This window comes from Corynebacterium pyruviciproducens ATCC BAA-1742 (genome assembly GCF_000411375.1).
Classification (GTDB): Bacteria; Actinomycetota; Actinomycetes; order Mycobacteriales; family Mycobacteriaceae; genus Corynebacterium; species Corynebacterium pyruviciproducens.
The window spans coordinates 217194-274864 of record NZ_KE150446.1 but is presented as its reverse complement, the minus strand read 5'-3'; the positions used below and the strand labels follow the sequence as shown (position 1 = coordinate 274864).

Sequence of the window (57671 nt, the reverse complement as noted above, 5' to 3'; positions counted from 1 at the left end):
CCGCGACCACCACGGTCGTCACGGTCACGCCCGCGACCGCGGCCACCAAAGCCACCGCGACCGCCCCGGCTACCGCGATCATCGCGCCCGCGACCACCGCGGGAAATGTAGCCGTCGGGATCGCGACGGATCTCAATGTTGCGACCACCGATCTCCGTGTCCGCGAGCCGATCGAGGACATCGTCGCCGAGCCCCTTGGGAAGCTCCACCAGGGAGAAATTCTGCTGGATATCGATGCGGCCGAAATCACGGTTGGACAAACCACCCTCGTTGGCGATCGCGCCAACAATCGCACCGGGGCGCACGTGATCGCGGCGCCCAACCTGGAGGCGGTAAATCTCAAAATCGCTGTCCGGGCGGCTCGGGCCATGATCACGTTCGCGGCGACCGCCGTCGCGGTCACGGCGCTCACGGCGCTTCTCCTTCGGGGGCTCCTTCATAAGGAACTCCTCATTGGACTGCGCCTGCGCGGCCAGGGCTGCAGCGATATCCTCCAGCGGCACGTCGTGCGCGTCGGAATACTGCTTGACCAGGCTGCGGAACAGCGCCAGCTGGGTGTCTTCCAACGCCTCGGTAATGGAGTCAGCGAACTTTTCCTTGCGGGACTCGTTCACCTCATCCACCGTGGGCAGCTGGATCTCTTCCAGCGTGGCGTTGGTGACGCGCTCGATGGAGCGCAGCATCCGACGCTCACGAGGCGTGACAAAGAGGATGGCCTCGCCCGTCCTGCCGGCACGGCCGGTACGGCCGATGCGGTGGATGTAGCTCTCCGTATCGTGCGGGATGTCGTAGTTGAGCACGTGAGAGATGCGCTCCACGTCGAGCCCGCGCGCGGCCACGTCCGTGGCCACCAGGATGTCCAAGCGGCCGTCGCGGAGCTGATCCACGGTGCGCTCGCGCTGCTGCTGGGCGATATCGCCGTTGATGGCCTGGGCGGAGAACCCACGCGCGCGCAGCTTCTCGGCCAGCTCCTCCGTCTCATACTTGGTACGGACGAAGATGATCATCGCCTCAAACTCGGTGACCTCCAAAATACGGGTCAGCGCGTCAAGCTTGTTGCGGTGAGCAACGTGGAGGTACTTCTGCGTGATGTTGGTATTCGTGCGCGTCTCAGCCTTGACGGTCACCTCGTAGGGATCGTCCAAGTACTGCTGAGACAGGCGGAGGATCGCCTTGGGCATGGTGGCAGAGAACAGTGCCACCTGCTTCTTTTCCGGGGTGTCCTCGAGGATGCGCTCGACATCCTCCTGGAAGCCCATGTTGAGCATCTCATCCGCCTCGTCCAACACGAGGTAATCGAGGTGAGAAATGTCCAGCGAGCCCTTCTCCAGGTGGTCGATCACACGACCCGGAGTGCCCACGATGATGTGTGCGCCACGGCGCAGGCCGGACAGCTGAATGCCGTAGGCCTGACCACCGTAGATGGGTAGCACATTGATGCCACCCACGTGGTCGGCGAACTCCTGGAATGCGTCAGCAACCTGGAGTGCCAGCTCGCGGGTAGGCGCCAACACGAGCGCCTGAGGCGTACGGTTGGATTTATCGATGCGTGCGAGGATCGGCAGCGCAAAGGCCGCCGTCTTGCCGGTACCGGTTTGCGCCAGGCCCACCACGTCGCGCCCTTCCATGAGCGCGGGGATAGTGCGCGCCTGGATGGGGGACGGAGTTTCGAAGCCAACCTTCTTTACGGCTTCGAGGATGTCTGAAGGCAAACCTAGCTTGTCAAAGGATAGGTCGTTGGAGTCGGTGCCCTCAGAAGTTTCCGCAGCCCTGGCGTCCTCATCGTCAGACTCGGAGGGAGCAGCAGAGTCAGTGTCCACTGACTCATCATCGATCTGCTCCGTCGTCTGCCGCTCCTCACCGTTATCAGCGGTGTCACCAAAAGCATCAGAAGTATCTGTGGAGATTGCTTCAGATTCGGTGAAATCACTGGATGTGGTGAGTGCGGTGTCGTCTGCGACGCCATGCGAAGTTTCCTGAGTGTCCGACGAAATTACGTTGTCCGGCTCGTTTACGCCGCCGGAGGCGTTTTCGGGATTACTCATTGCCCGTCCACTTTAGCCGTTCACCGGCAAAATTGAAAGTACCGCGTACACAGTCGCTCATTCCACCACTCGTCCCGCCCCGTCGCGTCCCCCAACGGCACGTGCGACGGTCCCAAGCCGCAGCAACACTGCTGTTCACCTGGAGTCTCGGTACCAATTCGCCAATTCAACCCCCTACCACGTATGATAATTCCCACGTTGGGCACATAACATTTCCTTAACGGGACTGTCGCTCGGCTTACCACCACACTGCGCACGCAGCTGACGGCGCCAGCCAGGCGGCACACGGCCCAACGAGAACATGGCCCCATCACGCCCGGTGTGACACCTCCATGGTTCTCACCAGAGCTACCGTGGGGCCTTCGTGGCCTCACCGCCATGGATACGTTTACGAGCTAGAAAGTGCATACATGAACCAACAGGCTTCAATGCAATCCACTGCGCGAACCTCAACCAGGCCAGCGTCCTCCATTACTCGTGGACTCAATGCTCGACATATCCATTTCATCGCGCTGGGTTCCGCCATCGGCACAGGCCTCTTCTACGGCTCCGCCGGGGCGATCCAGGCCGCAGGCCCGTCGGTGCTCCTCGTCTATCTCCTCGGCGGCGTAGTTGTGTACTTCATGCTCCGCGCCCTCGGCGAGATGGCCGTGGCGCTGCCTGTGTCCGGATCCTTTGCCGAGTACACGCGGGAGCACCTGGGCGGCTGGGCCGGATACATCACCGGCTGGATGTACGCCTTTGAGATGATGATCGTCTGTCTCGCCGATCTCACCGCGATCGGCGCGTACATGAAGTTCTGGTTCCCGCAGTCCGACGCGTGGGTGTGGGTGGCCGTCACCCTTCTCATCGTGGGTGCGGCGAACCTCGCCAGCTCGCGGTGGTTTGGCGAGCTGGAGTTCGGTTTCACCATCGTCAAGGTGGCCGCGGTGGTGGCGATGATCGCCGGTGGCGCGCTCATTCTCATCTTCGGCCTGGGCAACGGCGCACACAACGTGGGCATCGATAACCTGTGGAACGACGGTGGCTTTTTCCCCACTGGCGCGGGCGGAATGGTCAGCGCCTTCATCCTCGTGTTGTTCGCGTTCGGTGGCACGGAGATCATCGGCGTCACCGCAGGCGATGCTGAGCACCCCGAAAAGCACATTCCCCAGGCGGTCAATACCGTTCCCGTGCGGATCCTGCTGTTCTACGTCCTCACCATCTTCGTTATTGTCACCATCAACCCGTGGCGGACGATCACCGGTGAGGAGAGCCCCTTTGTTCAGATTTTCTCCTCCCTCGGGGTGAACTGGGCGGCCACTCTCCTCAACGTGGTTGTCATCACCGCCGCGCTGTCCGCCATCAACTCCGACCTGTTCGGTGCTGGGCGCGTCATGACGGGCATGGCCAAGCGCGGTCTTGCGCCCCGGTTTATGGCTAAGGTAAGCCGTGGTGTGCCGGTGGCAACGGTGGGCACCCTCATCGCAGTGCTCATCATCGGTGTGGCGCTCAACTACTTCATTCCGGAGTCGTTGTTCTCCAAGATTGCCGCCCTGGCCACCTTCGCCACGATTTTTGTGTGGCTTATGATTTTGCTCGCTCACGTCGCTTCTCGGCGTGGGATGAGCAAACAGGACGTGGCCAAGCTTGCCTTCCCCGTACCGTTTTGGCCGTATGGCCAGTATTTCTCCATCGCTTTCATTCTCTTCACGTTTGGCATCATGGCCTGGGAGAAGGAGTACTGGAGCGCGCTGGCCGCGGGGGCGGGATTCGTCGTCATCATGTCGGTGGCGTACGCACTCTTTCACCGAAACAACGCCGCGGCCTCCGAGGCAGAGACTCCGTCGGCTTCGTCCTAACCCCGAGGGCACAGCACCACCGCCGCTACGCCGTTCAACTGACGCGACGGCCACGTTGCCCGCAACGGTAACGACGCCCGCAACGGTAACGACGCCCGCAACGGTAACGACGCCCGCAACGCTTAACGATGCCCGCATGCATGCCCGGCCCTCGTGGCATCGGTTGTTGAAGTCGGTGTCAGGCACCCTAGGTTTCACCTGGGGTGCTTTTGCTTGTCGACGCCCCCTTCCCCGCCATTCCTGTCACCGCACCGAGGCCGGGTGGACGTGTGGGAGCCTATCTGACTGCGGTCACCTCATGTGGACCTGCCGGAACCACGAAGAAACCACCGAGGTAATAAGCTTGAAAGGGTCACACACCGCACAATGAAGGCAGGTTTCACCGTGTCCTATACCTCTTACCTCCCGGTCGTCGGCGGCGCGATCATCCGCGACAACGACGGCACAATCGAGGTCCTCTGCGCCCAACGAGGCCCGGGCCGGGCAATGAGCGGGTACTGGGAATTCCCCGGCGGAAAAGTAGAACCAGGAGAAACCGAAGAAGAGGCACTGGCCCGGGAATTATTTGAAGAGCTCGACATCTCTGTCGAGGTGAGAAGCCACGTGGCAACCACCCCCTATTCTTACGACTTCGGAGATATCAGCCTCTCCGTGTACGTGTGCACCATCGAGGAGGGGGAACCAACCCGCAGTGAGCACCAGTCGCTCGAGTGGGTTCCGGTAGCCGATCTAAGTGACCTGCGGTGGGCACCAGCGGATATCCCCGCAATGGAAAAACTTAGGGATACGCTCACGAGCTAGCTCCACGCCCCTGGGCGTGCACTACATGGGTTACCACCACGGTAGTATCGCGCGGCGTTGCAGCACGCAGTAGCCGCCCCTGCCATGTGACCCCTTACATACGAGTGCACGTTACATACGAGTGCACGCCGTGTAACGAACTAGCTGTTGTTCTCCCGTGCGATCCGGTTCTTCCGGTGCACCTTGCTGGCGAGCGTTTCCTGTCCCCACAGCCAGGCGATAGTCGCAATCAAACCAACCACCGCACAGGAGGTGAATGCAGCCTTGTAGCCACTGATATCTACGAGGGCTCCAGCAAGCACGGGACCAATGATGGACCCCAGATCCTGGGCCATCTGGAAGTTGGCGAGCACCTTTCCACCTGAACGCTTGTTACCAATAACATCGGCCACCACAGCCTGTTGGGCAGGGTTGAGCATCCCCGCCCCCACACCGGCGACGAGCGATAGCACCAGCACCTCCCAGAAGGCCTGCGACCAGCCGAGGAAACCAGTGAATACGAGGTTAACCACAAGACCCGTCATGATGAGGGGCTTCCGGCCGATGCGGTCAGCACCGCGTCCAGAAAACTGCTGGGCAACCGCGTTCCCCAAGGCAAACGCCGCCAACGCAATGCCGGACACTGCCGCACCCCTATCAAACATGCTGGCTGCCAGCAACGGCAGGATCGCCACGCGACACCCAATGTTGATCCACCCGTTGGCAAACCCGGAGGCGAGCGAAGCACGGTAGGAGGAACTCTTCACCGCCTCGCCAAACGTCATCGGAGGAAAATCGTTGGCATGCTCAACCTCGGAAATCTTCTTGGGATCGAGGAGTTTCCACACCAGAGCCGCCGAAAACAGCACACCCGTCCCGTAAATGAAAAACGGTGCCCGCATACCGATGGCGGAGGCCGCAGCGCCAATGACAGGACCTAGGACATTGCCAAGGAGGAAGGCAGTGGCATACAGGGAACTCGCACGCCCGCGCTGATTCGGTGGCGCTAAGCGGACAATGAGCCCCATAGCTGAAACCGTGAACATGGTGGAACCGAAGCCACCCAGCGCGCGACACAGGAGCATGTGCCAGTAATCCTGAGCGAAGGCGATAGCGCCGGTGGTCACGCCCACGATGATGAGTCCTGTAAGGTACACCTTGCGGGAGCCTAAACGGTCAATGATGCCGCCAGTTGCGGGGGCGAAGATAAGGCGCGACAGCGCAAATACGCTGACGATGGCGCTCGCCGCAGCCATCGACACGTCGAAGGAACGCGCGAACTCCGGGATGATGGGGGCAATGAGGCCGAAGCCCAAGGCGATGATGAACGCAGCAGCCACCAGCACCCAAATTTCGTACGGTATAGCGTTCTTGCCACGTGCCACTGTCTAGCCTCCTACATCCATGCACCCGCAATACCGGCCTATCGAACCTCCCCCACAGTCCACACAAAGCCAGAAACTCTGCCGTCACCAAGCAGCCGATGTATTGACACTGCTTGTTGATGGCTGCGGTTGCTTATTATTTTTAGACCAGGCGACAACGTTACACTTCCCGTCCGAGTATGAGAACTCACTGCTTCACAGCGGAAGTCGCACACGTGTACGCCACTGGTTCATACGCACCCTCCACCATATCCCAGAAATAACTTCTAGCAAGAAAAATATCCACACCTCTCACCAGGAACAATTACGCGTTTTAGAATGTGTGTTCTAATTTTGACGTTTCCGTGCGTTTCCGCGTGACCGTCGTTTTTTAGAGTGTGGGCATGTTCAATCTTTCACACATCTCAAACAAATCCGCCCACCGTCGAGTGCCAGCTCTCACCACCCCATCGTTTCTCGCGCGCTTCCAAGGTAACGCCACCGAAAAGGAGCCTCACGGGGAACGCACATCGAGGAAGCCACTGGCAGCTACGTCACTCCGTGCAAGCCACGCTTCAGCTAACCCTTCTGCAGCAATCTCCGCCCACTCCCACATGGAAGATGCGCAAGATTCCTTCAGAAGCACGATGCGCCATCCACGGTCGCTCGCGCGGGGTATTCCCCGCTGGAGGCCCCCGCATGTTCGTCTCCCGCTCACCCCTGAGGGGCCAGAACTCGCTGTGACAATTACCCGCCACCGCGCCGGCGATCGGGTGCGAGACGCTGTACGGAGTTTTGGGGAATCTCGCTTGCCCGCGTATTTGGTCACCATCCGCTTTAGCGATCCAACCGGGCGTCCCGTAAGCACCGCGCACGCAGACAGCTGGGTGGAACGCTTCACACACAACGCGCCCGACCATAGCGTGCGAGAACTCCGTGGCGAAACCTCTCCCACCTATTGCTGGCTAGTTGATTCTTCCTTTGACCCCATAGCCTCCCCTGACTCCCTATTCAAGGAGGTGGGAAATGCAGCTTAACTAGCGCCACAGTGGCTGCCCTCCCCCGATTTCCAGAGCAGTCACCTGGCACACTAACTGCTGGTGGTACCCCCTCTGTTTGTTCGATTCACCACCAGCAGTTTTTCATGCCTTAATAAGACGTGCAGCGGAAATCCGCTCACACTTCGTGAGCACGATAACTCACTACTCGTCTTCGGAATCGTTCTCCAGATCATCCTCGAAGGATTCGCCGAAGTCCTGGTAATCATCAAAATCGTCGTCATCATCGAAGGCGAGAAGCTGCGCCTCCCACTCTTCAGCCTGATCCGCGGCCAGTGATAAAGCGTCGAAGAGCCGATCAAAGTCGGTGAACTTCCCCAACTCGAGTATCTCGGCATCGTCGTCAATATCGTCATCAACGTTGCCGGGGTAAGCAATAAAGAACACCTCCGCAACAGGAACAACATCGTCTTCGGCTTCCACCTCCACGCGGATGACCGAATCCTGCCCCACCGGGGTACTAACTACATGCGGATCGAGGTAGCTCTGCTGAAAATCGAGGTCAGCGATCCGTTCGTCCGTCCCGCCAATGAGGTCTTTGAGGATGGTGACGATCTGGTCGGTTGCCATGTGCTTGCCAACGGCTTTCACCGCGTCCTCAACGGAAAACACAACGCTCACAAGGACCGCTTCGAAGGTGTTGTCATCCTCATCAATATCCGAGTTGGCAATGTACACGTTCGCCGCTGGAAGCAGCGGATCAATTTCAACAAACTGGATTTCCAGCTCTGAAGTGATGGGAACAAATAGGGTGTCACCGTCGCCTCGGGATTCGATCCCTTCGGCATCGAGTGCAGCAGCAAGATCTTCAAAGAAGGCCATGTCAATCCTTTCCCGGTCAAGGAAAATCCAGACCATGGATGGTACTTTCGTGCAAACAGCCAGTGTTGACCGCGCTGCCCTCGATGGTAGACGAAAACGTCCACTCCCACGATGCAAGAGGGCTCCCACAAGGATCTGGCGGGACTACGCCCCGCGCAAGTGGATGGTCGAGCAGGTCCTAGGTTTCAGCCATCTGCCGCGGGCCGTGCAAAAGTTTGGCCGCCAGCACTTCTAGATGCGCAGGAAAAGGCGTGAAAATCACACGCAGGCTAGGCAAACCGGGCCCGCTGGGCGGCTTCTTTTCTCAGGGTTTCCTTTCCTCTCCGTGGGCAGTCGGAGCAAATATCTGCATCCGGTGAGCGGAAAATTTTGCAGCACGACGAGCGGAAATACTCAACAAAAGAGCCATCATCGTCCGCATCAATGCCACGACGGGCAAAAGTACCCCCGGTGAGGACTTCGTAGTGAAGCGGAGGAAGCTTGTGGCCAGATTCCGTACACATGACCCGCCAAAATTCGTCCGCCGCTTCACACCCCTCACCCGGCGCGAAGTCCTGAACACCGTACCGAACGAGCCCACCAACAGGTGAATCCATGGCGAGGGCCCACAGAGGTGCCGGTTTCAGGTCTGCAATCTGTGAAACAATGCCAATGATTTTTCCCACCGACCTGACGTAGGTGCGGGCGACATCTTCGATGGACTCCACCGCTTCGAGCGGCTCAATCGTGTACCAGAGCGGATCCATCCAGGTAATCCGGCACGTGGAGAGATCGAGGTTGGGGTATTTTTCTTCTTCGATCATTGCGGCAGCAGCAGGTAGCGTTAAGGCGTTGGCAAACCGGTAAACCCACACCTGGGCGGCATCGTGAAGCTCTGGGAGGTGCAGGCTCGCGCCGGTTGCCTGGATGGCGCTGGTCACGCGCTTGATTGTGAGAAAGTCCTCCTCACTAATAACTTCGCCACTCCCCGGAGCTGTGAAATAGCCAGCCAGTTCCGGATGTGTTGACGCAACCGAGTGCACTACTGACATCTCACGGTCACCTCCATCTCTCGCGATTGTTGTTTCTCACTTGCTCGGCGTTGCCATAGCTGACATCCCGGTGGCTGCAGCCTAGCGAGTTGTTCCGCTCATGCGTCACGTGCTTTCGCCACATGCTGTGGCGGAGACACAGCTTTTCGCGTTCTGGTCTCTGCGCCCCAGTCAGCTCTCTGCGTTCCAGTCTACTGTGCGGGTACCGGGCTAACCGTCGGTTTCGCCTACTCTCCGCAGTGTTGCCCAGTCTGTGTACTTCCGGATTCCTGTGGTCCCCAAACTCCGCACTTCCCACCGGTATGAGAGATCGCTTCGCATCTGTGTGGCGAAAGCCTAGGAATGGCGTTGTACTCGAACTTCTGGCACGGCGCTCTTTGTGGTTTCGCTCGCAATCGCGATATTCGTCACCTATTTTTCGCGCAATTCTCTACAGTGGAAGCCATGGTAAGCATCGTTGATAATGAGACCACACTATGTATCTCTCTCGCCGCCCGCCCCTCCAACCACGGCGTGCGGTTCCACAACTACCTGTACGCAAAGTACGGTCTCAATTTTCTCTACAAGGCCGTCGCCCCGCGAGACATCGAGGATGCCGTCGCAGGTATCCGTGGACTCGATATTCGGGGAGCCGGAGTATCCATGCCCTACAAGCAGGCGGTAATTCCGCTTCTTGATTCGGTGGATCACTCTGCCGAACGAATCGGCGCCGTCAATACCATTGTCAACGATGACGGTGTGCTCACTGGGTACAACACGGATTACATCGCAGTCGCGCAGCTGGTGAAAGATCACCAGCTCGCGCCCAACTCGCACGTGGCTCTGCGTGGAAGCGGTGGCATGGCAAACGCTGTGGTGGCAGCGCTCACTGATTCTGGTTTTACCGGAATCATCGTCGCCAGGAACCCCGAGACGGGCCCCGCCCTTGCGCAAGCGTACGGGTGGGAATACTCGAAAGATGTGCCCGCCGACGCGGAGATGCTCGTCAACGTCACACCAATTGGTATGAAGGGCCCAAACGAAGACGATCTTTCGTTCTCCCCACAAGAGGTGGAGAGGGCACAGATCATCTTCGATTGCGTGGCGTATCCTGTTGAAACTCCGCTGATTCAGGCAGCCCGACAGGCCGGCAAGAGCATTCTCACCGGCGGCGAAATCATTGCGCTGCAAGCAGCAGAGCAGTTTGAAAAGTACACCGGAGTTCGCCCCACGGCAGCCGATGTGGAGGAAGCCGAGGAATACACACGCAATCCGGATAAGTAGCGAACGATCCTTTCCCACAGCGCCGCCTGCCCGATGCTCGCTTGCGTCCCCGTCGTCCAGGGGTGTCTTTGTAATCCAGGAATTTTTTGCGCTCTCGCACGTTGTAAGGAGAGCACGCTACGGTACTCGATTCGTTGAGCAACGTAGCTTGGGTGAAGCCAGTAAGTATCGGACGAGGGCTGCGGGAAATCCTGACCCGCCTTAGCCGAAGGATTCGTTCTGGTGCAAGGGACAATGAAGCAGACTCTTCAAGCAGATGCCCCGCGTGAGGTACCGTCGATAGAAGAGCAAATGGACGAGGGCACAGTGGTGACTGCATGGGCGCTCAAGAATAAAGGCTCGCCGTAGCAGCCCCGATATGAGGCCAACGAAATAGAAATAGGCAGGAAATAATCAAGATGGGTGCAAGTAATCCAGTGAGCAATTTCTTTTCCAAGGACGACAAAGTCCACGCGAAGGATGGCTCTCGTACCGAAGAGCCGCTCACTCACGCTCCGACAGATCCGAAGGAACTGGAATCGCGTGCTCGCGGCGTAGGAAAGATCGTCGTCTCGGCTTTGGACAAGGCTGTGCAGATTCAGTCCGGCGCGATCACCAAGTATGTCTCCTGGATGAAGAAAAAGAACCCCACCGCTACCCCGGCGGAGCTCCAGCTTGAACTGGACAAGCACTTCAAGAGGGTGGCAACAGCCACGGGTGCAAGCTCGGGGGCTGCGGCCAGTATCCCGGGGATTGGCATGATTTCCGGTGCCGCCGCCGTGAGCGCGGATTCACTGGTATTCCTCGATGCCGCTGCTTTTTACACCATGGCGAGCGCCTTGATCCGGGGCGCCGATATCACCGACCCTGAAAAGCGTCGCAGCCTCATTCTGTTGGTCCTCGCGGGATCGTCTGGAACCGCCATCGTGGACACCCTCCTCGGTGACCTCACGGAAGAAAACGGTGCCTCTACCGCTGCGCTCCTCACCCGTTTTTCGGCACCGAAGCTCAGCGAGATGAACGAGCGACTGGTGAAAACGGCAATGAAGTCCATGAATAAGCGTCTGCGGCGCGCCTGGCTGGGCAAGCTCATGCCGTTGGGGATCGGCGCGGTGCTTGGCTCGGTAGCTAACCGCAAACTTGCGGATAACGTTGTTGAAAGCGCCCGGAACTCCCTCGGGTCCCTCCCACAATCGTTTGCGGATATCGACCCCATCATTGATGGCGAGGTGATTTCGGAATCCGTCGTCGAGGAAAACGCGGACAGCAACACCCCAAATCGCTAGTCAAAACGTGTGACCAGCGTCCTGGATAGCAGGCAGTGGACAGTGGTCTAGACCCCGTCCACGGGCGACAGCGTATTCCCGCCGAATACCTGCTGGGCCCGCCCTCATGAGGTTGGTCACCGTCTGCCCTCATTTGTTTCTTTTCTCTACGCATTCCCCACGCTTACATCCACCGGACTCCACTCGGTTTGCCTCTGGTCACGGTGCCGCGCGTAACCACGTACTTCACGTAAGCAGCACACCCACAGCAAGCTCTCTGGTGACCGCACCCCATCGTCTTGCGGTTTGCACACGCAGCCTGATACCCGTTTATGCAGGTAGAATAGAAGTTCCCTACTGAAAGGTGACTTTCCCGTTGACAGAAAAGAATTCTCAACCGCGACGGATTAGGCAGCTTTTTGCCACCATGTGGCAGCGTCCGTGGGTCGCCCTCGCGGCGTTTGCCTCCGCCGTCATCACTGTCGCAATCGAGACTGTCATCCCGCTGTTCACCCGAGATGCCGTCGATGTGGCCACGGGAGAGACTACCTCCTCACTGGCGACGAAGTTGATACCCGGCGCAGCCCCCATCACGGCGATCATCATTATGCTGCTCGCGTGCGCAGCCGTCCGCTTCGTGTTCCAGGGCGGACGCAGGTTGTCCGCCGGGTTCCTCGCACATGACACGCAGCACAGGATGCGCGTTGCGGTGTTAGACGCACTCCAGAACCTCGACGGGAGGAAACAGGACTCTATCCGCACAGGCCAGGTTGTCTCGCGGACGATCTCGGACCTCACCATGGTGCAGGCCCTCCTTGCCATGTTCCCCATGGCATTTGGCAACCTTGCCAAACTGTTCTTCACCCTCGCGGTGATGCTCGTCATCTCACCCCTGCTCACCGTCATCGCGCTGGTCAGCGTGCCCGTCCTCGTGTGGATCACGGCGCACTCGCGCTCCGCAGTGTTCGCCGCCACGTGGTCTGCGCAGCAAAAGGCCGCCGACCTCGCCGAACATGTGGAGGAGACCGTCACAGGAGTGCGGGTGGTCAAGGCGTTCGCGGGAGAAGAACGCGAAACCGATGAGCTGGAGCGGCGCGGCAAGGAGCTGTACGCCCACCGGATGCGCAACGCTTTTGTCAGCGCCCGCTACATGCCGGCTCTGGAGCAGGTGCCTCAAATCGCTCTCATCCTCAACATCGTCCTGGGTGGATTTATGGCGATGTCGGGCTCGATCACCATCGGCACCTTTGTCGCCTTCACCACCTACCTGTCAGCGTTGACCATGCTCACCCGCAGCCTGGCCAACATGGTTTTGAGGCTGTCCATGGGGCTTGCATCCATTGACCGGATATACGAGGTCATCGATCTCGTCCCGGATCTGGACGAGCCCGCCCAACCGGTGGATATTCCCGCGGGCCCCTTGGGGTTGCGGGCCGAGCACGTCACGTTTTCCAACCCAGACCGCGAGGTGCTCTCCGGCTTCAGTCTCGATGTCAAGCCAGGAGAAACGGTTGCGTTGGTGGGGCCACCCGGCGCGGGCAAGACAATGTTTGTCCAGCTGGCGTCCAAGTTCTACGCCCCGGCTTCTGGGGCCTTGCAGCTCACGTACCCACGCGCTGATGGCACCGGACAGCTGGACACGCTAGATTTCTCCTCTGTCCATTCGAAGGCCCTCCGCAACCGCGTGACCACGGTTTTTGACGATCCGTTCTTGTATTCCGCGTCGATTCGCCAGAACATCGCCATGGGTGGTGACTATTCCGACGAGGCGGTGGAGGATGCCGCCCGCGCGGCCCAGGCGCACGAGTTCATCATGGAGCTCGAGAATGGCTACGACGAGGTGGTGGGCGAACGTGGGCTAACGCTTTCGGGCGGCCAGCGCCAGCGCATCGCGCTGGCTCGCGCTCTGCTTTCCCGACCGTCTATTTTGCTTCTCGACGATGCCACCTCAGCCATCGATGCGTCCACGGAGGAGGATATTTACTCCGCCCTCAAAGATCTAGGGGATGTCACCATCATCGCGGTGGCCCACCGCTCCTCCACCATCGACCTAGCCAATCGTGTGGCGCTGGTGGAAGACGGCGCAGTGACCGCCATAGGAACGCCCAGTGAAATGGCGCGGCACCCTCGCTACGCGGAACTCATGGATCAGGAGAACGCGCCCGAGCCTGAATCAGAGGGTGACCCGCTGTGTGTTGACTGCGACGATTCGGATATGCCGACGCTGGAGGAGCTGTGGCCGTCGGATGATGTTCCAGCCTCTCCGGTCGGTGGTGAGGCTGGTAGCAATGGTTCCGGCGGGCGTTCGGCACGGACCCGCTCGTCGTCTTCCGGAATGAACGCGATGCGACGCGGCGGTGGCATGAGGATGGGTGGCCCAGGCGGCGCCATGGCAGCGCTCGCCCCGGCGTCTCCTGAACTTCTTGCTCAGGTGGATGCACTTCCCCCTGCGAAAGAAGACCCGACGGTGGATTCCGCCGAGGCCCGGAAGGAACAGGATGGCCTCCAACTCAAGCCGCTGTTCCGCTCCGCTCGTTGGCTCATCATCGGCGTCATCTTCTTGCTGCTCGTGTCCGTCGCGGCCGACCTCATCTTCCCGCACCTCGTGCGCGTTGCTATCGATGGCGGCATCGTTGCTCAGGACGCCAGCCGGTTGTACGCGATCGCCGTCGTCGGACTCGTCGTCATCGCTGTCGCATGGGCTGCCGGCTACTTCCGGCAAATTCTCACCGCTCGCACCGGTGAGCGGATGCTTTATACTCTTCGGCTGCGCAGCTACGCGCACCTGCAGAGGCTGTCGATGGACTTCTTCGAGCGAACCCAATCAGGCAAGATTATGACGCGCATGACTACCGACATCGATGCGCTCAGCTCCTTCCTGCAGACCGGTCTGGCCCAGGGCGTTGTCGCGTTGACCACCTTGGTGGGCATCATCGCGATGCTTGTAGCAACCGATGCCTCACTGTCGCTGGTCATGGTTGTTGTCATCCCCATCATCGTGCTCGCAACGCTCGTGTTTAGGTCGGTTTCCGCGCGCCTGTACGGCGTGGCCCGGAATCAAATCTCCGAGGTCAATGCGCAGTTCCAAGAGTCGATCAACGGCCTGCGTACCGCACAGATGCACCGCATGGAGGAGTACTCCCTCGACACGTTCACCGCGGCCTCCCGCGCCTACCGGCAGACTCGGATTAAGGCCCAGTTCGCAGTGGCGACGTACTTCCCCGGCATCGCTTTCGTGTACGAGGCAACCCAGGCGGCTGTGCTGTTCTTCGGAGCCCATGCGGTCCTCACGGGACGGCTCACGGCCGGCGTTCTCGTGGCGTTCCTCATGTACATGGGACTGCTGTTCGGTCCGATCCAGGAGCTATCGATGCTTTTCGACGGCTACCAGCAGGCCAAGGTGAGCTTCGGACGGATCCGTGAACTGCTTTCCACCAAACCAACGGTGGAAGACAACGGAACCCGCTCGAGTGCAGAAGTAGCCCAGGCGGCAACGGGGGCTCTCGAACTGGATGATGTCGACTTCGGCTATTCTTCGTCGACAAGCCTCGTCGCCGAGAACCTCACCGTGAGGATCGAGCCGGGCACAACCGTCGCAGTGGTGGGGACAACTGGTGCCGGCAAGTCGACCATGGTGAAGCTCCTTGTGCGCTTCTACAACCCAGTTGCGGGCACGGTTTCCGCCGGCGGCACCGATATTCAGGAGTTCCCGCTGAGGACCTGGCGTTCCAACATCGGGTTCGTCCCCCAGGAGGCGCACCTGTTTTCCGGCACGATTGCGGATAACATCGCCTACGGAAAGCCCGATGCCACCAGGGAAGAGATCACCGCCACCGCCCGCCGCGTTGGGGCATTGACCGCGATTGCCTCTATTCCCGGGGGATTCACTCACGAGATTGGTGAGCGCGGGCTCGGGTTGAGTTCTGGCCAGCGTCAGCTCATCGCTCTCGCCCGGGCGGAGATGCTCAAGCCACCGATCATGTTGCTTGACGAGGCGACCGCGACGTTAGACCCGGCCACGGAGGCGGCGTTCTTGCAGGCCTCTGACCGTGTGACGCGGGGCCGTACGTCCATCGTCGTCGCCCACCGCCTCGCCACCGCCGAGCACGCGGACCGCATCCTCGTGGTGGACAAGGGTGCCATCGTGGAAGACGGCACACACGAGGACCTGGTAGCCGCCGGTGGCCTGTATGCCCGCATGTGGCAGGCGCAAACGCACGACGCGGAGCCCAGCGCTTCCTAACCCCCGGCCAAAGGTGCACCTTTGGCAGAGTAGGCGCCTTTGGCCGAGTATGCGCCCTTGCAGAGTGTGCGCCTTTGACTGGGAGCGAGCGTCTCTGGCAGAGTGCTCGCCTCGGCCGTAAGCGAGAGCTCTGCCGAGTGCGCGCCTGCCACAGCGATGGGTACGACCACTCATCTCTGATGTCGCACTGACTCAAAGCCCACAAATGTGACGTGTACTACCGGCGGGGCTAAAAGGAGCGATCGGTTACGAAACGCGCCCGAAAGATAGGCAAAAGCTACCTTTCATTCCACCGGGTTTGACTTTGTCGCTGGCCCCGCACTCTTGCGCAAAACCACATGACAACCACCCAATTCACCGGGTCCCGGGGGCATCGCAGGGGTACCTCAAGGCACACTAATCCCCTCCAGAGCGCAGCTTGGGCCTGCCCCGCCTGCACCTGGTAAGCCCCCGTTTGCGGGTTCAGACGGGTTTAAAAAACGGGTGAGAACTGACACAATAATAGGTGCACTCATGTCTGTACTTTTTCTGCGGATCGATCCGCCGACGGAGATTGCGCAGTGCCATTACACTTGGTTAGAAGTACGACATGAAAATTTATCCGCTAGACAAATGAGGCGAGGTTTCTACAGCCGTGACAACCCAAGACTTCGGTGCAAATCAATGGCTAGTCGATGAAACGTACCAGCAGTTTAAGAAGGACCCCTCGTCGGTTGACGACGAGTGGAAGGCCTATTTCTCTAAGGGGGGCACCCCTGAGGCTGGACTCACCGATACCACTTCCGCACCCGCCACTAAGAAGGCTCCCACAACGAAGCGGGACCCCCAGCCCCGGGACGAGGAGCAAGCTTCCAACCCCGACGAGGCCAAGTCTGGGCTAGGAATGACGGAGCAAGAGGACCACGATCAGGTCGCCGAGCACGCTTTCGACTCAGCACCTGAAATCAAGCGCCTCAGCGACGCAGAAGAAGAGCTGTGGAAGAAGAAGCTCGAGCACTCACCTCTCAGCAAGATCGCTGACAAGCCCGAGCCCGGCGAGCAGGTGATGAAGGGCATCGCCAAGGCTACCGCCAAGAATATGGACATCTCCCTCGAGGTCCCCACCGCGACGTCGGTGAAGGACATGCCCGCCAAGTTGATGTTCGAGAACCGCTCGATCATCAACGCCCACCTCAAGCGGACCCGTGGCGGCAAGATCTCCTTCACTCACATCATCGGCTGGGCGATTGTCAAGGCTGTTCAGATCCACCCGGCAATGAACGTCAGCTACGAGGAGAAGGACGGGAAGCGTTACTTCGTCACCCCTGAGCACATCAATTTGGGTCTCGCCGTTGACACGACGCAGAAGAACGGCGACCGTGCACTCGTCGTCGCCGCGATCAAGGAATGCGAGAAGCTGAGCTTTGCGGAGTTCGTGGAAAAGTACGAGGACATCGTGGCACGTTCCCGCACAGGCGAGCTCGGACTGGACGATTTCCAGGGCGTCACCATTTCGCTGACCAACCCGGGCGGAATCGGTACCCGCCACTCCGTCCCCCGCCTGACCAAGGGCCAGGGCGCCATCATCGGTGTCGGCGCGATGGACTACCCCGCAGAATTCCAGGGCGCGTCCACCGACCGTCTCGCGGAGATGGGCGTGGGCAAGCTCGTTACTATCACCTCTACGTACGACCACCGCGTCATCCAGGGTGCTGAGTCCGGCGAGTTCCTCACGGACCTGTCCAAGCTGCTTGTCGACGACGCCTTCTGGGACGAGATCTTCCGCGAAATGAAGGTCCCGCATTCCCCGATGCGCTGGGCACAGGATGTGCCGAACACCGGCATTGATAAGAACACTCGCGTCGCCCACCTCATCGAGGCGTACCGCACGCGTGGACACCTCATTGCCGATACCAACCCGCTGCACTACATCCAGCCGGGTGTGTCCGCCCCTGACCACCGCGACCTCGATATCGAGACTCACGGTCTGACCCTGTGGGACTTGGACCGCACGTTCAACGTCGGCGGCTTTGCTGGCAAGGAGCAGATGACGCTGCGCGAGGTGTTGGACAAGCTGTACGCGGCTTACACCCTCAAGGTTGGCTCGGAGTACATGCACATCCTCGACCACGACGAGCGCACCTGGCTCCAGGATCGCATCGAGGGTGGCATCACCCGCCCGTCCCACGCCGAGCAGAAGTACGTGCTGCAAAAGCTCAACGCCGCGGAAGCCTTTGAGAACTTCCTGCAGACCAAGTACATCGGTCAGAAGCGATTCTCCCTCGAGGGTGCTGAATCCCTCATCCCGCTCATGGATGCCGTCATTGACACCGCTGCCGGGCAGGGCCTGGACGAGGCCGTCATCGCAATGCCTCACCGCGGTCGCCTCAACGTTTTGGCCAACATCGTGGGCAAGCCGCTGCGTACCATCTTCAGCGAGTTCGAGGGCAACATGGACCCGGCAGCGCCCGGTGGCTCCGGCGACGTGAAGTACCACCTCGGCGCCGAAGGCGAGCACATCCAGATGTTTGGCGATGGCGAGATCAAGGTCACGCTCGCTGCCAACCCGTCCCACCTCGAGGCCGTCGATCCGGTTCACGAGGGCATCGTCCGCGCCAAGCAGGACGCACTGGACAAGGGCGAGCAGGGCTTCACCGTCATTCCGATCCAGCTTCACGGCGATGCCGCATTTGCCGGCCTCGGCGTGGTGCAGGAGACCCTCAACCTCGCCCAACTGCGTGGCTACACCGTCGGCGGCACCGTTCACATCGTGGTGAACAACCAGATCGGCTTCACCACTACCCCGGACTCCGGCCGCTCCAGCCACTACGCCACTGACCAGGGCAAGGCATACGATTGCCCGGTGTTCCATGTCAACGGCGATGACCCGGAGGCCGTCGTGTGGGTCGGCCAACTGGCCACCGAGTACCGTCGTCGGTTTGGCAAGGACGTGTTCATCGACATGATCTGCTACCGTCGCCGTGGCCACAACGAGGCCGACGATCCCTCGATGACGCAGCCTCGCCTGTACGAGCTCATCGATAATCACGAGTCCGTCCGTACCACCTACACCCGCGACCTCATCGGCCGTGGTGAGCTCACCGACGACGAGGTGGAGAAGGTTGAGCAGGACTTCCACGACCAAATGGAGACCGTGTTCGACGAGGTGAAGGCAAAGGGCAAGGAGAAGGCCAAGGCCCAGGAGGGCATCACCGAATCGCAGAAGCTCGCCCACGGGTTGGATACCTCCATCTCCAAGGAAGAGCTGCTGGCCATCGGCCAGTCCTACGCCAACGTGCCGGAGGACTTCGAGATCCACCAGCGCGTTAAGAGCGTGGCTAAGAAACGCGTCGACTCCGTAGAAAATGGCGGCATCGACTGGGCCTGGGGCGAGCTCATCGCTTTCGGCTCGTTGGCCGGCGAGGGCAAGCTCGTCCGTATCGCCGGTGAGGATACCCGCCGTGGTACCTTCACGCAGCGTCACGCCGTGCTCTTCGATCCGCACACCGGCAAGGAGTTCAGCCCGCTGGATGCCTACGCGCGAAGCCGCGGTAATGGCGGCAAGTTCCTCGCCTACAACTCGTCACTGTCCGAGTACGCGGGCATGGGCTTCGAGTATGGCTACTCCGTGGGCAACCCCGATGCAGTGGTTGCGTGGGAAGGCCAGTTCGGTGACTTTGCCAACGGTGCGCAGACGATCATCGACGAGTACGTGTCCTCCGGCGAGGCCAAGTGGGGACAGTTGTCCAAGGTGATCCTGCTTCTGCCTCACGGCTACGAGGGCCAGGGGCCTGACCACTCCTCCGCGCGTATTGAGCGTTACCTGCAGCTGTGCGCCGAGGGTTCTATGACGCTGGCCCAGCCTTCTGAACCCGCGAACTACTTCCACCTCCTGCGCAGGCACGCGCTTGGTGAAATGCGGCGTCCGCTCATCGTGTTCACGCCGAAGTCGATGCTGCGTAACAAGATGGCCGTGTCCAAGCCGGAGGACTTCACGGACGTGAAGAAGTTCCGCTCGGTGATCAACGATCCTCGGTTCGTTGATGTTGATGGCAACGTCACCGGCGAGGTGGACAAGATCAAGAAGGTCATCCTCTGCTCCGGCAAGGTGTACTGGGATCTGGAGAAGGAGCGCCAGAAGCGAGAGATTGAGGATATCGCCATCATCCGCATTGAGATGCTGCACCCGATCCCCTACAACCGGATCCGTAAGGCCCTCGAGGTGTTCCCCAACTACGAGGAGCTGCGCTACGTTCAGGACGAGCCCGCCAACCAGGGTGCTTGGCCGTTCATGCAGCTGCACCTCCCCGAGCTCATCGAGGATCTGCCCAAGATGCGTCGCATCTCGCGTCGCGCCCAGTCCTCCACGGCTACGGGTGTGGCCAAGGTTCACCAGTTCGAACAGAAGGAGCTTATCGACGAAGCTCTAAGCTAGCGCTGGTCTAACCCAGTCCGGCTGCCCTTAACCACTTACGCCCCCAGCTCTCCCAAGGGTTGGGGGCGTAAGTGTATTCGGGCGAAACCAGGAGGAAGATCACGCCCCGCCCCGGCAAAGAAGCGGAAGGGGCCGGGCGGCGGCGGAAAGGCACCCGCGAAGCCGCAACCAGAATTCTCTTAGATGCCAGCAGGCCGTGCGCTCACAACAAATCACTCATCAAACGCGGGGGCTGTGCCACGACGAGAACCCGCCGAATAGTTGTGCATTCGCGCCGCCAGAAAACTGCCTATACGGCGCCAAGCAAGTGCATATAGTGGAGGTATGTACGAACTCTCCAAGCCCTACGAAGAAGGCCACCTCGACGTTGGCGATGGCCAAAACATCTACTACGCACTTTCTGGAAACCCCGACGGTAAGCCGACCGTGTTTGTCCACGGTGGCCCCGGTGGCGGTGCCCCATTGGAAGACACGTGCTTTTTCAACCCCGAAAAGTACAAGATCATCCGTTTTGATCAGCGTGGCTGTGGCAACTCCACTCCCCGCATCAGCGATCGCGATGTTGACTTGGAGGCAAACCTCGCCGTCAACACAACCCAAAACCTGGTGGCGGACATCGAAAAGCTGCGCGAACACCTGGGAATCGACCGCTGGCTCGTCTTCGGTGGTTCGTGGGGATCCACCCTCTCGCTGGCGTATGCCGAGGCGCACCCGGACCGTGTAACCGAACTCGTACTCCGGGGAATCTTCCTTCTCCGCCGTACTGAGCTGGACTTCTACTACAACGGGGGCGCTGCCCACATCTTCCCCGACAAGTGGGAGAGCTACCTCGCACCCATTCCGGAGGACAAGAAACCGCCGCGGGGCGACATTCACGGTCGTACCCACCTCGAAGGCGTGGATCTCATCGCCGAATTCCACAAACTTCTCATGGGTGACGATTACGACAAGGCTCTTGAGGCCGCGATCGCCTGGTCAACGTGGGAGGGCGCAACAAGCCATCTGTATGTGCCGGACGAGCCCGATTACTCCGAGCCCGAGTACGCTCTCACCTTCGCCCGCATTGAGAATCACTACTTCTACAACGGCGCATTCATGGAGGACGGCGAGCTCATCAAGCAGGAGAACATTGACAAGATTCGCCATATCCCGGCGACGATCGTCCAGGGCCGCTACGATGTTGTCTGCCCCGCGATCTCCGCGTGGCAGCTCCATCAGGCGTGGCCCGAGGCCGATTTCCACCTGTCCCCTGCTTCCGGGCACGCATCCCGCGAGGAGGAAAACGTCGCGGCGCTCGTAGCTGCTACCGACAAGTACGCCGAACAATAACCGCCGGAGCACCGTGTGGCCTCGCCCGACGGCGGGACCCATGGTCTCGCCCCACGGCGGGACCCACTGATTGCCAACGGAGTATAGGCTGGTCTGTTATGAGCACTACCTACCTTGTCGTTGGCTTGGGAAACCCCGGATCGCGCTACGAATTGACCCGCCACAACATCGGTTTCATGGCAGCTGATGATGTTGCAGCTGAGCTAGCGCCGGCCTACGCAGGTGGCACGTCGTGGAAGGTAGTATCTAAGCTGCGCGCCAGCATCGCGGAGGAAAATAGTGGCGGAGCCAAGGTAGTCATTGCCAAACCGCAGACGATGATGAACCTGTCCGGCGAAGCGGTGAGTCTTATCACCCGCTTCTTTTCCATCCCACCCTCCCATGTCATCGTTCTCCACGACGAGCTTGAGCGTGGCTTTGGCACGGTTGAGCTGAAGACCGGCGGCGGTTTCGGTGGCCACAACGGATTGAAGTCCATTGCCAAGCACCTTGGCACACCCGACTTCGCACGCGTGAGGATCGGGATTGGCAGGCCCCCGGGGCGCATGAAGCCCGCCGATTTCGTGTTGCAGAAGTTCTCCGCCAAGCAGGCCGAGGAACTGCCCTTTCTGTGCTCCGATGCGACGCGGGAGGTCCTCTCCTGGATCCAGGCGCACTAGCGTCCGGCACAACGTCGACAAGCCCCTCACAAGCCCGGGCGACAGAAGAACCAACGGTGACTAAGAGCGTCGTTGAGCGTCGCGGGCGTCGAGTAGCATCGCGCCCATCGTAAACGTTGGGACCATCGTAGACGTTGGGACCATCGTAAACGTTGGGACCCCAACGTGGGGCGCCGGAACCCTGAGGGGATTACAGGTCGTTGGCGCGGAGGAAATCCTTCACCACGATGGACAGGTTTGCGTCCTCCGCGGCCTTCTGCGTCAACTTCTGCACATCCTCGGTGGAGATGCTGCCCGAAACTTGGTTGAGGGTGAGGCGCTCGGAACGATCAAACATCGCGGCCCGGAAAACAGGAACAATATTCTGCGGAAGCGGCGGATCGTTGACATCCTCGCAGCCTATGGCACTCGACGGGTTACCAGCAGTTGCGTGTTCCGGGAGGTTCGCCACCATCGCCTTGTACACACGCTCACGCCACTCGCCACTATTCTTATCCACTTTTCCGGCGGCCTCGTCCGCCACATACTCCTGCGACAAACGCTCAGCCTCATCCGGATTAAGGGAGGTAAGCAGCTCACCCATGCACCCGAAGATGAGGTCGGCCTTGTGCTCGGAAATGAGCCGGACACGATCCGAGTTCTCGTTCATCCGCTCCGATTGATACAGGGCAGGAACGTGCGCCCGGTTCATGGCCTCCTCGTAAAGTCCACCGAGCATCACCTGCTGCGGCCGGTCCTTATCCACAATGACGGTGACCGGATCGTTGGAACGGCCATTGAGGTAGGAGTGAGGTTCTTCCGCGCAGCCCGTCACCGTGGCGCAAAGAGAAACCACGACGAAAGCATGGACCGCCCTCCGCCCGGAACCAGGCAGCAGCCCCTTGAAGCGCTTCATCACGGCAAACCTCTTACTTCCGGCCCACGTCAGCTGCGGGGACACATCTTTTGGAAAAACTAACTAGCTTTCTCACATCTTACATTGGACCCGCCACACCAACCGAGTTCCCTCCGCGCCCGCGAGAGGGTAGTTTGTAATTCGGTTGGCACGAGCCAGCGAAAACTTTTAAAAAAATCGGCCAATCATTTGCAAAGGGGTGTCACGTGAGCGAGCAGCGCAGCAGGATTCATGTTCCGGTAGAAAGGGCCATCGAACGCTGTACCGTGTACAGAAACGGTCACGCGATGCCCGGCCGGTTCAACCACAAGGAAGCACTCGAGGAAGTGCGCAGGAGCGGCGAGGGGTACGTGTGGGTATCGCTCAACGCCCCCGACGAGCGGCAGATGCTGTCGCTATCTGAAACTTTTGGTGTCCACGACCTGATCGTGGAAGACGCCGTGTACGCCAGGCAGCGCCCGAAAGTAGAGCGCTACGAGGACCAGCTCTTCATGGTCATTCGCAGCATCGAATACCAGGGCATCGACGAGGTGGTGGACACCCGAGAGGTCATTTCCACCGGCGAAATCCAGATGATCATGGGCAAGGACTTCATCATCACCATCCGCCACGCCGCCGCGCACGTTGTGCAGGACCTGCGGCACCGGGTGGAGGAAGACCCAGAGCTCAACGCGCTGGGACCGGCATACATCGCCTGGCTTGTGTCCGACATCCTCGTCGATTCCTACCTCACCATTTCCCACGAATTGTCCACAGAAGTGGACGAACTGGAGGAGACGGTGTTCACGCCGAACAACTCGTTCGACATCGAGGATATTTACACCCTCAAACGTGAGATTTTGGAAATGCGCCACGCGATCGACCCGCTGGCCCCCGCACTGAAGTCGCTCATCCACCGTCAGAAGGATCTGCTCCCAGAAGAGCTGGTCTCCTACTACCGCGATGTAATGGACCACGAGCTCGTAGCGATGGACCTCACCTCCTCCTACGATGAACGCCTCAGCTCCCTCATCAACGCCGCTGTGGCGAAGGTACAGACGCAGCAAAACGCCGATATGCGTAAGATTTCCGCAGTGTTCGGCTTGTTAGCTATCCCCACCGCGATCGCCGGCATTTACGGCATGAACTTTGATGTGATGCCGGAGCTGCATTGGGAATACGGCTACCCCGCCGTCCTCATCGTGATGCTGCTCACCATCATCATCGTGTACATCTACCTGCGCAAGAACAAGTGGCTCTAGCCACAGGTCGGTTTCCGCTGCCCCGGCGAAAACCCTCCTTTTAGAGGCGACGAGACCCCCGTCACCGTTGTTCGGTGCGGGGTCTCAATTGTGCACGGTGCACACGGTGTGCTCACCGAGGTGGCGCTCGACGCCTATTTACGCCTTGTCTTGCGGAGTGTCAGCCACGTCGTTCTCCGGGGGCAGACTGGGTGGTCTCCCCGGTGGGCGCATTGGTATCGGCTGCGGTCGGTGCAGCCTCGTTCGTGTCTACACCCTCCACAGTGCGCCCTGCGACAGTGCGGGGACGGATCTTTCCGTAGGCCTCCGCGATCAGATCGCGGCCCCTCGGTGCATCCTTCTCGCTGCACAAGACGTCGTAGCGGTTGGCTACGATCGCCGTGGTGGACGTAAAGTCCCGCTTGCCCCCGGAGGCACCGTACGCAATCGCCGCGAACACCATGCCAAAGACAACACCCATGAGCAGGCCGGAAATGATGGGGGCAAAGAATCCCGGGGAGAAGAATCCCAGCAGGAGGCCGATGAACAGGCCCATCCACGCACCGGAAGCTGCACCAGCACCAAGGACCTTGCCCCAGGTCAAACGGCCATGGACGTTCTCAACCTGCATGAGGTCGACACCGACGATGGTCAGCTCCTCGACGGGGAACTCCTTGTCCGAAAGCATGTCGACGGCGGCCTGGGCCTCAGCGTAGGTTTTAAAGCTTCCCACGGGCCAGCCGGTGGGAGGGGTGGGCAACGAGGCGCGTTGGTAGCTGCTTTGATTAACTGCCATGAAGAGTCCTTTCATAAGTTCCTTTACTATCGGTCAACAAACCAGATAGAGTTCTTATTCCATCCCTGTTCATTGACATGCACAGATCCATCTGTGTCCATCTGCGGCAGAACCAATTAGACATATTCCGCAATACCGATGCATACTCCGCGCCCATTTTCTGTACCGTGCCTTTACGCTTCTTTACTTCGCCTTTACGCTTGAGCAACTCTTACTGCCGTACGTTTCCGCCTGTTTCGCTAGGGCCCGGTGCCGTACGGACGAGGCGCTATTACCTGCCCTTTTCGTTTCTCGCGCCCGCCCCGTAAACTTGGTCTCATGACTTCTTCAACCCGGGTTTACGCTGGCAGGTTGTCTGGCATGGTGGTGCGTGACCCCGATGCAGACAGCGTGGGACGCGTGCGCGATGTCGTGCTCATGATCCGCCCCGAGGGGCAAGATTCACGGGCACTGGGCCTCGTTGTGGAGATGGTGAACAAACGACGAATATTCGTCCCCATGCTTCGCATCGGGGAAATCACTCCCCAAGACATCATCCTCGTGACGGGCTCCGTCTCAATCCGGGCATACAAATCACGCGCGGGCGAAACCACCGTGTGGGATGACCTCATCGGATCGAAGGTATCCGTGGACGATCCGGACTTTCCACAGCTCCACGGAAAGCCAGTGGAAATCGCTGACGTTGAGCTCGAACGGACGCGCACCCGCGACTGGATCGTATCCTCAGTTGCGGTGTTTTCCAAGCGCCCCAAGTTCGGCCGCCGCCCCACCCTCACAACAATCCCCTGGAACTACGTCCATGGCGTCTCAGCATCCGGGCTGGGGCCGCACGATGAAACGGCAGAACACATCGCCGAGCTCGACGATCTCCGCCCTGCCGATGCCGCGCAGGTATTTAGCGACCTGCCCGCCCAGGAGCAACGAGACGTGGCCGAAGCGCTCAACGACGAACGCCTCGCCGATATTCTGCAGGAAATGTCCGAGGACGATCAGGCAGAGCTCATCGAGGCTCTCGACCTGGAGCGAGCCGCCGACATTTTGGAGGAGATGGATCCGGACGATGCCGCCGACCTCCTCGCTGAGCTGGATGACAACACGGCAGATGTGCTCCTGGAACTCATGGACCCCTCCGAATCAGCACCGGTGCGTAGGTTGATGACCTTCTCCCCCGACACGGTTGGTGCCCTCATGACCCCGGAGCCACTGGTGGTGACCCCGCAGACATCGGTGGCAGAGGCTCTTGCCATGGCCCGCAACCCCGACTTGGCCACCAGCCTGTCCTCGCTGCTGTTTGTCGTGCGGCCACCTACAGCCACCCCCACCGGAACGTACTTGGGCTGTGTCCACCTGCAAAAGCTGCTGCGGGAGGCGCCGGCCGCCCTCGTGGCGGGGATCTTGGACCCGGATCTTCCCCCGCTGTATGCCAACGACACGCAGGAGACCGCTGCCCGGTACTTCGCGCTGTACAACCTCGTGTGTGGCCCTGTGCTTGACGAGGGTGGCCACTTGCTGGGAGCCGTCGCCGTGGATGATCTTCTGGATCACATGCTCCCCGAGGCTTGGCGCGAAGGCGGAATCCGACCAAACCCGGCACCGGCCACAGCTAACCCGCAGATGGGCAAGCTCATCACTGAGCGAGCTCGTGAGCTCCTGCAATCCAAAGCCACCCGCAACACGAACAAGGGAGGGAATTAATCGTGGCTGATCTCAACAGCGATGACCTGAACCGCGGCGATCTGGATACGCCCGTTGCCGGCAGACGCAGGCGCTGGTTCCGCATGGACGCCGACGCTGTCGGCGCCGTGGCCGAGAAAGTCGCACGATTCTTCGGAACCGGCGAATACCTCGTGTGGCAGACGATCATCGTGGTCGCCTGGATTGCGCTCAACGTGACAGGGCTCGCCTTTGCCTGGGACCCCTACCCCTTCATCCTCCTCAACCTGGCCTTTTCCACCCAGGCGGCCTATTCCGCCCCGCTCATCTTGCTCGCGCAAAACCGCCAAGAGGTGCGCGATCGCCACAGCCTCCAGGAGGACCGCAGGCGTGCCCAACAGACAAAGGCGGACACCGAGTACCTGGCACGTGAGCTGGCGAGCCTCCGCCTCGCGGTGGGCGAAAGCGTCACCCGTGATTACCTGCGTGACCAGCTGGAAGACCTGCAGAACATCCTCGAGCGCCTCGAGGCGAAAATCGATGACGAATCGGCAGCGCGGCGCTCGGAGCTTTCTTCCCTTCTCACCGATCCCACCCAGGGCGATCTCACCGACGATCCAGGCAACCCACGGGAGTAGATTTCTCGCGCTCCCCCGGGGGCGCAGGGGGAGCGTGGCGACGAGAGCCACGGGCGGCGCGGGTGCCCCACCTCCGTTGGCCACGTTCGGTTCCTGCTCATGCTGAAGGCTCGAGTGAGACCCTCGTGGCGCTGTATGGTGGGCGGTTCGTCCTACTTCGACGGTTTTATCACCGAACCGTACAATGGACACGACACGGAACAACAGCGCGTGGCATGAATGAGCTAATTCTGCCGGGCGGTGCACCACGTGCAGCGCATGGGGTTTATGCCACGCGTAGCACGAAAAACTAGGAAGTGAAAGCTAAATCTTTATATGACATCTATTACTGAAAATGACGTGCTGCAGGCATTGTCAACTGTCATTGATCCAGAGCTCGATCGTTCCCTCACAGAACTCGACATGGTCAAGTCCGTGCGCATCGAGGGGGCCGATGTGTACGTCACGATTCTTCTCACCATCGCGGGATGCCCGCTGCAGGGGACACTCGTGGCCGATTCCATCGCCGCGATCAAGAAAATTCCAGGCGTAGAAAATGCCTACGTGGATACCGAGGCAATGACCGACGAGCAGCGAAAGGAACTGCAGCTCAAGCTCCGTGGCAGCGAGCCGGTCATCCCCTTCGCACAGCCGGATTCCACTACCAGGGTGCTCGCGGTAGCGTCCGGTAAGGGCGGGGTGGGCAAGTCGAGCGTCACCGTTAACCTCGCTACCGCCCTCGCCGCGCGTGGCCTCAACGTGGGTATCCTCGACGCGGACATTTACGGGCACTCCATTCCGCAAATGATGGGCGACCACGACGGTCCGCACCAGGTGGACGAGATGATCATGCCGCCCATCTGCCACGGCGTGAAAATCATCTCCATCGGCCAGTTTGTTAAGGGCAACTCCCCTGTTATCTGGCGTGGCCCCATGCTGCACCGCGCGATTCAGCAATTCCTTACCGATGTGTTCTGGGGCGATCTCGATGTGCTGCTCCTCGATCTTCCGCCCGGAACTGGCGACGTCGCGATCTCTGTTGCACAGCTCATCCCCGGCGCGGAACTGCTCATCGTTACCACACCACAGGCCGCAGCGGCCGAGGTTGCCGAGCGAGCGGGTTCGATCAGCCAACAAACCCGCCAGCGCATCGCCGGTGTCATCGAGAACATGTCGGCTATGGTGATGCCCGATGGCTCGCGGATGGAAATCTTCGGCGCCGGCGGCGGGCAGACTGTAGCAGATAGGCTTTCGCAGATCACAGGGGCGACGATCCCTCTACTGGGCTCTATCCCGCTCGACCCCACCCTTCGCACCGGTGGCGACTCGGGTACTCCCGTTGCGATTGCCCAGCCGGATTCGCCTGCCGGCAAGGAGTTGAACGCGATTGCGGATAAGCTGGTTCAGCGCAAGGATTCCCTGCTGGGGAAGACTCTCGGGCTGGGAGTAACCAGAAAGTAACTAGGTAACCGATACATAAGGAGGGGAGGCCAGCTGGCTTCCCCTCCTTCTTTGTGTATTGCTCAGACGCTACAGCACGTCGCTGTAATCCACCGGCCCGCTTCCTGCGGGCGGGGGCGTGTGCGGGCGTTGGTCCGCGCTCTTGTCGCCGGTTGTTCCCTGCGTAGGGGACGGTGCGGGTGGCGTGGGCTGAGGGGCATCAGACGCGTTGCTTACGGTTTGCGCTGCAGAGGTGTCGTTGACGTTCTTCGGGTCGGTATCGTTCCAGAATTTCTTCGGGTCAAGCGCATCGAGGTAGGTATCGTCGCCGTCGAAAAGCGTCTTCGTCAGCGCTGCCTTGGGCCCCATCGCCCGCAGCTTGGCCAGCTCACCCAGTGGCTTGCGGAACTCGTCAAACTCCGGTCCGAGGTCGTCGCTCAGGCTCATCTTGGTGCGGTTGATAGCGTTCCTTGCTGCGAGGATGGCAGCCTTGATGTCCTCTACGGCTTTCGGTACTTTCTCCGGGCCGATGAGGAACACGGCCACAATGAAGATGATGAGAATCTCCACCCAACCAACATCGTTAAACACGGATTACACTCTACTTGCTTTGGGCCTGGTTGTGTACGCGTGCCCGGATTACAGGCTTCACCTCGGCTAGTCACGGAAGTGCTACGTGGCAGCATTCGCTCCGGTACCGACCGTTCCGTGAGGCGGGTACCCCACTCGGTGGTACTACTGGTGCCGGTGGGTGGTGGTTAATCGGTGCGGTCTTTGTAGGTTCGTCTTGCGGCCCAGTACATCGAGTTGAGCCGGCCTAATAACGTGTCCGATTCCAAGATGTCGCCGGCTTTGGGCCCCTCCATGCATGTGTCGGAGCTCAGGCTCGCCAGCTTTTCCACCAGCGACGCCGGAACGTGAATATCACTGTCGGAATTGCCCCTGAGGCTCAGGGAGGCCTCGCGCTGCTCACGCACGTCTCGTCTGCACATGGAGCAGTGAAGGAGGTGTGCACGGGCGCGCTTTTGTGCTTTGAGCGAAAGCTCACCGTCAACGTATCCCGCCACGGCCTCCGCCGAAAGGTGCTCCACCGAGGCGAAGGAATCATCTTTGTCTACGATTTCCTCATTCAGCATGGTGGCGATAGCTTTCTGTAGCCGCTGCGGGGTGGTCGTATCAAAGCGCGAAGCGACGCGGCGGGAGCGCACACCCTCGTTGTGCGAAGAGGACGCGGAGTCGGATACGGCTTCGGTCCCGGCACCGCCGCTACCCAGCTTCTTCCTCAGCCGCTGCGTCAAAGAGCCCAGCTGCTCCCTGTGGGAGGGCTCCTTAGTGCCCGCGGTCAAGCGCTGTTCCGCGTCAGCATGGGTGGATCCGAAGTCCTGGTCCTGGCCGTTTGAGCTCTTCTGAGAATGCTTGTTGAGTCTATCCACGGTCGATGGATCCTCCTTCCACGGCTTGGGTGTCAGTCCCCTGTGCTGGTGGTGCGCGGGCTCGGATAAGCCTCCGCAATATCCACTAGACAGGTGCTACCAATTACGTGAGCTATCCCCACTCTATACCGAATTGGTGAGACTGGAGGCGAGTGCCTCCCTAGTGTTGCGGAACGAGTGCCTTGGCGGAATCGTCTTCCTCCGCGGCCGCGAGAATGTACTCGCGCAACTGCTTCCTACCGCGGTGAATGCGCGACCGCACGGTGCCCATTTTCACGCCGAGGGTCTCTGCGATCTCCTCATAGCTCATCCCCTCCATGTCACACAGCACCACTGCCACTCGGTAGTCGGGGCTCAGGCTGAACAGCGCGCTTTCGAGTGTGGGGTCCAGGTTGGAGTTGATGTAGGCCTCGTCGGGCATGGGCTCAGAGCCGGGGTATTTATCGTAGGTAGTCTCGTTGAGAGCTTCCATCCGAATCGTTGCACGATGGCGAACCATGTCCAAAAACAGGTTCGTGGTAATGCGGTGCAGCCACCCTTTAAAAGCGCCGGGCTTGTAGGATTTCAGCGAACGGAAGACGCGCATGAAGGTCTCCTGGGTGAGGTCCTCCGCGTCCTGCTGGTTGCCGGATAAGCGGTAGGCCAGGCGGTACACACCGTCCGCGTGCTCAGACACGAGTTCAGCCCAGGAAGGCATGTCCCCGACCCCGGCATCGAATGCGCCGGTTCCGGTTTGTTTGCTTGTGCTAGCTTCCACGTCATTCCCCTGTACTTGGGGCTTTGGCTGATCATCGCTGGTTGGCCTCCTGCTTCCTTTCCTGCGTGTACCAAAGCCACTCACGCCAGGCAAGGAAATAGAGGAAGTCACGTTTTTCATAGAGACTATGACAACATACTGTGCTCAAAATGAGCCTAACACGGTGTTGGGTCAAGCTGTGAGTTTTCCCCATTTTTTCCTACCCCTTACCCCCACCGAGCTTAAACCCCCGTGTGGCCCGGTCGCTGGAGCCCCGCAAGCGGCTAGACTTGTCCATTGTGACTGAGGAACTATTGCGCTACATCGAACAGACCTCCCAGGAGGATGACCACCATCTCCGCGCCCGCAAGGATGCCCAGGAGTTCGGACTCGTGACACCGGACGTGTCCACGGGCCAGTTGCTTGCCTTGCTTGCAGCTTCGGTGGCTACCGAGGCCAATAGCAGCGGTATTGCCGCCACCCCGGCCGCCGGAATCATTGGCTTATACCTCTTCGATGGCCTGGGCCCCGATGGGCATCTCACGTTCATTGACCCTGAGCACGAGCATCAAAACCATGCCAAGGAGGTGTTCCGTGCCGCGGGGCATTCCCACTTCCGGTTCCTTCCATCTCGCCCGCTCGACGTGATGGGGAGGCTCGCCACGGATTCCTACCGCATTGTGGTTGGCGATGTGCCGGCACTTGACCTCGCCACTTTTATTGACGCGGCCTGGCCGCTTATCCAATCCGGTGGTGTTTTGGTTCTCCTTGATTCGCTTTTCGACGGCCTGGTGGGCGACCCCTCCCGTACGGACCGCGAGCTTGTCAGCGCCCGGGAGGCCGATGAGAAGCTCCGCGGGTTTGACGATGCGCTCGTCGCACGGCTGCCACTGGGGTCCGGGGCGATCGTCGCCTACAAGCGATAGGACGAGAAGAAAAGCAGCAGTAACGCAGTAACGCTTTACGCAGTAACGCAGTGATGCAATAACGCAATTACGTCAGGCACGAAGAATCGGACACGAGTAACCCGATACGTGTTCTCATTAAAAAAGTGGCCCGCGCCTTGAGGCTGCGGGCCACTGTGCTGTCGCACGGAGCAGGATTACACCACTTGGTTCTTACCAACTACCACGACACCGTTGGCGGAGGTGTTGAAGCGCTGCGAATCTCGCTCGGAGTCAACGCCAATGTACTCGCCGTCGGAAACAACCACGTTCTTGTCTAGGATCGCGTGCCTGACCACGGATCCGCGCCCAATCCGCACGCCGGGCATGAGCACCGCGCCTTCCACCGTTGCACCCTCCTCGACGATGACGTCGGTGGAGACGACGGAGTTCCGTACGGTTGCGCCCGAGATGATCGAACCGTTAGCAACCATGGAGGACTGGGCGATGCCACCCTGCACGAACTTAGCGGGCGGCAGGTTGCCATCGTCAGTAGAGTGGATCGGCCACTTCCGGTTGTACAGGTTGAACACCGGGTTGATGCTAATGAGGTCCATGTGCGCATCGTAGAACGCATCGATAGTACCAACGTCACGCCAGTAACCCCTGTCCCTGTCGGTGGAACCCGGCACCTGGTTTTCAGAGAAGTCATATACATGGGCTTCGCCCTGTTCGACGAAGTAGGGAATGATGTTTCCGCCCATATCGTGGGACGAGGTTTCGTCCTCCGCATCCTTCTGCAGCGCCTCGATGAGCTTGTCGGTGGTGAACACGTAGTTGCCCATGGAAGCGTAGGTCATCTCCGGATCGTCGGGAGTGCTCGGCGGGTCTGCCGGCTTTTCCAAGAACTCGGTGATGGTGCCGTTGTCATCGGATTGGATGCAACCAAAGGCGGTCGCTTCCTTGCGGGGCACGCGGATTCCGGCAACCGTGGCGGCCTTCCCGGACTTGATGTGATCCTCCACCATCTGGGCCGGGTCCATGCGGTACACGTGGTCGGCACCGAAAACGATGACGTACTCGGGGTCCTCGTCGTAGATGAGGTTGAGGGATTGCAGAATGGCATCTGCCGAGCCATTGAACCAGCGTTGGCCGAGTCGCTGCTGGGCGGGCACCGGGGTGATGTAATTTCCGGTCAGCCCAGAAACCTGCCAGGCCTGGGAGATATGGCGGTCAAGCGAGTGGGACTTGTACTGCGTGAGCACACAGATTTTCAAGTACCCGGCGTTGACCAGGTTGCTGAGCACGAAATCAATGAGGCGATAGCTACCTCCGAATGGGACGGCAGGCTTCGCGCGGTCGGCTGTCAGAGGAAACAGGCGCTTCCCCTCGCCACCCGCCAGGACAATGGAAAGAACGGACGGTTGGTTTCTCATACCTCTAATTTATAGTGAAATGTGACTTTTGTCTCGAAAAGTGACACCAAACACTTGTCCACCTCCCCTCCGATGCTTCTAGCTGCACAATCCAACTTCTCGCGCCCCCAAAGTTCACCCACATTTGAGTGCTAACTCGCCCCACACCGGGGCACAGCGATAGCTGACAACAACCGATACACAGTGGCGTGTTCCAATAAATAAATCCAAAAGAATGGACGCGTCCATGGGATTGGACGTGTCCACAGGACTGCACATGTCCACATGGCCGGCCGTGCCCACATGGCTGGCCGTGTCCACAGGACTGGACGTGTCCACATGATTGGACACCTCACAAGATGCGAACAAGGCCCCATAGTTCAGCCTCTCCACACCTCAGGCTTGCCAGATCTACTACCTGGTATCGCATGCCTATTGGCTCCATTGAGGGGGTCTTACCCTTGTTTCCTGAGGCGATGCCTTATGCCCGGGCGTTCTAGTTTTTCCTCATCCTCCCCATGTCAGCACCGCAATCCACATTTAGTTTTTACGTGAATACTGCACCGGCTGCGATTTCCAGCTAAATTGGTGGGTATGCGAGTAGGAATGATGACAAGAGAGTACCCACCAGAGGTCTACGGTGGCGCCGGCGTCCATGTAACGGAACTGACCCGTTTCATGCGCGAAATCGACGGTGTCGATGTAGATGTCCACTGCATGGGTGCCCCACGCGACGAAGCAAACGTGTACGCCCACGGAGTTGACCCCGAGCTGGAAAACGCCAACTCCGCGCTCAAGACGCTGTCCACCGGGCTGCGCATGGCAAACGCCGCAGACAACCTCGACGTTGTCCATTCCCACACCTGGTACGCAGGTCTGGGCGGACATCTGACCGGCAAGCTCTACGGCATCCCGCACGTTGCCACCGCCCACTCCCTCGAGCCTCACCGCCCTTGGAAGCGTGAGCAGCTCGGCGGCGGATACGATGTCTCCTCCTGGAGCGAGAAGAACGCGATGGAAAACGCCGACGCCGTTATTGCTGTGTCGGCCCGAATGAAGGATTCCATCCTCGACGCGTACCCCGCAATCGACCCGGACAAGGTACGCGTTGTTCTCAACGGCATCGATACCGAGCTGTGGCAGCCCCGCCCCACCTTCGATGAGGCCGAGAACTCCGTCCTCAAGGAACTGGGCGTTGACCCAACCCGCCCGATCGCCGCGTTTGTTGGACGCATCACCCGCCAGAAGGGTGTTGGCCACCTTGTCAAGGCCGCCAGCCACTTCGACGACGGCGTCCAGCTTGTCCTCTGCGCCGGTGCCCCGGATACCCCGGAAATCGCCGCCGAGACCGAGCGCCTGGTCAAGGATCTGCAGGAAGAACGCGACGGTATCTTCTGGGTGCAGGAATTCCTCCCCAAGCCGAAGATCCAGGAGATCCTCACCGCAGCTGACACGTTCGTGTGCCCCTCCATCTACGAGCCCCTCGGCATCGTGAACCTGGAGGCAATGGCCTGCGGCGCAGCGGTTGTCGCATCCGACGTGGGAGGAATCCCGGAGGTTGTTGTCGACGGCACCACCGGCTCCCTCGTCCACTACGACGAGAACGACACCGAAGCGTTCGAGCGCGACATCGCCGCAGCAGTGAACAAGATGGTGGAGGATCGCGAGGCTGCTAAGGCCTACGGTGAGCGTGGCCGCAAGCGCGCTGTGGAGGACTTCTCCTGGGCAACCATCGCCCAGCAGACCGTAGACGTCTACAAGTCCCTCATGTAACTGACACCATGTCCTCAGGCGAGTCAGGCCACCGGCCTGCTCGCCTTTTTCTTTCCCCCCAAGCCAAGTGGTCCCGTGGGCAGTGCACTTTTTTCACCCACTCACCAGGATCAACCGGCCTCTCTGGCGTTAGCCACACGACGCGGTCGCCCGCCTCAACCGTGTTTCCGGGTACCCTCGGTGGTGATCCCACGCAGCTGGACAATGCGAGCTGGTCGCGTGGGCCACGTAGGCGAAAGCTTGTTCACCCCCGCAGCGCGCGGGGTGAAGAGAGATTTGTCCCAACAGATTGGAAGAAACGATGGTCACTCACCGCCCCGAATTGCACATCACCGCGCCCCAAGGCGTGCTCGAAGCACCGGCTGGGTCGCTCGTCAAAGAGGGCACGTGGCACCTGATGTACCAATACGAGCCCAACTCCGACGGGCACGGGCGCTGGGGGCACGTCACTTCCCCAAATTTCTCCCCCTTCAACTGGTCAGAGGGCTCCGATATATTGGTTCCGGAAGGCGATGAAACCGACCTCTGGGCCGGCTCAGTCATCAGCGACGAAGGTGTCGTCCGTCTGTTCTTCACCTCGGTGCACGGTGATTCCACCGAGATTCACCGCGCCGATGTTGAGAACTCCGCCGTAGTCCACCGTGGCCCGGTAGTCACAGATACCGACGAATTCTTCAACTTCCGCTCCCCCTGCGTCATTCCGCGCGGTGCCGGCTGGCTCATGCTCGCAGTATGCGGACCGGAAGATGATCCGCGCCCGATCATCCTGGAGTCTATGGACACCCAAGAGTGGAGCATCATCGGCATGCTTGAATTCGCCGGCAAATCCGGCCTGGAGGGTATCCCCCAATTGGTCAGCCCCCGCATCATCGTGCTCCAGGACGAGTACACGGGCGATTTTCACGACGTCCTGCTGGTGACCGTCCAGTTCGGTGAAATCGATATCTGTGGCTACCTCGTGGGGCACCTTGCCGGGTCCACCTTCTCGGTAGAAACTCCTTTCACCCGCATCGATTACGGGCACGATTTTTCCCGACCCCGCACCACGAACTTCGACATCACCGATACCACCTCCCTCGAGGGGGCGATCATCTTCGGCCTCATGGACGGCGGCGGAGCCCTCCACGATCTGGACAAAGACCCATCATTCCACGAGGAAAACTGGGTGAACTGCCTCTCTGCGCCCCGGCTGGTGACCCTCCAGGATGGGGTACTGTTCCAAACTCCATACCCCGGAATTACATCACGCATTGAAAAAACGGAACGGGCCCGCCTGTGGAGTGGCATGTTCAACGTCGGCGAGGGCGAGATTTCCGTCTCGCTTGTCGATCGCGACGATAACGTCTACGCCACCATTTCCCACACCAAGGACGCGGTCTTCCTCGACCGCTCAGAGGGCTCCTACTTTGAGGATGATGAGATGGCGGAAGCCCCCGTAACATGCAGCGATACACAGTCCATGTCGATTCTTGTTGACGGCTCCACCGTGGAAGTGTTTGCGGACGGAGGGGCCGCAACAATGGCCTCACGGGTCTACTTTGACGAGGACTTCTACCGCTTCGTTGTTCGTACCACCGGTGGTGCAGAACTCGAGCAAGTGGTATCCGATTAGGCCGCTGTCTACACAACAAAACACCCGCCTCCTCCGGTTCTCTTTGTAGAACTGGAGGAGGCGGGTTTGGTGTTTATGTGGGGCTACTTCTTCCTTAACCGAGTGATGGTGGAGCGCGCCGTCACCGTCATCGTCTGGGGCAAACGCTGCGCCCTCTTATCCAGCTCTACTTGGTCAATGACCTGTGCCGAAGGGCTCATGGCGATCTGCGCCAGGATGGAATCGTGGTCCAAAACCATGGGGAACTCCACCATCTCGGGCGCAGCAACCACATCGAAGTATTCGGACACTTGGTCGATGATCTCCTCGATCTTGTGGGGTCGCACATCGGGGATCTCCAGAGGGGCACGAAGCTCACCCAGGTGGCCCTCGTGGGATGCCAAAACCACAAGCTCCCCACCGTCTTTGAGCACTCGAGCGAACTCTTCCGGGTTGCGGGGAGCGAAAATGGCAGAGATCACATCCACAGAATCGCTGAGGACAGGAAGGGTCTGCAGGGCATCAGCCACTACTGCACCCACCCGGGGATGGCAGTGTGCCAGCTTGGCGGCCGCCGCAGTGGATACGTCAATGGCCACGCCAACAGACTGGTCCACACTGTCCAGGGTGTGTGAGAGGTAGTATCCCGTGCCGGCACCCACTTCGCACAGAGTTACTTCCTGTGTATCTGGAATGTCCGCTGACGAGATGGCCTCATTCACAGACCGGGTGACAGACTCCACAAAGGGGGCGAAGTGCCCGTTGGCCAAGAAGATTTCGCGTGCGTCAACCATCTTCTCATCGTCACCACGCGGAAGGTCACCACTGGCAAGAACCACGTAACCCTCCGGATCGACGGGGAATTCACGCCCCGTAGCAGAGATGAGAGCGGACCAATCCTCGTTCCCCCTCAGCGTGACCCCGTTGGCGCCAGCGCTCGGATCCTGCAGTAAATGGATTACATCACTCAGCATATGCGTGCGTGCTCATTTCTTCTTGGGTAGCCGTGCATTTTCCGTTACCCAGATGGTAGTACACACGGTAACCGTGGGGCTACTTTAATGAGAGAAAACAAACCCCGGAGTGCAGCTCACGGCACTTCCGGGGACAAGTTTATTAGGAGTTAGCTACCTGGGTGAGGAGTTCTCCGAGTTCTCCGGCTTCCTCCTTGTTGAGCTCGATTACGAGCCGTCCGCCTCCGTCGGTTGGAATCCGCATAACGATCTTGCGTCCTTCTTCCACCGCTTCCATTGGACCGTTGCCAGTCCGAGGTTTCATCGCTGCCATTATGTAGAAACTCCTTCTCCGAGACTTCGTGGCCTCGGCTAAAAATAGGCTCCGCCTGGACTCCATCCAGACTCGCAACATCAGCTAGCCACGCTATACCTTTCAATTCTAGCCAAAATCGGGGCAAGCAGGGTAGCACTAAGCTGCAGGTTTACATAAAGTGCCAGCTCATAAGTACTATTGCGGGTTCTACGCGGGTGAAGAGCCGTCGGACAGGGCGGTCGAAACGGGGCTTGAGGTGGATTGTTGGGAGCTTTCCTGGGGAAGGTCGCCGGTGGTGAGGCGGGACTCGTCGCCGGTAGTTTCTAAGACACGGGACGGCCTGCCCGCTTCGATCTGTGCAAGGGCGGCGTCGACCTGATCCTGCCGGTACCCACGGGGTGCCAACTCGAAGCGGAGATCGTTGAGCCGTCCCTCATCGATCGCTTTCCGGTTGGAAGCGATGACATCGTCGTGTTCCACGGGTGGAAGCGGCTCACCGTTTCCAAATACCTTGTAAAAGATGTAGCCACAGCCTGCCACCGCGATGGCGAGGACGACGACCACAACCACCCACATCAGTACTGAGCCATCCATGTTTTACGAGTTCTTCCTCTTCTTGTGTTGATCCACGATGTGCTGCACAGCCTCATCCACGGAGTCGGTGACCATGAACAGGTCCACATCCGATTCGTTGATCATGCCTTCGGCTACGAGGCGTGCCTTGAACCATTCTACGAGACCACCCCAGTAGTCCGTACCCAACATTACGATGGGATAGTTGGTCATCTTGCCGGTTTGCACCATGCACAGCACTTCGCACAGCTCATCCATCGTCCCGAATCCTCCGGGCAGGCACACGAACGCCTCGGAGTACTTGAGGAACATTGTCTTGCGCACGAAGAAGTAGCGGAAATTGAGACCGAGATCGACCCAATCGTTAAGGTGTTGCTCGTGGGGAAGCTCAATGCCCAGGCCGATGGAGAGGCCCTCCTCCTCGCACGCGCCACGGTTGGGGGCTTCCATGAGCCCCGGCCCACCGCCGGTGATGACCGCGTATCCGGCCCGGGCGAGTTTTCTTCCCAGCTCGACCCCGAGCTCGTAGTAGGGGTGACCCTCCTCCACGCGGGCGGACCCGAAGACGGTGACGGCTTCCGGGATCTCGGCGAGGGCACCGAACCCATCGACAAACTCGCTCTGGATCCTCAGCACTCGCCAGGGATCCTCGTGCAGCCAATCGGTGGAGTGCTGGGCGTCCAGCAACCGTTGGTCGGTGGTGGAGGTTTGTGTGCCGCCGTGGCGCATGAGAACCGGTCCGCGGAGGAAACTGGCGCGCTTGTCAGAGGAAGGGGTGCGTGTTGGAGCCATATCTATACAATCTTCTTTCTTGAACGGAACGTTCATACTAACGCGAATCCGTCTTCCCCGCAGTGCAAAACGATCCCCCACCGATTACTGCCCCTTGTGCTGACTGGCCCTCGTCGCCACCGCCGCTCACGCGCGTGGACCGATGGCAGACCCCCTTCCTCCTGCCTCGCTCGTGGAAGCAAGCACAGTGGGTTCTCTACTGACCCCGGTGGGCGCGAGTCCCACCGGGGTTATGGGGTGCCCGCGAACACGCAGGACGCTCCGCTAGCACGTAAGAAATTTGGTGAGGAGTGCGCTTACCTCTTCGATCTGCGACACGGGGCAGTGTTCCTCCGGCTTGTGGCACAGGGACGGGTCGCCCGGGCCACAGTTCACCGAGGGGATCCCCAGTGCGGACAACCGGGCGACGTCCGTCCAACCGTATTTGGCCCGCACGCTTCCGGCCAGAGCGACAAAATCGGCTGCCACCGGCGTAGACAACCCCGGCGCGGCGGCGGGCGACACGTCGTCGTAGTCGATTTCCACGAGCTCCCCTGCCCGCGCCGGGTCTCCCCCGCCGAGGACGGTGAGCATGTGCTCCTTCGCATCCTCCACGCTGCGATCCGGCGCGTAGCGGAAATTGACATACAGGACGGCCTCATCAGGAATGGTGTTTTTGGCCACGCCCGCCTCGGCCACCACGGCGTTGAAGCCCTCTTTGTACGTGCATCCGTCGATGTCCACCTCACGGGGCTCGTCAGCGGCGATGCGAGTGAGGATTGGCCCCAGTTTGTGCAACGCGTTCTCCCCCAGCCACGCCCGCGCCGAGTGGGCACGCACACCGTGGGCTGTGAGCTTCATCCGGATGGTGCCCTGACAGCCTGCTTCCACGACCCCTCCGGTGGGTTCGCCGAGGATAGCAAAGTCACCGCGCACCCACTCCGGGTAGGCATCGATGAACTTTTGGAGGCCGGAGAACTGGGCGGCGATCTCTTCACATTCGTAAAAAATGGCGGTGATGTCCGCGTTGAGTGACTCGTGATGTGCCAGTGTTGCCAGTGCATGGAGGAAGCACGCGTCCCCGGACTTCATGTCTACGCTGCCAAGGCCATGAATAATGTCCCCGTCCCGATGGGAGGGAATGTTGCCGGCAGCGGGTACCGTATCGAGGTGGCCGGCGAGGATGACTCTACGGCCCAGTCCTCGGAAGGTTCGTGCGGCGACGGTGTTGGACACGCGAACCGTCTCCAACCCGAGGCCAGTCAGCGCCGCCTCGACAGCATCAGCGATGCTTTTTTCGGAGCGGGATTCGCTGGGAATATCGATGAGCTGCTGAGTTAGGAGCACCGGGTCGGTGAGAGTGAGCACGTGGTTCATGTCGATGATGGTACCGCAGTCGGTCACCCCCGCCCGGTTGCAAACGTCATTCTTCGCTTCCGTTAAGCTGTAACTCATGACAATTCAAGGGGCACGAGCCGTCGGGATCGCAAACATCGCAGCAGATGGGACGGTTCTTGACACGTGGTACCCACAACCACAGCTAGCGCAGCCACGGAGGACTGGGACCCGGCGGCTTGGCGCCAATGACCTGACCCCGCGCCTCCTCAACCTTGTGTACCTTGACGAGGACCGGATGGTGGAACAAGTCGCCGTGGAGACGAGCATCGCCGACTTGTCCCAGCCGGTCACCGACGCCCACGACGCCTACCTCCGGCTGCACCTGCTCTCCCACAGGCTTGTGGTCCCCGGCTCCATCAGTGTGGAGGGGCTTGTCGACGCCCTCGCCCAGGTTGTCTGGACAAACAAGGGCCCCTGCCTGCCGGACAACTTCGAGTTCGTCCGCACCACGTTGCGTGCCCGCGGACTCATCCACGTGTACGGCGTGGAGCGCATCCCGCGCATGCTCGATTACGTTGTCCCCTCCGGCGTCCACATCGCCGAGGCGGAGCGAGTGCGCCTGGGTGCGTACCTGACGGAGGGAACCGTGGTGCTGCGGGAGGGATTCGTCTCTTTCAACGCCGGCACCTACGGCCCCGACCACATTGAAGGCCGCCTGACCTCGGGTGTGACCGTGGGCGAAGGATCCATCATGGCGCTGGGTTCGTCTGCCATCTCGCCCGCCGTCAACGATGTCCGCCCCATCATGTACATCGGCAGGAACTGCCGGGTGGGTGAGAACACCTCCGTGATCGGCGTGTCCGTTGGCGATAATTGCGAGCTTGCGCCGGGGCTCGTGATCACCCCCTCCACGCTGGTTCGCTTTGGGGATTCCGAGCCGCGCCCGTTGGGTCCCGTGCTCGAGCCCAACTGGGTGCTGTCCCACACTGTGGGAGGAATTTTCGTTTCTGCAACCCGCCCCTAGGTCACAGCCCACGCCTCCTGCCGTCTCCGACCAGCAGAGGAACACTTTGGTCTCACCTACCACCACGAAACTCTGTTCGACCGACGGATTCCCCCTCCGGTTACCCCCGTCTGTAGTGTGAGACACGTCGAGCGCCTAGAATCCCACCATGGCTTCGACAAAGAAAACGCAGAGTACAAGCCCTGGTTCGCCCGGCTCGGCGAAGGCGGCTGACGCGAGTCAGCTCGGCTCCGGCCTCCAGGTGCGCCACCTCACCATGATGGGGCTTGGCTCCGCGATTGGCGCTGGCCTCTTTCTGGGCACCGGGGTGGGAATCCAAGCGGCCGGCCCGTCCGTCCTCATCGCCTACATCATCGCCGGCCTGCTGGTTATCGGCGCGATGGAGATGCTCGGTGAGCTGGGTGCCGCCCGCCCCGCTTCGGGGTCCTTCTCCGTGTACGCCGAGATGGCGTTTGGCCGCTGGGCCGGGTTCTACCTCGGCTGGCTGTACTGGTTCATGCTGATCATGGTGCTCGGCGCCGAGATGACTGGTGCCTCCGCGATCATGGCATCGTGGTTCAACGTCGAGCCGTGGATACCAGCGCTCGTCTGCGTCGCGTTCTTCGCGGTTGTCAACCTCATGCAGGTCAAGGGGTTCGGCGAGTTTGAGTTCTGGTTCGCCTTTATCAAGGTTGCCGTCATCGGCATCTTCCTCATCATCGGCGTGCTCCTCATCTTCGGGCTGCTCCCGGGCACGGAGTACGTTGGCGCGCAGCACATCCGCGAATCGGGGTTCCTGCCCAACGGACTGCCCGGCCTCGCCGCCGGTCTTCTTGCCGTAGCCTTCGCCTTTGGCGGGATCGAAATCGTCACGATCGCGGCGGCCGAGTCTGCCGATCCGGTGCGCTCCATCTCGTTGGCAGTCCGGTCGACCATCTGGCGCATTTCCGTGTTCTACTTGGGCAGCGTCTTGGTCATCTGCTTCCTCCTCCCCTTCAACGAGATCTCCGGCGCGGATACGGCGGCGGAGAGCCCGTTCACCCGCATCCTGGCGCTGGCCAACATCCCCGGCGTGGTGGGAATCATGGAGGTTGTCATCGTCCTGGCACTCCTCAGCGCCTTCAACGCGCAGATCTACGCCTCCTCACGGCTCGCGTACTCCCTGGCCACACGCGACGACGCCCCGGCTATCCTGAGCGTAACAAACCGTCACGATGTTCCCATGAACTCGGTTATCCTCTCCATGATCTTCGCCTTCGTATCCGTCGGTCTGCAGTTCTGGAACCCACCGGGACTGTTGCAGTTCCTGCTCAACGCCGTCGGCGGCATCCTCATCGTGGTGTGGGGAACGATCGCGCTCTCGTGGATCAAACTTCACCCGCAACTCAAGGCACAGGGCGAGCTCACACAGGTGCAGATGCCGTGGCACCCGTACTCCGGGTGGGCAACCTTCGGCGTGCTCGTTGTTATCGTCGTCCTCATGCTGTTCGACAGTGGCGCCAGGCAGCAGCTTGTCGCTCTGGTGGGGGTTTCCGTCTTCATCCTTCTCATCGCCTTCTTCACGGGACGCTGGACACGGGACGGGGAGCCTCGCTACCGCAAACACAAGCCGAAGTCCGCCTAGGCCGAATCTGCACCCGGCGGCCAACCCCGCAGGTGTTACCCTGGTGAACCAGAGAATCCGCTCAGAACAAAGGAGATTTTTAACTGTGACCATGACGTCCGCCCACGCTTGGGGCATCGCCACCGTGTCCACCGCCGAGAAAACTAAGGGCACCGTCCTTGATGTCTGGTACCCGGACCCAATCGGCGGCGGTGACCAGGAAAGCGTCGACAAGCTACGGTCCACCGACAGCGACCGTGAGGTAGAGCGGGTGCCCTACGAGTGCACCATCGACGACCTCTCCCAGCCACCGGCCGATACCTACGACGCGTTCCTGCGCCTACACCTGCTGTCCGCCCGCGCCGTCAAGCCCAACGAGATCAACCTCGACGGCATCTTCGGCGTGCTCACCAACGTGGTGTGGACCAACTTCGGCCCGTGCCTGCCCGAGAACTTCGAGGCCACCCGCGCCAAGCTGCAGCAGCGTGGCGAGGGCCAGGTGATCATCTTCCTCATTGACAAGTTCCCGCGGATGGTTGACTACGTGGTCCCCTCCGGTGTACGCATCGGCAACGCGGACCGCATCCGCCTCGGCGCCCACCTCGCCGAGGGCACCACCGTCATGCACGAGGGATTTGTCAACTACAACGCCGGCACCCTCGGCGCCTCCATGGTCGAAGGACGCGTCTCCCAGGGCGTTATCGTGGGCGACCAGACTGACATCGGCGGTGGCGCTTCCACCATGGGAACCCTCTCCGGCGGCGGCAAGGAGCGCGTCAGCTTGGGCAAGCGGTGCCTCCTCGGCGCCAACTCCGGCCTCGGGATCGCGCTTGGCGACGACTGCGTGGTTGAGGCCGGCCTGTACATCACCGCAGGCTCCAAGGTGCTTGTCGACGGCGAACCCGTCAAGGCAGCCACCCTCTCCGGCAAATCCAACATGCTCTTCCGCCGTAATTCTTTGACTGGCGCCATCGAGGTTGTCCCGTGGAAGACCTCGGCTGTTGAGCTCAACGAATCACTCCACCAAAACTAACGGAAGAAAGTACATGTCCACCCCTGCTAACAGCACACAACAGCTGGGAAGCGGCCTCAAAGTTCGCCACTTGACCATGATGGGGCTCGGCTCCACCATCGGCGCGGGTCTCTTCCTCGGCACCGGCGTTGCCATCCAGGCCGCCGGCCCCTCGGCGCTTGTCGCCTACATCCTCGCCGGGATCATGGCCATCCTCATCATGCAGATGCTTGGTGAGATGGGCACCGTCATTCCGGCCTCCGGCTCCTTTTCCGAGTACGCCGAGCACGCCATCGGCCGTTGGGCCGGCTTCACGCAGGGGTGGATCTACTGGCTTGCTACCGTCGCGGTTCTGGGCGCGGAAATCACCGGCGCGTCCGCCTTTGTCGCCTCCTGGTTCGATGTTTCGCCGTGGATCCCGGCTCTCATCTTCGTGCTGTTCTTCGGCATAGTGAACCTGTTGCGCGTGCGGGCCTTTGGCGAGTTCGAGTTCTGGTTCGCCTTTGTCAAGGTGGCAGTGCTCGTCCTCTTCTTGGTCATCGGCGTGCTGCTTATCTTTGGGCTGCTGCCCGGGCACACCTTCATCGGCCTGTCCAACGTACAGGAATCCGGCTTCACGCCGAACGGCATCGCCGGTATCGCCAGCGCCCTGCTGGCTGTAGCCTTCGCTTTTGGTGGCATCGAGGTGGTAGCCATCGCCTCGGCTGAATCCGAGGATCCCAAGAAGTCCTTGGTCAACGCCGTACGGTCCACCATCACCCGCGTGTTCGTGTTCTACCTGGGGTCCGTCGCGATCATCACGCTGCTTCTGCCCTACTCGGAGATCGGCGCCGCCGATTCCGCAGCTGACAGCCCCTTTACCAAGGTGCTGACACTCGCCGGGATCCCCGGCGTGGTGACGTTCATGGAGGTTGTCATCACCCTGGCGCTCCTGTCCGCATTCAACGCACAGATTTACGCCTCGAGCCGGATGATGTTTTCGCTGGCGCAGCGCCACGATGCCCCGAGTATCTTCACCCGGGTCAACCACCGGGGTGTTCCCACGGCGGCGATCACGTTGTCCATCATCTTGTCGCTCATCATGGTGGTGCTGAACTACATCGACGCGGCGGCCGTACTGACGTTCATGCTCAACGCGGCGGGCGCCTCGCTGCTCATCGTGTGGGTGTTCATCACCGTCAGCGAGCTGCGACTGCGCCCCGCGTTGGAGAAGCGCTTCAACCTCACCATCCGGATGTGGGCGTACCCGTACCTCAACTGGGCTGCGCTCGTTGCTTTTGTGCTCCTGGCCATTCTCATGCTCAGCGACCCATCCGCCCGCGTGCAGCTCATCTCGGCCGCGGCGATGTTCATCATCTTGTTTGTGGCAAGCCTTGTGAACTCCAAGGTGCGCGGTCTCTCCCCGTGGGAGAAGGCCCCGCTGCCTGAGCACAGCTAGAACTCCACAAGCCTTTACACCCGGCCCCTGTGTTTCTTCTCCGGCAACGCAGGGGCCGGGTTTTTCCGCGCAGTGAAAAGTGGCTAGCGCGTAGGGGGCGAGGTATCCGGAACCCGGAGACCAACCGAGTCACGGGCGATGAGGTCCGCGTCGGCAAGCAAACTCCACACTCCAGCACACAACGGGCGACGTCCCCCCGTGACGAGCCCCGTGCAACCCTGTGCAACCTCATGCCCCTAAAGAAACGGTACGCACAGAGCCCTCTTACGGAGCGAAAACACCCCCTTAAAAACGGAGGGGAAGGTGGCTCACGGTTACCTGCACCAGCGGCCTCCGGTGGCTACCCACTGCCCTCCGTCGATCACTCAATACCCTCCGGTGGCTACCCACTGCCCTCCGGCAGTCACTCAATACCCTCCAGTGGCTACTCCACGGCTGCTAGAGCCATTTTTGCACCGGCTCGAGCCAGCGCACGAAGTACTTGGCAAAGAACCCGACGAGAAGCGCCGCGGCCAGTGTCCCCTCACGAACGCCCTCGAGGCTCCCCAATACCGCCAGCGACAGCACCGACGCGATGATGACGAGGGACGTGTCTACCGCGATCTTGCACGTACCAAACTCCCTCCACCGCCGCGGCCCGAAGGCACGGTTCAGGGTAACGGAGATGGCAAGGGCGAGCCCATCGCCCGCCATCACGATCACCCGACTCGTCACAGCTACAGACACGCCGAAAGCGACGAGGAGAATCCCCAGCGCACACAGGAGCCACTGCTCGGTGTAGTTGGAATACCCAAGGCCCCGCAGGAGATGCAGGAACACGTCGCACAACAGCCCCATGACGATGGCCGCCGGAAGCTAAACGAGTTGCCTTGGATCGTAGTGCTTTCGCAAGAGGATCATCTGCAAGACCATGAACGCCGCGTTCATCGCGATGGTCCCCGTCCCCACTGTAAACGAGCTCATGAGGCTCGAAACGTACGGAAAGCTGGAGATCGGTGATGTCCCCAGCTCCGCGATGATGGACAGTGCAATACCGCTCGCCATCAGTGATAATCCAACAGCTCCTAGTAAATATCGACGCACTCAAACTTCCTTTCGAGCACACTTTAGTACTCCTAGGCAAGATGTCTAAATGCGTGAATTGAAGGGCTCCATCTGGCGTGGAGCAGCGGAAACACGCCTGCACAGTCGCATTTTTACCGGGTGGCGGCACCTGCCCGCCGCGCGACAAGACCCCGCCCCAGCGACGAACGTGGGGCGGGGCTTTTCCCGTCTGCTACGGAAGCAGCGCCTTAATCTGATTCATGAGGTCGTTGAACGGTCCCGGCGCGAACTGCTGGGCGGCCACGCCGATGCCGAGGAGCCCGATGATCGTGCCGACGATACCGCCGATGATCTTGAGCGCCAGCACTGCCTCATCGGGAAGGTCGGAGGAGGTGTTGGAACCCACCGCGTCCGGCTCATTGTCGGGCGCGGGCTTTGTGGGCGTGAGGTTGAACGCCACCTTGATCGGATCGTGGTCCGAGGAGCGGAACACCGAATTATCCACGAGCTTCGCCACGTTGTAATTCTCCCGCGAGTACTCGAACGCAATGGACTCGTCGGAGTTGATGTCCCACACATCGGCATCGGCGACGAGCTTCATCGCGGCGGCGTTTCCAAAGGCGTGGTCGAGGGAGCCTATCCGGCCCGCAAACTGGTAGGAGTGGCCGGCGTCGAACTGTGTGGCGATGTTGGTGTAGTCGGCGTCCTCGAGCACCTTCATGGTGTCTTCCTTGGTGTAGGAGTTGAGGTCGCCCACAAGGAAGATCGGCTTATCGGCCCACTGTTTGTGGGCAGACACGGCACTGACCAACGCCTCGGCCTGCTCTGCACGCAGAGTGGGGTTATTGCCCTGACCGTCGCCCTTGTCCTTATCGTCGCGGGCGACAGAACCCTTGGACTTGAAGTGGTTGACCACCGCGACAAACTCCGTGTCATCGTGGCCCACGCGGGCGAAGGCCTGCGCCAAGGGCTGGCGGGCAACGCCCGTATAGGCGGGATCGTCGACGATGACGGACGGGCCGACGGGGTGCACCTTATCGCTCTTGTAGATGAACGCGACGCGGATGACATCCTCGTTACCGGGGACGGTCTCGGGCGAACGAACGGCCTCCCACGTCGCCTTCTGCCCACGTTTGGTGAGGTCAGCGTTAAGGGCATCGACGAGCGTGAGCAAGGACTCGTCCCGGCGAGAGGAATCACCGGTAACCGTGGCGGTGTTTTCGATCTCCTCGAGGCCGAGCACGGAGACGTCGAGCGTGTTGATCGCGTTGACAATCTTCGCCTGCTGGCGGTCGAACGCCTCCTGCGACCAGGCACCGCGGACTGTGCACCAGTTGGCGGTGACGTTGTTGCCGTCTTTATCGGTGTACGCCTTGCAGTTCTTCTCGTTCTTGCCCAGGCTGGTGAAGTAGTTGAGGACGTTGAAGGAGGCGAGCGACAGCTCCGAGTCCTTCACCGTCGGGCCGTGTTCCTCCGCCGCGCGGGAATCGTCCCACGTGATCGGGAGTTCGCCGGCCTTAGTGTTACCGGTTACCGGTGCGGTGGGCTGCAGGCCCCACGCGTCGTAACGGTTGCCCAGAATCACCGGTTGCGTGAAGGAGACGGTGTCCCCCGTGCGCAGTGATTTGACGGTGCTTCCGCCGGTGACAATGTAGGGCAGCGGGGTTTCCTTGTCCGTCCGTGCGTAGTTGCGAGACCGGCCGTCGTCAAGCAGCACCTGCTTGGTCAGCTGCTCGCGGGTGAGCTTTTGCACGTCCGAGTTCGGGTCTGTGGACGGCGGGAACACGTCGGTGGGCTGGTAGAACGGCTCAGTTCCGGGGGCTAGTCCCACGGTGCCAAAAGTGTTGAGATCGTAGTTGTTGCTCACGGTGTACGACCCGGTGATTTTCACCAGCATGCCCTCGTAGGCTTCGCGGGCCGCGTCCCCGGCCGGGATCTCGGTGAGTTCCACGGGAGTGGGTTGGGTGCCGCAATCAGTGCCCTCGGAAACCTCCGGATCGGCGAGCTGAGTCTCTGAGAATACCTTCCCCTCGTACTCCTTCGCGGTGCCGGTAACCGTGACGCACGCGCCCACTGCGGGGTAGTCTGCCGCGTCTTTTCCAAACCACACGAACACCGCATCGGATGGGTCGGTTTCCGAATGCTGTTTCGTCTCGCCACCTTGTTGCAAGTAGAAGCCATCAAAACCGCCCTCCGCGTAGCTGGCTGTGACGTACCCCTTGGTAGTGACACGCTGACCTGCCAGCGGCGTAGTTGGTGTGGTGCCTTGGATCTCGTTGATGGACACCTGCTTTGCCGGCGGTTCCTGGGGCTCGGAATTGTCTCCCCCAGGATTGTCGGATTCGCCGGAACCGGGGGTGCCGTTCCCGTTGTCCGCACCCGTCCCCTGGGGAGTGGGGGCTGCGGTAACGAAGTCGGCCGAGTTATCGTCGGTATCAACGCCGGTTTCCTTGCGCTGGATGGACACCGTGTTGGAGCTCGCCGGTGCGGCGGCCTTTTCGCTTGCCACCGCGTCTCCCCAACCAACCAGGTCGATGACGGTGGCCCCGGGTGCCCAGGGATCCGCCGCAGGGGTCAGGGCAACGATTCCACCCTTGGCACCCATCGCAATCTCACCTGTGAAATCCGCGGTGAGGCCCGTGCTTCCGTTCTTGCCGGCGGCCAGCTTGATGAGGAAGTGCCCGTGCGCCGGTGCCGTGCCGGTGAGCTGGAGGATGTTCCCCGCGTTCGGTGTGCTCCCCTTGGTGGACGTGTATTGCAGGTACAGCCCGTCGAGGGAAATTTCTTTATCCGTGGGGTTGAAGAGCTCGACGAAATCGTTGGTGTACTCCGCCCCGGAGTTTCCGCCTCCCCCGTACACCTCGTTGATGACGATCTGGGAGCCATCGGGAGCCGCCGTGGCGGGCACCGCCACCCCCGTGACCATTGTGAGCACGCTGAGCGCTGCGAGCCCCGCTCTACACTTCCTCATACCTGTAAACCTTCTTTAAGCGATGCCAATAAGTCCGTAACACCTATTTTCTTACCAGTAGGCTCGTCGCCTCGCAGTGCAACTTTTTGCCCCCTGTACACCCGGCACCCACCCGGATCCTCCCGTTCCCCTGCTACCCCACCGTCACGCGGGCGCGCCTTTTTCTTCCCCACTGGGCTACGGCACCGTGAACATTCTGCCCAGTTTTGAGGCCGCGTACGGGGATGAAGAGGCGGTGTCCTTGTGGCCGCGTCGCCCGGGGCCACGTTGCCCGGGCGTGTTGGGGTGACGGCACACAGAGGAGGGGCCACGGATCAAAACCGTGGCCCCTTTATTTTCACGCCCACCGGCGCGGTGTCGCGTGCGCAAGCTTACTGTGGCTTGGCTGTGGAAATAACTTTTACACCGTCCGGGATCTTGTTACGGAACGTCCACAGCTTGTTGATGACGAAGTTGATCGGCATGGCCGCCAACACCGAAATTGCGTTGGCCCAGTACACGCGAGTACGGAAACCCGTGGTGTCATCGAAGATGTCGGTGGGCAAGGCGATCGGCGAGGTGGGATTCATCAGCAGCGTCGCCACCACCTGGCTCACCACCAGGGCACCGATGCCCGTGAGAAGGAACTTCCAATAGCCCCGCAGCCAGCCAACGGACTTACCCTTGAACGTCCAAAAGCGGTTGAGCTGGTAATTCCACGTGTTAGCCACCAAAAAAGCGATGGTGATCATGATGTGGTACCAGCGGATGTTGAACTGCGTGCCAAAGAGGTTCGCCACCACCTGGTCCTCGTCGATGCCCACAAACCTGTTGAGCACCCACACGACGAAGAAGTTGACGATGGTTCCGGAACCGCCGACCATCCCGAACTTGATAAATTCGCGGAGGTTGGCAAATACGCGCGTTGTATCCATGTGAGCCCCGGGTTACTTGGTCAGTCTCTTGGCAGCGGCGATGGCATCGTCGTCCGTGATGGTCAAAGCGATACGGACGTGCTCCTTGCCCGCTTCGCCGTAGAAGTCACCGGGGGTGACCAGCAGTCCGCGCTCAGCGAACCACCGCGCGGTATCCCAACAATTTTCGCCACCGGTGGTCCATAAGTACAGCCCCGCATCCGAGTGGTCGATGGTGAAACCAGCTGCGGTAATCGCCTCAGTGAGCACCTTCCGGCGCGCAAAGTACCGCGCCTTTTGGAAGGATTCCTGCTCGTCATCGTTGAGCGCGGCAATGGTGGCGTACTGGATGGGGTACGGCACCATGAACCCGCTGTGCTTGCGCACGAGGGTGAGCTCCTCAATAAGATCCGGGTCGCCCACGACGAACCCGGAGCGGTAGCCGGCAAGGTTGGAGGTCTTGGACAGCGAGTGGATAGCAAGCAGCCCCGTGTGGTCGCCGTCGCACACCGCAGGATCGAGGATCGAATGCGGGCGCTTATCGGTCCACCCCATGCCCAGGTAGCATTCGTCGCTGACGAGAATGGCTCCACGGGACCGGGCATCGGCCACGTACTCGCGCATCTGTTCAACGGTGAGAACCTCGCCGGAGGGGTTGTTGGGCGAGTTGATGAAGGTGAGGTCAGCACCCTCGTTGACAATCTTCGCGTCCGCCATGATGGCGGCAATCTCGTAGGTGGGGTACGCAAGCTCCGGGTACGCCACCGTATCCACGCGCAGGAAGGACGGCAGGCCAGCGATGAGCTCTTTCGTCCCGATGGCCGGGAGAACCGCGGTGATTCCCTGCATGTTGTAGCGACGCTCGAGCGAGGAGACGATGGCCTCGCGCAATTTCGGCACGCCGATGGTGGGAGGATACCCAGACAACGCGGCCGCTTCCGAGAGCGCCACCTGGATGGAGGGGAAAACTGGATCGACGGGGGCACCGACGGTAAGTTTGATCATGCCGTCGGGGTGCTCACTCGCCGTTTTCTCCAGCGGGGTCAGCTTGTCCCAGGGAAATTCCGGCAGTTTAATGGGGTGTCTCACGCTCGTTCACCATCTCTTTACAGGGTGTGGGTTAAAACAGTTAAGCGGGCTGCGCTCACCGCAGCCCGCGCCGAAGCTTCTCCGCTTTCCACCACTATTGTGCTGGTGGAAAGCGCCACGCTTCACCTACGGATTATTCGTCACCGTCTCGTGGGGGAAGTTTGGCCACCAGCGGCGGATCGAAGTCCTGCGCACCAAGCTTGGCGGCTCCACCCGGGGAACCGAGCTTTTCAAAGAACGCGGCGTTTGCCTCGTTGTAATCCACCCACTCGTCCGGCACATCATCCTCGTAGAAGATCGCTTCTACCGGGCACACAGGCTCGCAGGCGCCGCAGTCGACGCACTCGTCGGGATGGATGTACAGGCTTCGTGCACCCTCGTAGATGCAGTCCACCGGACACTCTTCAACGCATGCCTTGTCCTTCACGTCAACGCATGGTTCAGCAATTGTGTATGTCATTTACCTCTCCACATCTGGGTTATCTCTCGCCATTGTAATAAGGGGCCATAGTCCACCACAAACGCCCGCTCCTATCAGCGCTCCAACGCGTGGCCCCCATGGCAACAGGATGTCCGGGCGGGTGGGGGCAATAAACACCAACGCCACCACAACGCCTAGCCACACACCGAGCGGAATCGCCGCGATTACCCTGCTAGTGGTCCACAAACGGGAGGTCCGGCTGAGCACCATGGTGAACGCGAAAGCGATCGCCACGGTGTACGGCACCGGCGAGGTGAGGTACACCATCTCTAAGAGCGCAGAGATGGCCGCAAAGATGGCCAGCCACACGTAGGCGGTACCGATTCCGTCGAGGTTACGGGTTCTTTTCTTAGCGCCCGCACCTGTGGATTGGCTCGGCTCGCTGATACCTGGGGTATCTAGTGGCTCTCGTTCGCCCGTCATCGTCCGGTGTCCGCCGGCCCTAGTCGGCAGCAGCGACGTGGTAGTCCGCTGGGGCGACCTGGTAGTGCTCCGTGCGGCGCAGTGGCTGGCTCATGAGGTTGGAGAGGCAAAAGACGTACCCCTCGGCGCGGGCGAACGCCTGGTGGGGGTTGACGTCACTGACGGAGCCGTCGGCAAGCCACAACTGTGTGGCGTGCGCCTTCATCGCCTCGGCTTTCGCGTTGTACGCGCGGTCATCGAGTTCGATGGCCTTGTCGGTGTGGTCGACGGTGACAATCTCCCCGGGCTCCGGGATCCGCCACGGCGAGTAATCAATCTTCGCCAACGCGTCGCGCACGTCGGTCTCCAACTCCACTGCCCACCACACAGGCGTGTCCCCTGCGACTGCGTGTGTGAGCCTGTGGGCCGCGATGTGGTCGCGATGGCCGTAGGTGCCAAACGGGTCGTAGGTGACCAGGAGGTCGGGATTAAGCTTTCCGACGAGCTCCCGCAGCTCGCCTTCCGCCTCGCCCAGCGAGTTGATGAGGGCATTGCTCCGCGCTTCACCTTCCATTCCTGAGTCACGGAAGTGCCCTGCTCCCCCCAGGAAGTGGCCTGTGCAGCCCAGGATGTCCAAGGAACGCTGCAGCTCATGGATCCTAAAACCGCCGAGCTGGTCGGTGTGATCCACGGTGAGGAGCTGGTACGGCTCGCCGATGACCTCGCCCTCCTCACCCAGGGTGCAGGTGATGACGTGGACGTCGGCCCCCTTATGTGCCGCCTGGTAGAGCAGTCCGCCGGTGAAGAGAGCTTCATCGTCGGGGTGCGCGTGCACGGCCACAACCGTTTTTCCAGCCCAGTTTTCCATCAGTTCTTCCTCCATTCGGGAGCCGTGGGGATCGATCCCGCGGCGAAAAATACCGGCCACTCATCCAGGCTAGCAGCGGGGGTGAGGATCTTTGGCGAGAGAATATCCACACGCGTATCCGCGACAATCGGCACGGAGATGACCTCGTTTTTCTCCAGCTGCTCCACTTTGTCCTTCGCGGTGGCCCGCTCTCCCGAGAGATACTGCTGGAAGGCGAAGTCCGCCCGCTCGTCGCAGAAACCGGACAGATTAGACGGGCTGTCACACTGGTAGCGAGACACCTCGGCGAGTGGGTCCCCGGTACGTTCCCACGTAACAAAGATATCCGCCTGCGTCACCTGGGGATCGCCTTGGATAAGTGCGGCATCAAAACCCTTGTTGTTAAGGGTGTCCACCAACGCCTGCGCGAGAGTCACCGCCTGCTGGTCACGTGAATCCGCAGCCACATCGATGCGGGTGGAGACGTAATCGCTGCCACTGCCTTCTTCCGGCAGTTTTTTCTCTTCCACCTGCGGGTTGCGGGCGAGTGGCTCAGCCACACTCAAGTGTGAGGAACGCCCGAGTGCGATCTTGGCCAACAAGTGCGGGTCGATCGTATCCGCAATAATCTTGCGTTGCTCGGGCGTAGTGATGGCCGGGGAATTCATGTTAAAGACGAGGCTGAGCTGGGCCTCCCGGTCGCGTACCCGGACGGCGGTGTCATGCATGAGCGTTCCGATGTCCACGGTTGTTTCGTCCGGAGCCACATCCGAGTAGCTCACTCCCCCGCTGCGCATGAGCTGATATGTCCTATCACGAACCTCTTGAAAGGTGATGACGTCGGTTTCGGCCGGGTTGTCGCCCCAGTACCGATCGTTGCGGTTCAAAGTCACCACACCGCGCCCCCTGTCGACGCTCTTGAGCATGTACTTGCCCGCAGATGCCGGGATGGAACTGATGAGAACCTGGTTGAAAGGCACCGTGTCATTGACAAACAGATGGCTGGGCAGCATGTAGGTGAACAGCCTCTTCCACTGGGGGAAGCTGTGCTTGAAATCAACTTCCACTGTCTTCCCCCCGTCGAGCACCCTGACCTCGGAGATATCTTGGTAGCCTGCGGCACCGATGACGCCGGGGGTGGAGATCATGTTCTGCCACAGGTACCGGAAATCGGCACCGGTGACGGGCGTACCATCGCTCCACTGCGCGGCGGGAGTGATGACGTAACGGATGGTTTGCTTCGCTTCTCCCACCGGTGCCACTGGTTCGGCGCTGACGAGGAGGTCCGTGTTCATGGCGCCGTCGATAAAGGCCGAGGGCAACACCAGCGCCGCCAGCGATTGCGTGAAGGCGGACTCGTCGGCGCGCAGGTGCGGGTTGAATCCGGCGTTGATGGAATCGATGCCCACGTTAATTTGCGATCGACCCGGCGTTTGCTCCACCGGAGCGTTATTCTCCGGCGCCTCGGCGCGCACGTCAACCTCAGGCTCCGCCACTGGGGGTGGCCCGGGATTGGCGGCACAAGAGGCCACAACGAGGGCACTACACACCAGTGAGATGAAAAGTGAAGCGCGCATAAGTTGTAATCTTACGCGCGCTCACTGAGGTTTTTTAGTTATGGGTGACAGCCTCGGTCGGCCACCTGCGCCGGTCAGACTTCGGAAACCTACACGGGCGTTATTTCAGCGACCGCATATAGCGGACGCTTGCAGCGGTCGCATATTGCGGGCACCCGCGGCGGTCGCCCGCGCGACGGCTGTTACTTCGTCTTCTTCGCGCGGCTGCGGGCCTTGCCACGCTCCGCGGCATCGAGGATCACCTTGCGCAGGCGGATGACATCCGGGGTAACCTCCACGCACTCATCGTGGGCACAGAACTCCATCGCCTCATCTAGCGACAGCTTGCGGGCCTTGCTCAGCGTCACCGTTGCGTCTGCGGTAGCGGAACGCATGTTGGTGAGCTTCTTCTCCTTCGTGATGTTGACGTCGATGTCCTCGTCACGGTTGGTCATGCCCACAACCTGGCCCTCGTAGGACTGGGCGCCGGGCTCGACAAAGTAGGTGCCACGGTCCGCAAGCTGGATGAGGGCGTACGCGGTGACCTGGCCGGAGCGGTCGCTCACGATGGAGCCGGTGGTGCGGTCCTTGATCTCTCCGGCCCACGGCTTGTAACCGCAAGAGTACTGGTTGGCAATGCCATTGCCCTTAGTCTCTGTAAGGAAGGTCGTGCGGAAGCCGATGAGGCCACGCGCCGGCACCTCGTACTCCATGCGGATCCAATCAGTCCCCGTCTGGTCCATGCTGAGCAGCACGCCCTTGCGCACTGCCATGAGTTGGGTAACGTTGCCTTGGAACTCAGCCGGAATATCAATGACCATGTGCTCGTACGGCTCGTGGGTCTTGCCATCGATTTCGCGGGTAACCACCTGGGGCTTGCCCACAGTGAGCTCGAAGCCCTCACGGCGCATCGTTTCCACGAGAACGGACAGCGCCATCTCGCCACGGCCTTGAACTTCCCACGTATCGGGGCGCTCGGTGGGCAGAACTCGCAGGGACACGTTGCCCACGAGTTCTTGCTCGAGGCGCGCTTTCACCATGCGGGCGGTGAGCTTGTCGCCACCGTTGCGCCCGGCCAACGGGGACGTGTTCACACCGATCGTCATGGAGATGGCGGGCTCATCCACGGTGATCCGGGGAAGCGCGATGGGGTTCTCGGGATCGGCGAGGGTATCGCCGATCATGATTTCGTCGATGCCGGACACCGCTGCGATATCGCCAGCGATAACCTCGTCGGCGGGGACGCGCTCCATGCCGACGGTGCGCAGAAGCTCGGAAATCTTGCAGTTCTTAATGTGCTGGTTGCCCTCGGAATCGTAGTGAATCCACGCCACCTGCTGGCCCTTCTTTAGGGACCCTGCGTGCACACGGACGAGGCCGATGCGGCCGAGGAACGAGGACGAGTCCAGGTTGGTCACGTGCGCCTGCAGCGGACCGTTGTGATCGGCGGTGGGCTCGGGCAGGACGTCGTAGAGGACGTCGAAAAGCGGCTGCAGGTTGTCGTTTGCGGGAGCATTACCGTTACCGGGATTCTCAAGGGAGGCACTGCCGGCGCGACCCGAGGCGTAGAGAACGGGAATATCCAGCAGCGACTCTGCGGCCTCGGCGGCCTCCGGGTCCTCGATGGTGGAGGCGAGCTCGAGGAGCAGGTCCTGAGTCTCGGAGACGACCTCGTCGATGCGCGCATCGGGACGGTCCGTCTTGTTCACCACGATGATGACCGGGAGCTTGGCGGCCAGCGCCTTGCCTAGCACGAAGCGAGTCTGCGGAAGGGGGCCCTCGGATGCGTCGACAAGCAAAATCACACCGTCAACCATGGACAGCGCGCGCTCTACCTCGCCGCCGAAGTCGGCGTGGCCGGGCGTGTCGATGACGTTAATAATAAGGTCCTTGCCGTCCTTGCCGGCACCCTTGCGGCGAATCGAGGTGTTCTTGGCCAAAATGGTGATGCCCTTCTCGCGCTCGAGGTCGCCGGAATCCATGACGCGGTCTACGACTTCCTCGTGATCGCCAAAAGCGCCGGACTGTCGGAGCATGGCATCCACGAGCGTGGTTTTGCCATGGTCGACGTGGGCGACAATGGCAACGTTGCGAAACTCGGTGTCGAGATCCTGGTCATGAATAGCTTGAGTCACAAGATTTTCCCTTCGGTAGTTAGTCAACCGTAGACACAATACTCCCCGGAGGGTGGCAGCGCACGTTACGTGAGAAATTCCACATTTGCCCCACCGGGCGTAACACTCGCCGGATCTCAAACGACCTAACCAAAGGACGAAGAAAAGTGGACAACACGGCTGGAGTTGGTCCAGCAACGGAGCTTAAAGCGTGAAGTCTGAGGCTGCGATTGGTAAGGCCTAGACGCAACGCAGTTTTGTTACTAAAGTGGCAGATGTTGTCTATGTGAAAGGTGTGTTATGGGTTACGGGAGATGCGGACGCAAGGTTATCGCCACCCTAGCAGCAGTCGGCATCGCGGTGACTGCAACGGCCACTGCCCCTGTCGCAGCAGCTCAATCCTCCACTGACCCGCTGGGACGCCCCAACCAGCAGATCCTCGATGCTGCAACCTCGTGGGCCTCCACACTCCCCGCCCCGCTCAAGGAGAAAGTCCTCGCCGCCGTCGATTTCTTCGGCGACCACGGAGAGGGTAAAGTACCTCTTGAAGGCCCGGTAATTTCCCAATTCCTGTGGCCGACAGTATCTCGCGGTTGTATCGCCGCCGGTGGGGATTCCGTAGCGTCTGCAGTTGCAGTTCCCGGCCCCGCCAACCTCCCGCTCCCCGGTGTTGAGCCCGGTCACACGGCGTTCGTGTTTACCGCCCTCGGCACCCCTGGCG

Annotated in this window: 43 protein-coding genes and 1 pseudogene (2 of these 44 cut by a window edge); 20 read left to right on the top strand and 24 right to left on the bottom strand. The window is 60.5% G+C overall.

What is annotated here, in order from left to right; translation table 11 throughout:
- Positions 1–2045, bottom strand: the 5' portion of a protein-coding gene (locus tag HMPREF1219_RS01315) for a DEAD/DEAH box helicase (RefSeq protein ID WP_016457204.1). It extends 31 nt beyond the left edge of the window; the window shows 2045 of its 2076 coding nt (coding positions 1–2045); it begins with the start codon at positions 2043–2045; its stop codon lies off the left edge, out of view.
- A gap of 428 nt (positions 2046–2473) precedes the next feature.
- Between HMPREF1219_RS01315 and HMPREF1219_RS01310 the strand changes: the two genes are divergently transcribed.
- Together HMPREF1219_RS01310 and HMPREF1219_RS01305 are read left to right on the top strand one after the other, a co-directional pair.
- Positions 2474–3886, top strand: a complete 1413-nt coding sequence (locus tag HMPREF1219_RS01310) for an amino acid permease (protein ID WP_016457203.1) — start codon at positions 2474–2476, stop codon at positions 3884–3886.
- A gap of 366 nt (positions 3887–4252) precedes the next feature.
- Positions 4253–4687 carry a (deoxy)nucleoside triphosphate pyrophosphohydrolase gene (locus HMPREF1219_RS01305; RefSeq protein WP_016457202.1) on the top strand — a complete coding sequence of 145 codons (435 nt, stop codon included), beginning with the start codon at positions 4253–4255 and terminating at the stop codon, positions 4685–4687.
- Between the two features lie 140 nt (positions 4688–4827).
- Here HMPREF1219_RS01305 and HMPREF1219_RS01300 read toward each other — a convergent pair whose 3' ends face one another.
- The 3 genes from HMPREF1219_RS01300 to HMPREF1219_RS01285 form a co-directional block, all read right to left on the bottom strand.
- Positions 4828–6051, bottom strand: a complete 1224-nt coding sequence (locus HMPREF1219_RS01300; RefSeq protein WP_016457201.1) for an MFS transporter — start codon at positions 6049–6051, stop codon at positions 4828–4830.
- A 1181-nt stretch (positions 6052–7232) separates the two neighbouring features.
- Positions 7233–7910, bottom strand: coding sequence for a hypothetical protein (locus tag HMPREF1219_RS01295; protein ID WP_016457199.1), 678 nt, complete (start codon positions 7908–7910; stop codon positions 7233–7235).
- A 269-nt stretch (positions 7911–8179) separates the two neighbouring features.
- Positions 8180–8830 (bottom strand): (2Fe-2S)-binding protein, encoded by a 651-nt coding sequence (locus HMPREF1219_RS01285; protein WP_245554363.1) that lies wholly within the window; start codon positions 8828–8830, stop codon positions 8180–8182.
- 555 nt (positions 8831–9385) lie between these two features.
- Here HMPREF1219_RS01285 and HMPREF1219_RS01280 point away from each other — a divergent pair.
- The 6 genes from HMPREF1219_RS01280 to pth all read left to right on the top strand — a co-directional run bounded on the left by HMPREF1219_RS01280 (position 9386) and on the right by pth (position 22093).
- Positions 9386–10204 carry a shikimate 5-dehydrogenase gene (locus HMPREF1219_RS01280; RefSeq protein ID WP_040426724.1) on the top strand — a complete coding sequence of 273 codons (819 nt, stop codon included), beginning with the start codon at positions 9386–9388 and terminating at the stop codon, positions 10202–10204.
- A 398-nt stretch (positions 10205–10602) separates the two neighbouring features.
- Positions 10603–11469 (top strand): hypothetical protein, encoded by an 867-nt coding sequence (locus tag HMPREF1219_RS01275; RefSeq protein ID WP_016457196.1) that lies wholly within the window; start codon positions 10603–10605, stop codon positions 11467–11469.
- Positions 11470–11875: 406 nt separating this feature from the next.
- Positions 11876–15691 carry an ABC transporter ATP-binding protein gene (locus HMPREF1219_RS01270; RefSeq protein ID WP_016457195.1) on the top strand — a complete coding sequence of 1272 codons (3816 nt, stop codon included), beginning with the start codon at positions 11876–11878 and terminating at the stop codon, positions 15689–15691.
- 634 nt (positions 15692–16325) lie between these two features.
- Complete coding sequence (locus HMPREF1219_RS01265) at positions 16326–20105, top strand: multifunctional oxoglutarate decarboxylase/oxoglutarate dehydrogenase thiamine pyrophosphate-binding subunit/dihydrolipoyllysine-residue succinyltransferase subunit (protein WP_016457194.1); 3780 nt, start codon at positions 16326–16328, stop codon at positions 20103–20105.
- Positions 20106–20429: 324 nt separating this feature from the next.
- Positions 20430–21434 (top strand): prolyl aminopeptidase, encoded by a 1005-nt coding sequence (gene pip / locus HMPREF1219_RS01260; RefSeq protein ID WP_016457193.1) that lies wholly within the window; start codon positions 20430–20432, stop codon positions 21432–21434.
- Positions 21435–21532: 98 nt separating this feature from the next.
- Positions 21533–22093: an aminoacyl-tRNA hydrolase gene (gene pth, locus HMPREF1219_RS01255; RefSeq protein ID WP_016457192.1), complete on the top strand. Its 561-nt coding sequence runs from the start codon at positions 21533–21535 to the stop codon at positions 22091–22093.
- Positions 22094–22283: 190 nt separating this feature from the next.
- Here pth and HMPREF1219_RS01250 read toward each other — a convergent pair whose 3' ends face one another.
- The gene (locus tag HMPREF1219_RS01250; protein ID WP_016457191.1) at positions 22284–22988 is read right to left on the bottom strand and encodes a hypothetical protein; all 705 of its coding nucleotides are present in this window, start codon (positions 22986–22988) and stop codon (positions 22284–22286) included.
- A gap of 206 nt (positions 22989–23194) precedes the next feature.
- Here HMPREF1219_RS01250 and corA point away from each other — a divergent pair, with 206 nt between their 5' ends.
- Positions 23195–24229: a magnesium/cobalt transporter CorA gene (gene corA / locus HMPREF1219_RS01245; RefSeq protein ID WP_016457190.1), complete on the top strand. Its 1035-nt coding sequence runs from the start codon at positions 23195–23197 to the stop codon at positions 24227–24229.
- A 160-nt stretch (positions 24230–24389) separates the two neighbouring features.
- On the opposite strand, the gene HMPREF1219_RS01240 is transcribed toward corA, so the two are convergent.
- Positions 24390–25004: a general stress protein gene (locus HMPREF1219_RS01240; RefSeq protein WP_016457189.1), complete on the bottom strand. Its 615-nt coding sequence runs from the start codon at positions 25002–25004 to the stop codon at positions 24390–24392.
- 318 nt (positions 25005–25322) lie between these two features.
- Between HMPREF1219_RS01240 and HMPREF1219_RS01235 the strand changes: the two genes are divergently transcribed.
- The 3 genes from HMPREF1219_RS01235 to HMPREF1219_RS01225 all read left to right on the top strand — a co-directional run bounded on the left by HMPREF1219_RS01235 (position 25323) and on the right by HMPREF1219_RS01225 (position 28735).
- Positions 25323–26699 carry a magnesium transporter MgtE N-terminal domain-containing protein gene (locus tag HMPREF1219_RS01235; RefSeq protein ID WP_211212595.1) on the top strand — a complete coding sequence of 459 codons (1377 nt, stop codon included), beginning with the start codon at positions 25323–25325 and terminating at the stop codon, positions 26697–26699.
- Between the two features lie 2 nt (positions 26700–26701).
- Positions 26702–27295, top strand: coding sequence for a DUF1003 domain-containing protein (locus tag HMPREF1219_RS01230; protein WP_016457187.1), 594 nt, complete (start codon positions 26702–26704; stop codon positions 27293–27295).
- Between the two features lie 315 nt (positions 27296–27610).
- Entirely contained in the window at positions 27611–28735 is a 1125-nt protein-coding gene (locus HMPREF1219_RS01225) for an Mrp/NBP35 family ATP-binding protein (RefSeq protein ID WP_016457186.1), read from the top strand.
- A gap of 69 nt (positions 28736–28804) precedes the next feature.
- Here the strand turns inward: HMPREF1219_RS01225 and HMPREF1219_RS01220 are convergent, their stop codons facing one another.
- The 3 genes from HMPREF1219_RS01220 to sigE form a co-directional block, all read right to left on the bottom strand.
- Positions 28805–29305 (bottom strand): twin-arginine translocase TatA/TatE family subunit, encoded by a 501-nt coding sequence (locus HMPREF1219_RS01220; protein ID WP_016457185.1) that lies wholly within the window; start codon positions 29303–29305, stop codon positions 28805–28807.
- 167 nt (positions 29306–29472) lie between these two features.
- Positions 29473–30147, bottom strand: a complete 675-nt coding sequence (locus HMPREF1219_RS13125) for an anti-sigma factor family protein (protein ID WP_016457184.1) — start codon at positions 30145–30147, stop codon at positions 29473–29475.
- A 160-nt stretch (positions 30148–30307) separates the two neighbouring features.
- Positions 30308–31024, bottom strand: a complete 717-nt coding sequence (sigE, locus tag HMPREF1219_RS01210; protein WP_084594619.1) for an RNA polymerase sigma factor SigE — start codon at positions 31022–31024, stop codon at positions 30308–30310.
- 149 nt (positions 31025–31173) lie between these two features.
- On the opposite strand from sigE, the gene HMPREF1219_RS01205 reads away from it, so the two are divergent.
- The gene (locus HMPREF1219_RS01205) at positions 31174–31809 is read left to right on the top strand and encodes an O-methyltransferase (protein ID WP_040426722.1); all 636 of its coding nucleotides are present in this window, start codon (positions 31174–31176) and stop codon (positions 31807–31809) included.
- Positions 31810–31985: 176 nt separating this feature from the next.
- Here HMPREF1219_RS01205 and glgC read toward each other — a convergent pair whose 3' ends face one another.
- Positions 31986–33203: a glucose-1-phosphate adenylyltransferase gene (glgC, locus tag HMPREF1219_RS01200; RefSeq protein ID WP_016457181.1), complete on the bottom strand. Its 1218-nt coding sequence runs from the start codon at positions 33201–33203 to the stop codon at positions 31986–31988.
- 573 nt (positions 33204–33776) lie between these two features.
- Between glgC and glgA the strand changes: the two genes are divergently transcribed.
- The gene (gene glgA / locus HMPREF1219_RS01195; protein WP_040426720.1) at positions 33777–34955 is read left to right on the top strand and encodes a glycogen synthase; all 1179 of its coding nucleotides are present in this window, start codon (positions 33777–33779) and stop codon (positions 34953–34955) included.
- Positions 34956–35256: 301 nt separating this feature from the next.
- Positions 35257–36567 (top strand): GH32 C-terminal domain-containing protein, encoded by a 1311-nt coding sequence (locus HMPREF1219_RS01190; protein WP_016457179.1) that lies wholly within the window; start codon positions 35257–35259, stop codon positions 36565–36567.
- A gap of 83 nt (positions 36568–36650) precedes the next feature.
- Here HMPREF1219_RS01190 and HMPREF1219_RS01185 read toward each other — a convergent pair whose 3' ends face one another.
- The 5 genes from HMPREF1219_RS01185 to dapE all read right to left on the bottom strand — a co-directional run bounded on the left by HMPREF1219_RS01185 (position 36651) and on the right by dapE (position 40536).
- Positions 36651–37520: a methyltransferase domain-containing protein gene (locus tag HMPREF1219_RS01185; RefSeq protein WP_016457178.1), complete on the bottom strand. Its 870-nt coding sequence runs from the start codon at positions 37518–37520 to the stop codon at positions 36651–36653.
- 142 nt (positions 37521–37662) lie between these two features.
- Positions 37663–37833, bottom strand: coding sequence for a DUF3117 domain-containing protein (locus HMPREF1219_RS01180; RefSeq protein ID WP_016457177.1), 171 nt, complete (start codon positions 37831–37833; stop codon positions 37663–37665).
- A 189-nt stretch (positions 37834–38022) separates the two neighbouring features.
- Positions 38023–38409 carry a DivIVA domain-containing protein gene (locus HMPREF1219_RS12720; RefSeq protein ID WP_016457176.1) on the bottom strand — a complete coding sequence of 129 codons (387 nt, stop codon included), beginning with the start codon at positions 38407–38409 and terminating at the stop codon, positions 38023–38025.
- Between the two features lie 3 nt (positions 38410–38412).
- On the bottom strand, positions 38413–39180 hold the full coding sequence (locus HMPREF1219_RS01170; RefSeq protein WP_040426716.1) for an LOG family protein: 768 nt from the start codon (positions 39178–39180) through the stop codon (positions 38413–38415).
- Between the two features lie 264 nt (positions 39181–39444).
- On the bottom strand, positions 39445–40536 hold the full coding sequence (gene dapE, locus HMPREF1219_RS01165) for a succinyl-diaminopimelate desuccinylase (protein WP_040427041.1): 1092 nt from the start codon (positions 40534–40536) through the stop codon (positions 39445–39447).
- A 76-nt stretch (positions 40537–40612) separates the two neighbouring features.
- Between dapE and HMPREF1219_RS01160 the strand changes: the two genes are divergently transcribed.
- The 4 genes from HMPREF1219_RS01160 to HMPREF1219_RS01145 all read left to right on the top strand — a co-directional run bounded on the left by HMPREF1219_RS01160 (position 40613) and on the right by HMPREF1219_RS01145 (position 45553).
- A complete protein-coding gene (locus HMPREF1219_RS01160; protein ID WP_040426714.1) occupies positions 40613–41521 on the top strand; it encodes a DapH/DapD/GlmU-related protein in 909 nt (302 codons plus the stop codon).
- A 148-nt stretch (positions 41522–41669) separates the two neighbouring features.
- Positions 41670–43124: an amino acid permease gene (locus HMPREF1219_RS01155; protein WP_016457172.1), complete on the top strand. Its 1455-nt coding sequence runs from the start codon at positions 41670–41672 to the stop codon at positions 43122–43124.
- A gap of 91 nt (positions 43125–43215) precedes the next feature.
- Positions 43216–44136, top strand: a complete 921-nt coding sequence (dapD, locus tag HMPREF1219_RS01150) for a 2,3,4,5-tetrahydropyridine-2,6-dicarboxylate N-succinyltransferase (protein ID WP_040427037.1) — start codon at positions 43216–43218, stop codon at positions 44134–44136.
- A gap of 13 nt (positions 44137–44149) precedes the next feature.
- Positions 44150–45553: an amino acid permease gene (locus tag HMPREF1219_RS01145; protein ID WP_016457170.1), complete on the top strand. Its 1404-nt coding sequence runs from the start codon at positions 44150–44152 to the stop codon at positions 45551–45553.
- A 438-nt stretch (positions 45554–45991) separates the two neighbouring features.
- Here HMPREF1219_RS01145 and HMPREF1219_RS13475 read toward each other — a convergent pair.
- The 9 genes and pseudogenes from HMPREF1219_RS13475 to typA form a co-directional block, all read right to left on the bottom strand.
- Positions 45992–46636, bottom strand: a pseudogene (locus tag HMPREF1219_RS13475) (YczE/YyaS/YitT family protein).
- Positions 46637–46829: 193 nt separating this feature from the next.
- Positions 46830–49568 carry an ExeM/NucH family extracellular endonuclease gene (locus HMPREF1219_RS01135; protein ID WP_016457166.1) on the bottom strand — a complete coding sequence of 913 codons (2739 nt, stop codon included), beginning with the start codon at positions 49566–49568 and terminating at the stop codon, positions 46830–46832.
- Positions 49569–49939: 371 nt separating this feature from the next.
- Positions 49940–50482, bottom strand: a complete 543-nt coding sequence (locus tag HMPREF1219_RS01130; RefSeq protein WP_016457165.1) for a GtrA family protein — start codon at positions 50480–50482, stop codon at positions 49940–49942.
- Positions 50483–50494: 12 nt separating this feature from the next.
- Positions 50495–51550 carry a succinyldiaminopimelate transaminase gene (gene dapC / locus HMPREF1219_RS01125; RefSeq protein WP_016457164.1) on the bottom strand — a complete coding sequence of 352 codons (1056 nt, stop codon included), beginning with the start codon at positions 51548–51550 and terminating at the stop codon, positions 50495–50497.
- 133 nt (positions 51551–51683) lie between these two features.
- Positions 51684–52010, bottom strand: coding sequence for a ferredoxin (gene fdxA, locus HMPREF1219_RS01120; protein ID WP_016457163.1), 327 nt, complete (start codon positions 52008–52010; stop codon positions 51684–51686).
- Entirely contained in the window at positions 52011–52454 is a 444-nt protein-coding gene (locus HMPREF1219_RS01115; protein ID WP_016457162.1) for a hypothetical protein, read from the bottom strand. It abuts the gene before it with no gap.
- Between the two features lie 19 nt (positions 52455–52473).
- On the bottom strand, positions 52474–53301 hold the full coding sequence (locus tag HMPREF1219_RS01110; RefSeq protein WP_016457161.1) for a PIG-L family deacetylase: 828 nt from the start codon (positions 53299–53301) through the stop codon (positions 52474–52476).
- Positions 53301–54857 (bottom strand): ABC transporter family substrate-binding protein, encoded by a 1557-nt coding sequence (locus HMPREF1219_RS01105; protein WP_016457160.1) that lies wholly within the window; start codon positions 54855–54857, stop codon positions 53301–53303. The genes HMPREF1219_RS01110 and HMPREF1219_RS01105 overlap by 1 nt, the downstream gene beginning before the upstream one ends.
- A 182-nt stretch (positions 54858–55039) precedes the next feature.
- On the bottom strand, positions 55040–56971 hold the full coding sequence (gene typA, locus HMPREF1219_RS01100; RefSeq protein ID WP_016457159.1) for a translational GTPase TypA: 1932 nt from the start codon (positions 56969–56971) through the stop codon (positions 55040–55042).
- A 279-nt stretch (positions 56972–57250) separates the two neighbouring features.
- Between typA and HMPREF1219_RS01095 the strand changes: the two genes are divergently transcribed.
- Positions 57251–57671: the 5' portion of an Rv1157c family protein gene (locus HMPREF1219_RS01095; protein ID WP_016457158.1), read on the top strand. 224 nt of this gene lie beyond the right edge of the window; the window shows 421 of its 645 coding nt (coding positions 1–421); the start codon lies at positions 57251–57253; the stop codon falls past the right edge of the window.

Bases quoted from the DNA above. Each gene is read 5' to 3' on its own strand.
- HMPREF1219_RS01310 (WP_016457203.1), top strand. From the start codon at position 2,474: ATGCAATCCACTGCGCGAACCTCAACCAGGCCAGCGTCCTCCATTACT.
- HMPREF1219_RS01305 (WP_016457202.1), top strand. From the start codon at position 4,253: ATGAAGGCAGGTTTCACCGTGTCCTATACCTCTTACCTCCCGGTCGTC.
- HMPREF1219_RS01295 (WP_016457199.1), bottom strand. From the start codon at position 7,910: ATGGCCTTCTTTGAAGATCTTGCTGCTGCACTCGATGCCGAAGGGATC.
- HMPREF1219_RS01280 (WP_040426724.1), top strand. From the start codon at position 9,386: ATGGTAAGCATCGTTGATAATGAGACCACACTATGTATCTCTCTCGCC.
- HMPREF1219_RS01275 (WP_016457196.1), top strand. From the start codon at position 10,603: ATGGGTGCAAGTAATCCAGTGAGCAATTTCTTTTCCAAGGACGACAAA.
- HMPREF1219_RS01270 (WP_016457195.1), top strand. From the start codon at position 11,876: ATGTGGCAGCGTCCGTGGGTCGCCCTCGCGGCGTTTGCCTCCGCCGTC.
- pip (WP_016457193.1), top strand. From the start codon at position 20,430: ATGTACGAACTCTCCAAGCCCTACGAAGAAGGCCACCTCGACGTTGGC.
- pth (WP_016457192.1), top strand. From the start codon at position 21,533: ATGAGCACTACCTACCTTGTCGTTGGCTTGGGAAACCCCGGATCGCGC.
- HMPREF1219_RS01250 (WP_016457191.1), bottom strand. From the start codon at position 22,988: ATGAAGCGCTTCAAGGGGCTGCTGCCTGGTTCCGGGCGGAGGGCGGTC.
- HMPREF1219_RS01240 (WP_016457189.1), bottom strand. From the start codon at position 25,004: ATGGCAGTTAATCAAAGCAGCTACCAACGCGCCTCGTTGCCCACCCCT.
- HMPREF1219_RS01235 (WP_211212595.1), top strand. From the start codon at position 25,323: ATGACTTCTTCAACCCGGGTTTACGCTGGCAGGTTGTCTGGCATGGTG.
- HMPREF1219_RS01225 (WP_016457186.1), top strand. From the start codon at position 27,611: ATGACATCTATTACTGAAAATGACGTGCTGCAGGCATTGTCAACTGTC.
- sigE (WP_084594619.1), bottom strand. From the start codon at position 31,024: ATGAAAAACGTGACTTCCTCTATTTCCTTGCCTGGCGTGAGTGGCTTT.
- glgC (WP_016457181.1), bottom strand. From the start codon at position 33,203: ATGAGAAACCAACCGTCCGTTCTTTCCATTGTCCTGGCGGGTGGCGAG.
- glgA (WP_040426720.1), top strand. From the start codon at position 33,777: ATGCGAGTAGGAATGATGACAAGAGAGTACCCACCAGAGGTCTACGGT.
- HMPREF1219_RS01190 (WP_016457179.1), top strand. From the start codon at position 35,257: ATGGTCACTCACCGCCCCGAATTGCACATCACCGCGCCCCAAGGCGTG.
- HMPREF1219_RS01185 (WP_016457178.1), bottom strand. From the start codon at position 37,520: ATGCTGAGTGATGTAATCCATTTACTGCAGGATCCGAGCGCTGGCGCC.
- HMPREF1219_RS01180 (WP_016457177.1), bottom strand. From the start codon at position 37,833: ATGGCAGCGATGAAACCTCGGACTGGCAACGGTCCAATGGAAGCGGTG.
- HMPREF1219_RS12720 (WP_016457176.1), bottom strand. From the start codon at position 38,409: ATGGATGGCTCAGTACTGATGTGGGTGGTTGTGGTCGTCGTCCTCGCC.
- HMPREF1219_RS01170 (WP_040426716.1), bottom strand. From the start codon at position 39,180: ATGGCTCCAACACGCACCCCTTCCTCTGACAAGCGCGCCAGTTTCCTC.
- dapE (WP_040427041.1), bottom strand. From the start codon at position 40,536: ATGAACCACGTGCTCACTCTCACCGACCCGGTGCTCCTAACTCAGCAG.
- HMPREF1219_RS01160 (WP_040426714.1), top strand. From the start codon at position 40,613: ATGACAATTCAAGGGGCACGAGCCGTCGGGATCGCAAACATCGCAGCA.
- HMPREF1219_RS01155 (WP_016457172.1), top strand. From the start codon at position 41,670: ATGGCTTCGACAAAGAAAACGCAGAGTACAAGCCCTGGTTCGCCCGGC.
- dapD (WP_040427037.1), top strand. From the start codon at position 43,216: ATGACGTCCGCCCACGCTTGGGGCATCGCCACCGTGTCCACCGCCGAG.
- HMPREF1219_RS01145 (WP_016457170.1), top strand. From the start codon at position 44,150: ATGTCCACCCCTGCTAACAGCACACAACAGCTGGGAAGCGGCCTCAAA.
- HMPREF1219_RS01135 (WP_016457166.1), bottom strand. From the start codon at position 49,568: ATGAGGAAGTGTAGAGCGGGGCTCGCAGCGCTCAGCGTGCTCACAATG.
- HMPREF1219_RS01130 (WP_016457165.1), bottom strand. From the start codon at position 50,482: ATGGATACAACGCGCGTATTTGCCAACCTCCGCGAATTTATCAAGTTC.
- fdxA (WP_016457163.1), bottom strand. From the start codon at position 52,010: ATGACATACACAATTGCTGAACCATGCGTTGACGTGAAGGACAAGGCA.
- HMPREF1219_RS01115 (WP_016457162.1), bottom strand. From the start codon at position 52,454: ATGACGGGCGAACGAGAGCCACTAGATACCCCAGGTATCAGCGAGCCG.
- HMPREF1219_RS01110 (WP_016457161.1), bottom strand. From the start codon at position 53,301: ATGGAAAACTGGGCTGGAAAAACGGTTGTGGCCGTGCACGCGCACCCC.
- HMPREF1219_RS01105 (WP_016457160.1), bottom strand. From the start codon at position 54,857: ATGCGCGCTTCACTTTTCATCTCACTGGTGTGTAGTGCCCTCGTTGTG.